Origin of the sequence: Edwardsiella tarda ATCC 15947 = NBRC 105688 (assembly GCF_003113495.2) — a bacterium.
Lineage (GTDB): Bacteria > Pseudomonadota > Gammaproteobacteria > Enterobacterales > Enterobacteriaceae > Edwardsiella > Edwardsiella tarda.
Genome location: NZ_CP084506.1, coordinates 111,535 through 169,205, shown reverse-complemented (window position 1 = coordinate 169,205; position 57,671 = coordinate 111,535). Strand labels below are relative to the sequence as shown.

Annotated in this window: 44 protein-coding genes and 2 tRNA genes; 15 read left to right on the top strand and 31 right to left on the bottom strand. The window is 57.0% G+C overall.

The window, feature by feature from the left end; all coding sequences use genetic code 11:
* Window positions 1-188: 188 nt before the first annotated feature.
* The 6 genes from DCL27_RS00860 (at window position 189) to DCL27_RS00835 (ending at window position 7,008) form a co-directional block, all read left to right on the top strand.
* Window positions 189-1,181, top strand: a complete 993-nt coding sequence (locus DCL27_RS00860; protein WP_005295524.1) for an autoinducer 2 ABC transporter substrate-binding protein — start codon at window positions 189-191, stop codon at window positions 1,179-1,181.
* A 125-nt stretch (window positions 1,182-1,306) separates the two neighbouring features.
* Window positions 1,307-2,803 (top strand): sugar ABC transporter ATP-binding protein, encoded by a 1,497-nt coding sequence (locus tag DCL27_RS00855; protein ID WP_035599750.1) that lies wholly within the window; start codon window positions 1,307-1,309, stop codon window positions 2,801-2,803.
* Window positions 2,796-3,785 carry an ABC transporter permease gene (locus DCL27_RS00850; protein ID WP_005290733.1) on the top strand — a complete coding sequence of 330 codons (990 nt, stop codon included), beginning with the start codon at window positions 2,796-2,798 and terminating at the stop codon, window positions 3,783-3,785. The genes DCL27_RS00855 and DCL27_RS00850 overlap by 8 nt, the downstream gene beginning before the upstream one ends.
* A 1-nt stretch (window position 3,786) precedes the next feature.
* A complete protein-coding gene (locus tag DCL27_RS00845) occupies window positions 3,787-4,740 on the top strand; it encodes an ABC transporter permease (RefSeq protein WP_005290736.1) in 954 nt (317 codons plus the stop codon).
* Window positions 4,741-4,756: 16 nt separating this feature from the next.
* Window positions 4,757-6,394 carry an FGGY-family carbohydrate kinase gene (locus tag DCL27_RS00840; RefSeq protein WP_005290741.1) on the top strand — a complete coding sequence of 546 codons (1,638 nt, stop codon included), beginning with the start codon at window positions 4,757-4,759 and terminating at the stop codon, window positions 6,392-6,394.
* Entirely contained in the window at window positions 6,391-7,008 is a 618-nt protein-coding gene (locus DCL27_RS00835) for a KpsF/GutQ family sugar-phosphate isomerase (RefSeq protein ID WP_035599753.1), read from the top strand. Before DCL27_RS00840 ends, DCL27_RS00835 begins: the two co-directional genes overlap by 4 nt.
* On the opposite strand, the gene rsmJ is transcribed toward DCL27_RS00835, so the two are convergent.
* From rsmJ to DCL27_RS00820, 3 genes are all read right to left on the bottom strand, one after another.
* Entirely contained in the window at window positions 6,990-7,739 is a 750-nt protein-coding gene (gene rsmJ / locus DCL27_RS00830; RefSeq protein WP_035599755.1) for a 16S rRNA (guanine(1516)-N(2))-methyltransferase RsmJ, read from the bottom strand. The genes DCL27_RS00835 and rsmJ overlap by 19 nt on opposite strands.
* Window positions 7,739-9,781 (bottom strand): oligopeptidase A, encoded by a 2,043-nt coding sequence (gene prlC, locus DCL27_RS00825; protein WP_035599801.1) that lies wholly within the window; start codon window positions 9,779-9,781, stop codon window positions 7,739-7,741. Before prlC ends, rsmJ begins: the two co-directional genes overlap by 1 nt.
* Window positions 9,782-9,983: 202 nt before the next feature.
* Window positions 9,984-10,454: an HIT family protein gene (locus DCL27_RS00820; protein WP_005290754.1), complete on the bottom strand. Its 471-nt coding sequence runs from the start codon at window positions 10,452-10,454 to the stop codon at window positions 9,984-9,986.
* Between the two features lie 162 nt (window positions 10,455-10,616).
* Between DCL27_RS00820 and DCL27_RS00815 the strand changes: the two genes are divergently transcribed.
* Complete coding sequence (locus DCL27_RS00815; RefSeq protein WP_005290756.1) at window positions 10,617-11,459, top strand: 23S rRNA (adenine(2030)-N(6))-methyltransferase RlmJ; 843 nt, start codon at window positions 10,617-10,619, stop codon at window positions 11,457-11,459.
* Window positions 11,460-11,651: 192 nt separating this feature from the next.
* Window positions 11,652-13,004: a glutathione-disulfide reductase gene (gorA, locus tag DCL27_RS00810; protein WP_035599758.1), complete on the top strand. Its 1,353-nt coding sequence runs from the start codon at window positions 11,652-11,654 to the stop codon at window positions 13,002-13,004.
* An 85-nt stretch (window positions 13,005-13,089) separates the two neighbouring features.
* Here gorA and DCL27_RS00805 read toward each other — a convergent pair whose 3' ends face one another.
* Complete coding sequence (locus tag DCL27_RS00805) at window positions 13,090-14,661, bottom strand: methyl-accepting chemotaxis protein (RefSeq protein WP_035599762.1); 1,572 nt, start codon at window positions 14,659-14,661, stop codon at window positions 13,090-13,092.
* A gap of 280 nt (window positions 14,662-14,941) precedes the next feature.
* Window positions 14,942-15,328: a short-chain dehydrogenase gene (locus tag DCL27_RS00800; RefSeq protein ID WP_223931160.1), complete on the bottom strand. Its 387-nt coding sequence runs from the start codon at window positions 15,326-15,328 to the stop codon at window positions 14,942-14,944.
* A 240-nt stretch (window positions 15,329-15,568) separates the two neighbouring features.
* On the opposite strand from DCL27_RS00800, the gene ddlA reads away from it, so the two are divergent.
* A complete protein-coding gene (ddlA, locus tag DCL27_RS00795; protein ID WP_005295542.1) occupies window positions 15,569-16,675 on the top strand; it encodes a D-alanine--D-alanine ligase in 1,107 nt (368 codons plus the stop codon).
* Between the two features lie 55 nt (window positions 16,676-16,730).
* Here the strand turns inward: ddlA and DCL27_RS00790 are convergent, their stop codons facing one another.
* Together DCL27_RS00790 and DCL27_RS00785 are read right to left on the bottom strand one after the other, a co-directional pair.
* Window positions 16,731-17,318: a response regulator transcription factor gene (locus DCL27_RS00790; RefSeq protein WP_005290769.1), complete on the bottom strand. Its 588-nt coding sequence runs from the start codon at window positions 17,316-17,318 to the stop codon at window positions 16,731-16,733.
* A gap of 546 nt (window positions 17,319-17,864) precedes the next feature.
* Complete coding sequence (locus DCL27_RS00785; RefSeq protein WP_005290774.1) at window positions 17,865-18,758, bottom strand: LysR family transcriptional regulator; 894 nt, start codon at window positions 18,756-18,758, stop codon at window positions 17,865-17,867.
* A 283-nt stretch (window positions 18,759-19,041) separates the two neighbouring features.
* Here DCL27_RS00785 and DCL27_RS00780 point away from each other — a divergent pair, with 283 nt between their 5' ends.
* Complete coding sequence (locus DCL27_RS00780) at window positions 19,042-19,815, top strand: CDP-diacylglycerol diphosphatase (RefSeq protein WP_035599768.1); 774 nt, start codon at window positions 19,042-19,044, stop codon at window positions 19,813-19,815.
* Here DCL27_RS00780 and pdeH read toward each other — a convergent pair.
* Window positions 19,812-20,585: a cyclic-guanylate-specific phosphodiesterase gene (gene pdeH, locus DCL27_RS00775; RefSeq protein ID WP_005295548.1), complete on the bottom strand. Its 774-nt coding sequence runs from the start codon at window positions 20,583-20,585 to the stop codon at window positions 19,812-19,814. The genes DCL27_RS00780 and pdeH overlap by 4 nt on opposite strands.
* A 250-nt stretch (window positions 20,586-20,835) precedes the next feature.
* Here pdeH and kdgK point away from each other — a divergent pair, with 250 nt between their 5' ends.
* Window positions 20,836-21,765: a 2-dehydro-3-deoxygluconokinase gene (kdgK, locus tag DCL27_RS00770; RefSeq protein WP_005295552.1), complete on the top strand. Its 930-nt coding sequence runs from the start codon at window positions 20,836-20,838 to the stop codon at window positions 21,763-21,765.
* 62 nt (window positions 21,766-21,827) lie between these two features.
* On the opposite strand, the gene DCL27_RS00765 is transcribed toward kdgK, so the two are convergent.
* From DCL27_RS00765 to bcsR, 9 genes are all read right to left on the bottom strand, one after another.
* Window positions 21,828-23,345: a M16 family metallopeptidase gene (locus DCL27_RS00765; RefSeq protein WP_035599769.1), complete on the bottom strand. Its 1,518-nt coding sequence runs from the start codon at window positions 23,343-23,345 to the stop codon at window positions 21,828-21,830.
* A gap of 225 nt (window positions 23,346-23,570) precedes the next feature.
* Window positions 23,571-24,851 carry a dicarboxylate/amino acid:cation symporter gene (locus tag DCL27_RS00760; protein WP_228594461.1) on the bottom strand — a complete coding sequence of 427 codons (1,281 nt, stop codon included), beginning with the start codon at window positions 24,849-24,851 and terminating at the stop codon, window positions 23,571-23,573.
* 219 nt (window positions 24,852-25,070) lie between these two features.
* Window positions 25,071-27,080: a biofilm formation regulator HmsP gene (gene hmsP / locus DCL27_RS00755; RefSeq protein ID WP_206536028.1), complete on the bottom strand. Its 2,010-nt coding sequence runs from the start codon at window positions 27,078-27,080 to the stop codon at window positions 25,071-25,073.
* A gap of 250 nt (window positions 27,081-27,330) precedes the next feature.
* On the bottom strand, window positions 27,331-30,852 hold the full coding sequence (gene bcsC, locus DCL27_RS00750) for a cellulose synthase complex outer membrane protein BcsC (RefSeq protein WP_035599778.1): 3,522 nt from the start codon (window positions 30,850-30,852) through the stop codon (window positions 27,331-27,333).
* Complete coding sequence (gene bcsZ, locus DCL27_RS00745; protein WP_035599779.1) at window positions 30,834-31,958, bottom strand: cellulose synthase complex periplasmic endoglucanase BcsZ; 1,125 nt, start codon at window positions 31,956-31,958, stop codon at window positions 30,834-30,836. The genes bcsC and bcsZ overlap by 19 nt, the downstream gene beginning before the upstream one ends.
* A gap of 4 nt (window positions 31,959-31,962) precedes the next feature.
* Window positions 31,963-34,314, bottom strand: coding sequence for a cellulose biosynthesis cyclic di-GMP-binding regulatory protein BcsB (gene bcsB, locus DCL27_RS00740; RefSeq protein WP_050979641.1), 2,352 nt, complete (start codon window positions 34,312-34,314; stop codon window positions 31,963-31,965).
* A 57-nt stretch (window positions 34,315-34,371) separates the two neighbouring features.
* Window positions 34,372-36,942: a UDP-forming cellulose synthase catalytic subunit gene (gene bcsA / locus DCL27_RS00735; RefSeq protein ID WP_035599782.1), complete on the bottom strand. Its 2,571-nt coding sequence runs from the start codon at window positions 36,940-36,942 to the stop codon at window positions 34,372-34,374.
* Window positions 36,939-37,688 (bottom strand): cellulose biosynthesis protein BcsQ, encoded by a 750-nt coding sequence (bcsQ, locus tag DCL27_RS00730; protein WP_035599786.1) that lies wholly within the window; start codon window positions 37,686-37,688, stop codon window positions 36,939-36,941. Before bcsQ ends, bcsA begins: the two co-directional genes overlap by 4 nt.
* A gap of 5 nt (window positions 37,689-37,693) precedes the next feature.
* Entirely contained in the window at window positions 37,694-37,885 is a 192-nt protein-coding gene (bcsR, locus tag DCL27_RS00725; protein ID WP_005290809.1) for a cellulose biosynthesis protein BcsR, read from the bottom strand.
* Window positions 37,886-38,065: 180 nt separating this feature from the next.
* On the opposite strand from bcsR, the gene bcsE reads away from it, so the two are divergent.
* The 3 genes from bcsE to bcsG are packed head-to-tail and all read left to right on the top strand — an operon-like array spanning window position 38,066 to window position 41,491.
* Window positions 38,066-39,622 (top strand): cellulose biosynthesis protein BcsE, encoded by a 1,557-nt coding sequence (gene bcsE, locus DCL27_RS00720; RefSeq protein ID WP_035599788.1) that lies wholly within the window; start codon window positions 38,066-38,068, stop codon window positions 39,620-39,622.
* On the top strand, window positions 39,619-39,825 hold the full coding sequence (bcsF, locus tag DCL27_RS00715; protein WP_071526363.1) for a cellulose biosynthesis protein BcsF: 207 nt from the start codon (window positions 39,619-39,621) through the stop codon (window positions 39,823-39,825). Before bcsE ends, bcsF begins: the two co-directional genes overlap by 4 nt.
* The gene (gene bcsG / locus DCL27_RS00710) at window positions 39,809-41,491 is read left to right on the top strand and encodes a cellulose biosynthesis protein BcsG (RefSeq protein WP_035599790.1); all 1,683 of its coding nucleotides are present in this window, start codon (window positions 39,809-39,811) and stop codon (window positions 41,489-41,491) included. The genes bcsF and bcsG overlap by 17 nt, the downstream gene beginning before the upstream one ends.
* Window positions 41,492-41,533: 42 nt before the next feature.
* Here the strand turns inward: bcsG and dppF are convergent, their stop codons facing one another.
* From dppF to dppA, 5 genes are all read right to left on the bottom strand, one after another.
* Window positions 41,534-42,544: a dipeptide ABC transporter ATP-binding subunit DppF gene (dppF, locus tag DCL27_RS00705; protein ID WP_035599792.1), complete on the bottom strand. Its 1,011-nt coding sequence runs from the start codon at window positions 42,542-42,544 to the stop codon at window positions 41,534-41,536.
* Window positions 42,541-43,521 (bottom strand): dipeptide ABC transporter ATP-binding protein, encoded by a 981-nt coding sequence (gene dppD, locus DCL27_RS00700; RefSeq protein WP_035599794.1) that lies wholly within the window; start codon window positions 43,519-43,521, stop codon window positions 42,541-42,543. The genes dppF and dppD overlap by 4 nt, the downstream gene beginning before the upstream one ends.
* Window positions 43,522-43,532: 11 nt before the next feature.
* Window positions 43,533-44,456 carry a dipeptide ABC transporter permease DppC gene (gene dppC, locus DCL27_RS00695; RefSeq protein ID WP_005295572.1) on the bottom strand — a complete coding sequence of 308 codons (924 nt, stop codon included), beginning with the start codon at window positions 44,454-44,456 and terminating at the stop codon, window positions 43,533-43,535.
* A gap of 11 nt (window positions 44,457-44,467) precedes the next feature.
* A complete protein-coding gene (gene dppB / locus DCL27_RS00690) occupies window positions 44,468-45,487 on the bottom strand; it encodes a dipeptide ABC transporter permease DppB (protein ID WP_005290830.1) in 1,020 nt (339 codons plus the stop codon).
* Window positions 45,488-45,636: 149 nt separating this feature from the next.
* Entirely contained in the window at window positions 45,637-47,265 is a 1,629-nt protein-coding gene (dppA, locus tag DCL27_RS00685; RefSeq protein WP_005295577.1) for a dipeptide ABC transporter periplasmic-binding protein DppA, read from the bottom strand.
* 565 nt (window positions 47,266-47,830) lie between these two features.
* Between dppA and DCL27_RS00680 the strand changes: the two genes are divergently transcribed.
* Window positions 47,831-48,328 carry a YbaK/prolyl-tRNA synthetase associated domain-containing protein gene (locus DCL27_RS00680; RefSeq protein ID WP_005295579.1) on the top strand — a complete coding sequence of 166 codons (498 nt, stop codon included), beginning with the start codon at window positions 47,831-47,833 and terminating at the stop codon, window positions 48,326-48,328.
* Window positions 48,329-48,418: 90 nt separating this feature from the next.
* Here the strand turns inward: DCL27_RS00680 and DCL27_RS00675 are convergent.
* The 9 genes from DCL27_RS00675 to DCL27_RS00635 all read right to left on the bottom strand — a co-directional run bounded on the left by DCL27_RS00675 (window position 48,419) and on the right by DCL27_RS00635 (window position 57,052).
* Window positions 48,419-48,495 (bottom strand) — tRNA-Pro (locus DCL27_RS00675).
* Between the two features lie 139 nt (window positions 48,496-48,634).
* A tRNA-Pro gene (locus tag DCL27_RS00670) sits at window positions 48,635-48,711 on the bottom strand.
* Between the two features lie 194 nt (window positions 48,712-48,905).
* On the bottom strand, window positions 48,906-50,252 hold the full coding sequence (uhpC, locus tag DCL27_RS00665; RefSeq protein WP_005290846.1) for an MFS transporter: 1,347 nt from the start codon (window positions 50,250-50,252) through the stop codon (window positions 48,906-48,908).
* Between the two features lie 105 nt (window positions 50,253-50,357).
* Window positions 50,358-51,890 (bottom strand): signal transduction histidine-protein kinase/phosphatase UhpB, encoded by a 1,533-nt coding sequence (gene uhpB / locus DCL27_RS00660; protein ID WP_035596825.1) that lies wholly within the window; start codon window positions 51,888-51,890, stop codon window positions 50,358-50,360.
* Complete coding sequence (gene uhpA / locus DCL27_RS00655; RefSeq protein ID WP_005290854.1) at window positions 51,890-52,480, bottom strand: transcriptional regulator UhpA; 591 nt, start codon at window positions 52,478-52,480, stop codon at window positions 51,890-51,892. Before uhpA ends, uhpB begins: the two co-directional genes overlap by 1 nt.
* 83 nt (window positions 52,481-52,563) lie before the next feature.
* Window positions 52,564-54,120, bottom strand: a complete 1,557-nt coding sequence (locus tag DCL27_RS00650) for a methyl-accepting chemotaxis protein (protein ID WP_005295588.1) — start codon at window positions 54,118-54,120, stop codon at window positions 52,564-52,566.
* A 203-nt stretch (window positions 54,121-54,323) separates the two neighbouring features.
* Window positions 54,324-55,133, bottom strand: coding sequence for a pyrroline-5-carboxylate reductase (proC, locus tag DCL27_RS00645; protein ID WP_005295591.1), 810 nt, complete (start codon window positions 55,131-55,133; stop codon window positions 54,324-54,326).
* A gap of 303 nt (window positions 55,134-55,436) precedes the next feature.
* A complete protein-coding gene (gene idi / locus DCL27_RS00640) occupies window positions 55,437-55,967 on the bottom strand; it encodes an isopentenyl-diphosphate Delta-isomerase (RefSeq protein ID WP_035596828.1) in 531 nt (176 codons plus the stop codon).
* Between the two features lie 320 nt (window positions 55,968-56,287).
* On the bottom strand, window positions 56,288-57,052 hold the full coding sequence (locus DCL27_RS00635) for an AraC family transcriptional regulator (RefSeq protein ID WP_005295593.1): 765 nt from the start codon (window positions 57,050-57,052) through the stop codon (window positions 56,288-56,290).
* Window positions 57,053-57,671 lie beyond the last annotated feature (619 nt).

Sequence of the window (57,671 nt, the reverse complement as noted above, 5' to 3'; positions counted from 1 at the left end):
ACACGATAAAAGTAATAAAATTACCTAGGAAATTAAATGAGACCATTTTTTTACCTTGTTTTATCCATAAATTAACATGTATGGGCATAGATCACATTTCCCCCGCCACGGGCAGCCAGTCGTCGCCATTCTTCATTACCCTTTTCGCATGAATTTTCCCAGGCTCTTACAACAACAAAGGTTCAGCCATGAAATTCAAACTCGCCTTGCTCACGACCGCTTTGGCCTCTGCGTGCCTGTTTTCCTCCCCCTCGTTTGCCGCAGAAAAGGCCGATAAGCATGACATTGCCGTGGTAGCCAAAGTCACTGGCATCCCCTGGTTCAACCGTATGGAGACCGGAGTAAACCAGGCGGCGCAACAGTTGAATGTCAATGCCTACCAAACCGGTCCGGCGACGCCGGATCCGGCGCAACAAGTGAAAGTCATAGAGGATCTGATCGCCAAGAATGTCGACGCCATCATCGTGGTACCCAACGACGCTAAGGTGTTGGAGCCGGTACTGAAGAAGGCGCGCGATAAGGGGATTGTGGTGCTGACGCATGAGTCACCCGATCAACAAATCGGCCAATGGGACATCGAAACTATCGATAGCCAGAAGTACGCCGAAGCCAACGTCGATCAGCTGGCCAAGGCGATGGGGGGCAAAGGGGGTTATGCCATCTACGTCGGCTCCCTAACGGTGCCGCTGCACAACGCCTGGGCCGATTACGCCGTGAAATACCAGAAAGAGAAGTACCCGGAGATGTTTGAGGTTACCTCGCGTCTACCGGTGGCCGAGAGCATCGATAAATCCTATGCCACCACCCTGGATCTGATGAAGACCTATCCTCAATTGAAAGGGATCATCGGCTTCGGGTCACTCGGCCCTATCGGCGCCGGCCAAGCCGTCGCCAAGAAACGCGCCAAGGATAAAGTCGCCGTCGTCGGCATCGCGATGCCTTCCCAGGCTGCACCTTATCTGATACGCGGCGATATCAAGCAAGTCTTGCTGTGGGATCCGAAGGACGCCGGCTATGCGCTGGTAACCGTGGCCGACCGCCTGTTGCAAGGGCAAGAGGTCACGCCGGACCTGAGCATTGATGGACTGGGCAAGGCGGATGTGGACATGAAAGATCACGTTATCCGCTTCAATAAAATATTGGCAGTGACCAAAGATAACGCCCAGTCGCTCGGTTTCTGATCTCGGCCAACGCCGTCATCACCAGGGAAACCATCCCGCCAGCCGACACGACTGGCACTCAGGTAACGTCTCTCCATCGTCATACCGTGACGCCCCGACTCGGGGCGTCCGGCGGAGTATTGCCCATGAACAGCAGCGCATTCATCACGCTTGAAAACATCAGTAAGCAGTTTCCCGGCGTGCTGGCACTGGACCGGGTCAGCCTCACGCTGAACAAAGGCGAGGTACACTGCCTGGCCGGCCAGAACGGCTGTGGCAAAAGCACCATCATTAAGGTGATCTCCGGCGTCTATCAGCCGGAAAAAGGGGCGCGTCTCCTGATCGACGGCAAGCTCTTCCACCAGCTCACGCCTTCGCTCTCCGCCCATTACGGGATCCAGGTCATCTACCAGGATCTCTCTCTCTTTCCTAACTTCAGCGTGGCGGAAAACATCGCCATTCATCGCTACCAGCCCGGTGGCGATCTGTGGGTTCGCAGAGGCGCCATGCGACAGCAGGCGCTGGCGGCCATGCAACGCATCGGAGTCACCCTCGACCCCGATAAAAAGGTTGAAAAGCTGTCGATCGCCGATCGACAGTTGGTTGCCATCTGTCGCGCCATCGCCGCCGATGCACGTCTGGTGATTATGGATGAACCGACGGCCTCCCTCACCCGTCAGGAGGTCAACGGCCTACTGCGTGTGGTCAACGAACTCAAGGCCGCCGGGATCTGTGTGGTGTTCGTCAGCCATCGCCTGGATGAGGTGATGGAGGTCGCCGATCGCATCAGCGTGATGCGCGACGGTAAGCTGGTCGGCACCTGGCCCGCCAGCGAGTTAGATAGCCACGAGCTGGCCTTCCTGATGACCGGCCAACGCTTCCACTACACACCTCTGCCGCCCTATAGCGCTGCGACGACGGTCCCGCGTCTGGCGCTGCGCAACCTTACCCGGCATGGCAAGTACCATGATATCAGTCTAGCGCTGCATCCCGGCGAGATCGTCTCCATCGTCGGCCTACTCGGCGCCGGGCGTACCGAGCTATGCCTAAGCCTATTCGGCATGACCCGCCCGGACAGCGGCGAGATAGCTATCGATGGCCAGGCCGTGACCCTCAACGGCAACCGTGACGCCATCCGCCACGGTATCGGTTATGTCTCGGAGGATCGTCTGACTCAGGGGCTCATCATGGATCAGTCGATCTACGACAACACCATCGTCACTGTTTTCGACCAGCTACACACCCGTGCCGGCCTGCTCGATCACCGACGGGCCGACGCATTGGTTCAGCGCCTGATCCGCGAGCTGAACATCAAGGTCGCCGACAGTGCCCTCGCGGTGAAAACACTCTCGGGCGGTAATGCCCAGCGTATCGCCATCGCCAAGTGGGTCGCAACCCAGCCCCGCATCCTGATCCTCGACTCTCCCACCGTCGGCGTCGATATCGCCAACAAGGAGGGGATCTACCAGATCGCACGCGATCTGGCACAACAGGGCATGGCGGTGTTGATGATCTGCGACGAGATCCCGGAAGCCTACTACAACAGCCACCGCATCCTGGTGATGCGCCGGGGAGAACTGGTGGCCGAATTCTTACCGCAACGCTGCAGCGAACAAGACATCGCCGAGGTGGTCAATGCATAACTCCTTCCTTTCTCGTCTCGCGGGACGGCACGAAGCCTACCTCGGACTCTTGGTGGTCGCCCTGGCGCTGGGGCTGACACTGACGACCGACGAGTTCTTTTCACTGGGTAACCTGACCGATGTCGCCACCAGTTACGCCATCCTTGGCATCTTGGCCTGCGGCCTGTTCGTGGTGCTGATCGCCGGAGGGATCGATATCTCCTTCCCGGCGATGACCGCCATCGCCCAGTACGTCATGGCCAGTTGGATCATCACCCACGGCGGCAGCTTCCCGCTGGCCTTCGCCTTGGCGATCGCCGTCGGCCTGTTGCTCGGGCTGTGCAACGGCTTCCTGGTCTACTGGTTACGGGTACCGGCAATCATCATCACCATCGCCACCCTCAACCTCTACTATGGGCTGCTGGTCTACCTGACCAAAGGCACCTGGCTGTACGGTTTCCCCGACTGGTTTATGGAGGGGGTGAACTACTTCTCATTCACCGCGAGCGATGGCTACGACTATGGTTTGACGCTCCCCCTGCTCTGCCTCGGTGGCACCATCGCGCTGACGGCACTACTGATGAACTATACCCGTCTGGGACGGCAGATCTATGCCATGGGCGGCAACCGTGATGCCGCCTCTCGACTGGGGATGAATCTGTTACGCCTGCACTTCTACGTCTATGGTTACATGGGCATCCTGGCCGGCGTGGCGGCGGTAGTACAGGCGCAGATCACTCAATCGGTGGCCCCCAACTCCCTACTCGGTTTCGAGCTAACGGTGCTGGCGGCGGTGGTACTCGGCGGCACCAGCATGTCCGGCGGACGCGGCACCCTCACCGGCACGCTGCTGGGGGTGATCCTGCTGGCCTTCCTGCAAAACGGGTTGACGCTGCTCGGCGTCTCCTCCTACTGGCATACGGTGCTCAGTGGGGTGATCATCCTGATCAGCATCAGCAGTACCGCCTGGAATGAAAAACGCAAACTGGCTAAGGAGCTATAACATGAACGCCTTTGCGCGCCTGCTGCCCGGCGATCGTATCATCCGCCTACAGTGTCTGATCATCGTCGTCGTCGCGTTGCTGTTTTCCGCCCTGCTCGGTACCCGCTTCTTCAGCGTGGCGAACTTTCAATCCATCACCGCCCAATTGCCAATCCTCGGCATGCTCGCCCTCGGCATGGGGGTGACCATGCTAACCGGCGGCATCAACCTGTCGATCATCGCCGGTGCCAACGCCTGTTCGCTGGTGATGGCCGCCATCATCGTCGCACATCCCGATCAGCCCCTATTCCTCCTACTGGCGCTCTTGGCTGGCCTGGCGGTGGCGGTAGCCATCGGTGCGCTCAACGGCGCGTTGATCGCCTGGATCGGCGTCTCACCGATCCTGGCGACCCTCGGTACCATGACTCTGATCACCGGCCTGAATATCCTGCTCTCCAACGGGGCGGTTATTGCCGGTTTCCCGCCATTGTTCCAACAGCTCGGCAGTGCGACGCTGTTGGGGATCCCGCTGGCACTGCTGCTCTTTTTGGCGGTGGCCGCCGCCCTGTGGCTACTGTTGGAGCACACCACCCTGGGACGCAGCCTGTATCTGATCGGATCCAACCAACAGGCGACCCACTTCAGCGGCGTGAATACGACCCGGGTACAGATCGCCGTCTATGTGATCTCGGCCGTGCTCGGCTGGGCAGCCGCCTTACTGATGATGGCCAAATTTAACTCGGCCAAGGCCGGTTACGGCGAATCCTACCTGCTGGTCACCATCCTGGCCTCGGTACTCGGCGGCATTAACCCAGACGGCGGTTTTGGCCGTATCCTCGGGCTGGTGCTGGCGTTGATCGTGTTACAGATGCTGGAGAGCGGCCTCAATTTGCTGGGCGTCAGCAGCTACCTGACCATGGCCCTATGGGGCGGTGTGCTGATCCTGTTTATCGCATTACAGAATCGAAAAGCCTGATTTCGGGAGAACATTCATGGCGAGCTATTTTATTGGCGTAGATGTAGGAACCGGCAGCGCCCGCGCTGGCGTCTTTGACCTCAGTGGACGCATGGTCGGCCAGGCGACACGCGAAATCGACCTCTATCGTCCCCAGGCCGACTTCGTCGAACAATCTTCAGATAACATCTGGCAGGCCGTGTGTAACGCGGTACGCGATGCCGTGAGCCAGGCCGATATCAATCCGATTCAGATCAAAGGAATGGGATTCGATGCCACCTGCTCGTTGGTGGTTCTGGATAAGGAGGGCAAGCCGCTGACCGTCAGCCCCTCCGGACGCAGCGAGCAGAACATCATCGTCTGGATGGATCATCGTGCCATCGCGCAGGCGGAGCGTATCAACACCACCCATCACCGGGTACTGGACTTCGTCGGCGGGATCATCTCACCCGAGATGCAGACGCCAAAACTCTTGTGGCTGAAACAGCACATGCCGACGACCTGGGCCAATGCCGGTTATTTTTTCGACTTACCCGATTTTCTCACCTGGCGCGCTACCCAGGATGACACCCGTTCCCTCTGCTCCACGGTGTGTAAATGGACCTACCTCGGCCACGAACAGCGCTGGGACGATAGTTACTTCCGCGAGATCGGGCTGGAGGATCTGCTGGCGCACGATGCCGCCAAGATCGGGCGCGAGGTCAAAACCATGGGTGAGCCGCTGGGCTACGGCCTGACCGAGCGCGCCGCCCGTGAGATGGGGTTGATCCCCGGCACCGCCGTCAGCGTCTCGATCATCGATGCCCATGCTGGTACCCTTGGTACTCTGGGTGCCAGCGGCGTCAGCGGTGAACTGGCCGACTTCGATCGGCGTATCGCCCTGATCGGCGGCACCTCCACCGGCCATATGGCGATGTCACCCACCGCCCGTTTTATCGGCGGCGTATGGGGTCCCTACTATTCGGCGATCCTGCCCGGCTACTGGCTGAACGAGGGGGGACAATCGGCCACCGGCGCCCTGATCGATCACATCATCCAGTCCCATCCCTGTTATCCCGCCCTGCTCACCCAGGCCAAAGCCAACGGACAGACCATCTATGAGTTACTCAATGGCCTGCTACGCAAGATGGCCGGGGAGCCGGAGAACATCGCCCTGCTAACACGCGACATCCACGTTTTACCTTACTTCCACGGCAACCGTTCTCCGCGCGCTAACCCAACGCTGAGCGGGGTGCTCAGCGGGCTGAAGCTATCGCGGACGCCGGAGGATCTGGCATTGCAGTATCTGGCAACTATCCAGGCGATCGCGCTAGGTACCCGCCACATCATCGAAACGATGAACCAAAGCGGCTACCGCATCGACACTATTATGGCCAGCGGCGGCGGTACCAAAAACCCGCTCTTCGTCCAGGAGCATGCCAACGCTACCGGCTGCGCCATGCTGTTACCCGTCGAAGGCGAGGCGATGTTGCTGGGTGGCGCCATGATGGGCACGGTGGCCGCCGGTGTCTTCGATACGCTGCCGGAGGCGATGGGAGCCATGAGTCGCATCGGCAAGACCGTGACGCCGCAGGCCACCAGCATCAAGCAGTATTACGACCGCAAATACCGCGTATTTCATGAAATGTATCAAGACCATATGAAATATCGCCAGCTGATGCAGGGGGAAGAATGAACCCGGAATGGCGCCAGGCGCAAGACGCCTGGCACGTGTACAGCGAGGAGTTGGCGCAACTGGCGACGCGCCTGGATGCCGCCAGCTGGCAGCGACTGCTGGATCGGCTCGACGGCTGCCGTGGCAAGATCGTGGTCAGCGGCGTCGGTACCTCTGGGATCGCCGCACGCAAGGTCGCACACATGCTGGCCTGCGTGGAAAGACCGGCTATCTACCTCAGCGCCACCGATGCCGCCCACGGCGACCTCGGTTTCCTGCGGGCGGAGGATCTGGTCATTCTGATCTCTCGAGGCGGCAACTCCGACGAGCTGACGCGCCTGTTGCCCACCTTGCTGGCGAAGGGCGTGCCCTTGATCGCCGTGACTGAAAATCCCGACTCAGCCATCGCTCAGGCGGCACAGCTAACGCTGGCCACCGGAGTACAACAGGAGATCGATCCACTCAACATGCTGGCCACCACCTCGATCATCCTGGTGTTGGCCCTGTTCGATGCCGCCTGTGCCTGCCTGATGCAACGTAGCGGCTACGATCGCCGCACCCTACTGGCGGTACACCCCGGCGGTGACGTCGGGCTCAGCCTGCGTCACGCCGGCGATCAGCCCAACGGCGCGTAGAGGTCGAAACGGTGGCTCTTGGTGAGGGTCGCGTTCGGGGTGGCGACGCCAGCCAGCGGCGGTGCATAGTCCGGGCGCTTCACCACCACCCGTTTGGTCGCCAGTTGACGCGCCGGTGCCAGCAAGGCATCGGCGTCATCATCGGCACCGACCAACGCCTGAAACACGCGCATCTCTTTCTTCACCAACGCGCTCTTCTGGCGGTGGGGGAACATCGGATCGAGATAGACCACCTCGGGGCGGGGCGTCAAGGTCGCCAACGCCTCGATACTGGAGGCATGCAGTAAGGTCAGACGCTCGCGCAGCCAGGGGCCGATCTCTGCATCGGCATAGCCGCGCTGTAGACCATCGTCCAACAACGCCGCCACCACCGGATGACGCTCCAACATGCGCACCCGACAGCCCAGCGCAGCTAGCACGAAAGCGTCACGTCCCAGACCGGCGGTAGCATCCACCACATCGGGTAGATAGCCGCCCTTGATACCAACCGCCTTAGCCACCGCCTCACCGCGCCCGCCGCCAAAACGACGGCGATGCGCCATCGTCCCACCGACGAAGTCGACAAAAATCGCCCCCAGCTTCGGCTCATCCAGCTTACGCAGCTCCAGGCGTTGCGGCGTCAACACCAACGCCAATAAGGCGTCGGCATTGTGGCTTAACCCCCAGCGCTGCGCCAGCGTGGCCAACGCCGCGACATCGGCGCCCTGCTCGGCCAGCAGCTGAACCGACATCAGCCCTTGATCCCGTAGTGGCGCAGCATGGCGTCGATCTGCGGCTCACGCCCCCGGAAGGCCTTGAACAGCGTCATCGGCTCGTCGGAGCCCCCTTGGGACAAGATGTTATCCAAGAAGGCCCGCCCGGTATCGACGTTAAAGATACCCTCCTCCTCAAAGCGAGAGAAAGCATCCGCCGACAGCAACTCGGCCCACAGGTAGCTATAGTAACCCGCCGCATAACCGCCAGCGAAAATATGGCTGAAGGCGTGCGGGAAACGCCCCCACTCCGGCGACGGCACCACCGCTACCAGTGCCTTCACCTGACGTAGGGTCTCCATGATCTGCGCCCCTTGAGCCGGATCGAACTCGGTATGCAGGCGGAAGTCGAACAGGCCAAACTCGAGCTGGCGCAGGATAAACAGCGCCGACTGGTAGTTCTTCGCCGCCAGCATCCGCTCCAACATCGCCTGCGGCAACGGCTCGCCACTCTGGTAGTGACCAGAGATAAAGGCCAGCGCCTCCGGCTCCCAACACCAGTTCTCCATGAACTGACTCGGCAGTTCGACCGCATCCCACGGCACACCGTTGATGCCGGAAACGCCCGGGGTTTCGATACGCGTCAGCATGTGGTGCAGACCGTGGCCGAACTCGTGGAACAGCGTGGTGACTTCGTTATGGGTGAACAGCGCCGGCTGATCGCCCAGTGGGCGGTTAAAGTTACAGGTCAGGTAGGCCACTGGCTTCTGTAACGTACCGTCGGCGCGGCGCATGCGGCCGGCGCAGTCGTCCATCCAGGCGCCGCCCCGTTTATGCTCGCGTGCATACAGATCCAGGTAGAAGCTGCCGCACAACTCGCCATCGCGGTCATGCAGCTCGAAGAAACGGACCTCCGGGTGCCAGACATCGACATCGTGGCGCTCTTTGGCTGTGATGCCGTAGATGCGGCGCACCACCTCGAACAGGCCGCTCAGTACCGTCGGCTCGGGGAAGTAAGGGCGCAGCTCCTCGTCGCTGATGGCGTAGAGGTGCTGTTTCTGCTTCTCGCTGTAGTAGGTGATGTCCCAAGGCGCCAACGCATCGACGCCATAGTTCTCTTGGGCGAAGGCGCGCAACTGCTCCAGCTCCGCAGCACCCTGATCATGAGCGCGCTGGGCGAGATCGTTGAGGAAGCTCAATACCTGCTGCGGATTCTCCGCCATCTTGGTGGCCAAGGACTTATCGGCATAACTGGCGAAACCCAACAGTTGCGCCAGTTCGTGACGCAGCGCCAATGTCTCCGCCATGATCGCACTGTTGTCCCACTGGCCGGCGTTCGGTCCCTGATCGGAGGCCCGCGTCGTGAAGGCTTGATACATCTCATGACGCAATGCGCGGTTGTCGGCATAGGTCATGACCGGCAAGTAGCTCGGCATATCCAACGTCAACAGCCACCCCTGTTGGCCGCGCGCGGCCGCCAACTCGTGCGCCGCCGCCAAGGCACTCTCCGGTAGACCGGCCAGCTCGCCCTGCTCCGTGATCAGCTTGCTCCAGCCCATGGTGGCGTCCAGCACGTTATTGCTGAAGGCCGATCCCAGCTCGGACAGACGCATCACGATTTCGCCGTAGCGCTTCTGCGCCGCGGGTGGCAGCCCGATGCCGGACAGTTCGAAGTCGCGCAGCGCGTTATCGACCGCCCGCTTCTGCGCCTTATCCAGCGCCGCGTAGCCCTCGCCCGCCTTCAGCTGACGGTAGGCTTGATACAACCCCTGATGCTGGCCCACCCAGGTCCCATACTCCGACAACAGCGGCAGACACTGCTCATAAGCCGCGCGCAGTTCCGGGCTATTCTGCACCGCATTGAGGTGGCTCACCGGCGAAAAAATCCGGCTCAGGCGATCGTCGACCTCTGCCAATGGTTGTACCAAGTTATCCCAGGTGAAGGGACCGGGTTGTACCACGACGCGCTCCACCGCGGCACGGCAGTCGGCCAGCGCCGCACTTACCGCCGGCACCACATCCTGCGGCGTAATGCGAGAAAAGGGCGGGAGAACAAAGGGGGTCAGCAAAGGATTGGTCATCTGCATGTGTCCTATGGTCGGCGGGGCTGACACGGCAGCCCCGGAATTCGGGTCATCCGCCGCATGACGCGCCGGATCGAAAAAGGGGTAATGTGCCTAAGATGGAGACGCAGACGCAGAAAATCAATCTCCGCGCCGTAAATAACAGGGACCCTGAATGCGTCGCGCGATCAACGCCCCGACACACATCATGACGCGCCGGCTAGGACGATGACGACGCGTAACGGCGGATATGGCACGCCAACGCCGCTAGCCGCTCATCGTCGGCCCGCTGCGCATCGTGTGACGAGAGATAGCCCTCATAATGCGTAAAGAAACGCGCGCTGCGCGACTCGATGGGCCGCCACTCGGCCATATTGGCCGTACCATGCATCGGGAATAGCTTGCTGTGCACGTGATCGACCCCAAACCCCTCAAAAAACATCCCACAACGCCCTACGTCATCGAAGGCACGATCGAGCAGGCGCGCCACCTGCTTGGTGGCGAGCGTCAAGCGCGCCAACACCTCGTCGGGTAAATCGAAGGCATAACTGGGGTAATGACGCTTGGGGATCACCACACTGAACCCCTCGGTATTCGGGTAAATAGACAGAAAAGCCATGTGCTCGTCATCTTCCCAGATCCGATGGCAAGGCGCCTCTCCCCGTACGATTTGGCAAAAAATGCAACTCATCTTCCCACTCCTCCCGTCGCAACAGCGTGTTGGGTTTATCACGCCTCCAGGCGGAAATAGGGTATACTTTCGGCAATAGCACACCGCCCCGGCGTCGGCCTGTAACGGCTACGTCAGCCTGGTTCCTTTTTAACCCGTCGACTCATCAGAAGCAATCACCCTATGTTAAGTTATCGTCACAGTTTTCATGCTGGCAACCACGCCGACGTACTCAAGCACACCGTCCAGAGCCTGATCATCGAGGCACTCAAGGAGAAAGAGAAGCCGTTTCTCTATCTCGATACCCATGCGGGTGCCGGGCGTTACCTACTCAGTGGAGAGCATGCCGAGAAGACCGGCGAATACCTCGAGGGTATCGCCCGCCTGTGGCAGCAGGATGATCTGCCCGCAGAGCTAGAGCCCTATATGATGGCGGTGCGCCACTTCAACCGCAGCGGCCAGCTGCGCTACTACCCCGGCTCACCGCTGATCGCTCGCCAGTTATTACGTGAGCAGGATCGGCTACATCTGAGTGAACTGCATCCCAGCGACTTTCCGCTGCTGCGCGCCGAGTTCCAGAAGGATGAACGCGCCCGCGTGGTCCGCGAAAACGGCTACCAGCAGCTGAAGTCTCAACTGCCACCGGCGTCACGACGTGGCCTGATCCTGATCGATCCACCCTATGAGCTAAAGAGCGATTACCAGGATGTGGTGAAGGGGATCCAGGAGGGGTATAAACGCTTCGCCACCGGTACCTACGCGCTCTGGTATCCGGTGGTACTGCGCCAGAACATCAAACGCCTGGTGCATGCCCTGGAGGAGAGCGGTATCCGCCGTATTCTCCAGATCGAGTTAGCGGTACGCCCCGACAGCGATCAGCGCGGTATGACCGCCTCCGGCATGATCGTCATTAACCCGCCATGGAAGCTTGAGGGCCAGATGCGCAGCGTTCTCCCTTGGTTACACCAGGTGTTAGTACCCGAGGGAACCGGCCATACCAGCGTCAACTGGATCGTCCCAGAATAACGGCGGCGCGTCGCGCGACCAGACAACCCCCTACCCTCAGTACGGAATTCGTGCCTTGCCGGCGGCAAGATTTTGCCGTCGGCCCATTCCAGGCGTTACACTTCTCAACGAGCTTGCCATTCGTCGCCCGCCCTCGGCGGCAAGACATGGCGAGGATGCAATCCGATTCGTTGATAACGCAGGGACATCCCGATGACTAAACATTATGACTATCTCGCCATTGGCGGCGGCAGCGGCGGCATCGCCTCCATCAATCGGGCAGCGATGTATGGCCGCAAGTGTGCACTGATCGAGGCTAAGGCCCTCGGCGGAACCTGTGTCAATGTGGGCTGTGTGCCGAAGAAAGTAATGTGGCATGCCGCGCAGATTGCCGAGGCCATTAAGTTGTACGGTCCGGACTACGGCTTGGAGGCCACGCTGAACCGCTTCGACTGGCAGCGCCTGATCGACAGCCGCAGCGCCTATATCGATCGTATTCACCAGTCCTATCAGCGCGGGTTGAACAATAATAAGGTCGATGTTATCCAGGGATTCGCCACCTTCATTGATGCGCACACGGTCGAGGTCAACGGTGAGCGCATTAGCGCCGATCATATCCTCATTGCCACCGGTGGGCGTCCTCTGCGTCCAGCGATCCCCGGGGCGGAGTATGGCATCGATTCGGACGGTTTCTTCGCCCTCGAAGCCCTACCGCAACGCGTCGCCATCGTCGGCGCGGGTTATATCGCAGTCGAGATCGCCGGGGTACTCAATGCCCTAGGTAGCGAGACACATCTGTTCGTGCGTAAACACGCCCCGCTACGTAGCTTCGACAGCATGATCGTCGACACCTTGGTGGAGGTGATGAACAACGAAGGGCCGCAACTGCATACTCACAGCGTGCCACAGTCCGTGGTGAAGAATGCCGACGGTAGCCTGACCCTGACCCTAGAGAATGGCCATAGTCAGACCGTCGACTGCCTGATCTGGGCCGTCGGCCGGGAACCGAATACCGATCGACTGAATCTAGCGGCCGCGGGCGTGGCATGCGATGCGCGCGGTTATATCCCGGTCGATACCTTCCAGAATACCAATGTCCCCGGCATCTATGCCGTCGGCGATAACACCGGTGCCGTCGAACTGACGCCGGTCGCCGTCGCCGCCGGGCGGCGTCTCTCCGAGCGCCTGTTTAACAACAAACCGCAGGAGCATCTGGACTACAGCAACATCCCGACAGTGGTCTTCAGCCATCCCCCGATCGGCACCGTCGGCCTCACCGAAGAGCAGGCACGTGCGCAGTTTGGCGCTGATCAGGTCAAGGTATACACCTCCTCCTTCACCGCCATGTATACCGCCGTCACCCAGCATCGCCAGCCGTGCCGGATGAAACTGGTCTGCCAGGGTGCGGAAGAGAAGATCGTCGGCATCCACGGCATCGGCTTCGGCATGGATGAGATGTTGCAGGGCTTCGCCGTCGCGCTGAAGATGGGTGCCACCAAGCGCGACTTCGACAATACGGTCGCCATCCATCCAACGGCGGCGGAAGAGTTCGTAACCATGCGCTAAGCGGGAGCACCCGATGCGCACGCGTCCCCGAAAGAGAGCGCGATGTTAACGCCCTGTCCGCCACCGGCGGCAGGGCGTATTAGCATCAAGCCGACTTATCGCGCGCGGGCAGCGTGAACACCGCGACAGCCTGCGCCAACCCCGCCGCCTGCTCCTCAAGTGAGGCGGCCGTCGTGGCAGACTGCTGAACTAACGCCGCGTTCTGTTGCGTGACCTGCTCCATCTCGCTCACCGCCTGGCTCACCTGGGAAATCCCAAGGCTCTGTTCATCGGAGGCCGCCGCAATCTCGGTCATAATACCGTTCACACGCTGCGCCGCCTCGACGACCGACTGCATGGTCTCGCCAGCCTGGACGACCTGATGTGAGCCGGCATCGATGCGCCGCACCGAATCCTCGATCAACGTCCGGATCTCGCGGGCCGCTTGGGCGCTGCGTTGCGCGAGGTTACGCACCTCACCAGCCACCACCGCGAAGCCACGCCCTTGCTCTCCGGCCCGTGCCGCTTCGACGGCGGCGTTTAACGCCAAGATATTGGTCTGGAAAGAGATCGAGTCGATAACCGCCGTAATATTGGCGATCTGGCGCGAGCTTCCGGCGATGTCGTGCATCGTCGCCACCACCCGTGAAACCTCACTACCGCCTTGGTTAGCCGTCTCCGAGGCACTATTCGCCAACTGGCTAGCCTGGCGCGCATTATCCGCATTCTGGCGTACCGTGGCCGTCAATTGCTCCATGCTGGCCGCGGTCTCTTCCAATGAAGCCGCCTGCTGTTCGGTTCGCGTGGATAGATCGGCGTTACCCGTGGTGATCTCACCACTCCCCAGGAGTAAGGCATCGACCCCCCCACGGACCTGGCTGACGATGGCGATCAACGCTTGCTGCATGCTATTGACGCTGTGTGCCAACTGCCCCAACTCATTGCGTCCTCCCTCTAGGCGTACAGAGAGATCCCCCGCACTCAGACGGCGCAGATGCGCGTGCAGTTGAGCCAACGGCTGGAGCAGAATACCGCGAGCCGCCAACGCCGCAGTACTGATCAACGCCAGCACGGCCAACGCGATGGCCGCCAGCATCCAACACATGCGCTCGAAACTACGCTGGTTTTCATCGATCCCTCGCTGCAACAACGCACGGTTTTGCTCACGCCACTGCGCATAGCTCTCAGCCAGTGCATCCTGCGCCGCCTGTGTCTCGAGATTGCCATAGGCGGGATAGTCACCGGCACGGAGATAGCGTGAGGAGTCACGCAACAGGGTATAGAGTGTCTGGAAACGCTGCTCGACGGTGCTCGCCAGCGCCTCATCCTGCCCCGGCAAACGCGGAGCGGCACGATAATTCTCGAAATAGTGCGCCGCCTTATCTAACGACGCGTTAGCGGCATCCAGCAATGGGCCGATCTCGGCCTGCCTCACCCCTCCGTTTTGCTGCTTTAGGTAACGGATCGCGACGCGATTGATGGTCACTCGTGTCATCACCAACGTCTGCCAGCCATCGGCCAGCTGTTCCTGTTGGTCGCTCAGCGCTCGCGACTGAGAAAAATTGTCGCGATCTTGCGTGATGGCGGAATAAAACAATCCCCCCGACACCCCCTGTAATAGGGTGAAGACCGCCAGTAAAACGATGAGTCCTGTGATCACTCTAATATTTTTAATCATGCCAATATCCTGAATCCCTTTGATCGTGTAGAGCTACCCAAGGGGTATCGGCATGACGTAGGATAAATTCACGACAGTCATCACAAAAAAAGACTTATTAGCTTATTTTTTTATTCAACAGGTGTCTGTTTGCGGTAAAAAATAAAGATAAATAATAATGAAATCATTTTTTACATGTGGGACTTTTAATAAATAACAAATAAAAACAACAAGTTATATTTAATATGTTTATTTTTATCCATTAACACCATTTTGTGATTAAAGACGTCAAATAACCACATCACGAGTCAGGAGGAATCACACACTCACTCGGTAACGACTCCTGTGTCAGGTTTAGCCGCGTCACACGGATCACCCGATCATAATCGGCTGGAAATCCCTCCAGACCTTTTCCCTCATCAACCCCATAGAAATCGACATAGACGCGTGGATAGGCGCGAACACGTTGGCTACGTTGATGCGCAATCAGGCTCTCGGCGGCTCGCAGTTGCCCCTCTTCATCATAAAGCCACGCATCACGTCCCCCGCCACAGGGAATGAACTCGCTCACCTCGAAGCCCTCGGTGTAGGCACCACGAAAATGTTGCTCTGGCACCACGTCGCGACAACCTAACAGTAGGACGACACTCAGCAACACCCCACTCCTTGCCCCGCTCATGCCTCGCATATCTTCCCCTTATTCGACACTGCCCGTGATAACGCCCTAATCGGACAAGATAACCCCTAGCACCTTAACTACAACGCAATAGAGGCCGGATCGCTCGGGTCAGCACCCGAACAGTGCGTGGCTCCGACAGATCAGAAAACGGCTATTTTGTCGGATAAACGCGACAAAAGGTTGGCGTTTACCCGGTTCAGCGATATGGTAAAACCTCTTTTATTTTTGGTGAGTTATTCGGATTGGGTCATGGCAAAAATTCGCGTTGGCATCGTGTTCGGCGGTAAATCCTGCGAACACGAAGTTTCTCTTCAATCGGCAAAAAACATCGTCGCCGCGATCGATCACACACGTTTTGACGTGATGCTGATCGGGATCGACAAACAAGGCTACTGGTATCGTTGTCCGGAGCACGGCTATCTGAGCCATGAAGATGATCCACAACATATCGCCTTGAATCACGCGAGCGCGCATCGGCTGGCCGTATTGCCTGGTGCCCACAGTGGGCAATTGATCGACACCGTGACGGGTGAGAGCTTGCCTTCGCTGGATGTCATCTTCCCTATCGTGCACGGCACACAGGGCGAGGATGGCTGCCTGCAAGGCATGTTGAAAATACTGAACTTGCCCTTTGTCGGTTCCGATATCATCGGCTCCGCCGCCTGCATGGATAAAGACATCTGTAAGCGTCTGCTGCGCGATGCCGGGTTACCCGTCACTCCGTTCGTGACTCTCACCCGTGACACCCAGGCAGACTATGACTACGAGACACTGAGCCGTCAGCTAGGTTCGACGCTGTTCGTCAAGCCGGCCAATCAGGGCTCCTCGGTCGGGGTAAGTAAGGTACGTAACGCCGAAGAGTATGCCCGCGCTATCGCCGAAGCATTACGCTTTGACCATAAGGTGATCATCGAGCTCGGCGTCGTTGGCCGTGAAATCGAGTGCGCTATCCTCGGTAATGAAGCCGCGCAGGCCAGTGTCTGTGGCGAGATCATTCTACACAGCGACTTCTATAGCTACGATAGCAAATACATCAGCGCTCAGGGTGCGCAGGTTGTCGTACCGGCACAGATGACGCCAGAGAGCAGCGAGCGTGTGCGTCAGATAGCCCTGCAGGCGTTTCAGGCGCTCGAATGCCGCGGCCTGGCCCGTGTCGATGTCTTCCTGACAGAGGAAGGTGAGGTTATCATTAATGAAATCAACACGCTGCCTGGCTTTACCAATATCAGCATGTATCCCAAGCTGTGGCAGGCTTGTGGCATCGACTACCCGACGCTGATCACCCGCCTGATTGAGTTCGCATTAGCACGTCAGCATCGAGACAGCCAGCTATGTCAGAGCGAAGACAAACGCTAAGCCCGCCATCCTCTCTCATCTGAGCGATAAAGAGCCTGCGCCGCAGGCTCTTCGCTTATGAAATATCGTGAATAAAACTCAGGAAGTCGCTCTTACGCAGCAACGACAGCTTTTCGCGAAACTGCCGGATCTTGCTGTATACCGACTTATCGGCGGTGTGCAGCTTCGCGGCGATACACTTGACCCGTACACCACTCATCATATTGTCCAGGATGGTAAAGGTCTCTTCGCTCACCCGTCCCGGCCCATTCGACGACATAAAGGTATGTTTAACTTGCGGGGTAATAAAACGCTGCCCGCAGAGGATTTCACGCATAGCGTGCTCGATATCCAATAACGAAGCCTTCTTATGAATAAAACTGGCGTTCTCGATTAATCGAAGGAAATTAAGAGTATGTGCCGGTTGTTGCGCCGTCCAGAACACCACGCGATAAGAGGAGGGAAGGTGAGCCAAGGCACGAACGAGATGAAACAGTGAATGGGTGAGATGATTCAGGTCGATAAACAACATCTGTTCTCGTGTATCGTCCAATATCGCTCCCTGTCCACACGGCGCCACGCGTGCCAGCAATGCACAGACGCCAGAAATAAACATCTGATCATCAGAAAGAACACGGATCGCCGCGCGATCGGTATTCACCATGAATGACTCTGATAAACACGCAGATAGTGAATCCATCTTGTTATCCCTGTCGACACCAGGATGACCTTGTGTCATATCCGTCCCAAGACGCCAGCCTCAGAACACCTGGTAAAAAATGATTCACGGGTATATAGGGATCGTATCAATGTGTCATCGCCACATCCCTATCATCTTACCCGCCACAACTCATAGCGCTTAACTAGATATTATTTTTGCTATTTAAAATCAGCCGTAGGCATAACAACAACTCTCTCTACCGTAAATACACTTTACATAAAGTGAAATATCGCTCGTAGAAGCAAAGAAAAATCGACAGATAACAATAGATAAAGTCATAGAAAGATTCAGCGTATCACGCAGAATGTCTGGCGTGACAGGCCGTGAGTTTAATCATTTTTACGTCATCCCGGACTTCTGTGACAAGCTACACAGAAAGAATAATCCGATCTGGTTAGTCCATCGTGGCTGTATGCTAGAAATAAAAAAACGCCGATTTATCTTTCGGCGTTAAAAAATCACAGATGGTTTTGCTCAGTCATCCTCAGCCTAGTCAGCCACACCCTGCCGCAGGATATCTATCAACTCCAGAATACTCGTATCACTACTGCGGCTTTTATGATAATGCGCATATACTGTACCGCGTGATTTTCGTTGTGGATGCGCTAATATTTGTAACGGTACCATCCGGGCAAACTCATGGGCGAATTGCTGACCACAGACCAAGATATAATCCGTCGTCGCCGCCATCATCATCAAGTTTAGCAACGAGGAGCTGGAGTAAATCGGCGCCTTACGGTGGGGATTGAGTACCTCATCATCCTCGAATAACGAGGGCCACATGGTTAAACTCAGGTACTCCTCTTGTGCCAGTTGCTCACGACTAAATCCAGGAGCCATGCGCGGGTGTCCGACTCGGCAGACTACGACCGGACGTACATCAAGCACCGGGACATTCGTAATCATCCAATCGGCATATTTTTGTGGTGTGAAGCTGAGATCAATTTTACGCGAACGCAGTCGACTGATATCGCGTGTTAAGTCACCATCGTGCGTTTCCGTCATCAACTCGACGTTATCGAACGGATAGTGATGACGACGCAACAAACTGGTTAGATAAAATTCTAACAGTGGAGACATACTCAACTTTAATCGTGTCTGACGCCGATCGCCTTGATGAATGCCATTGGTCAGATTCGCGGCATTCTGAATATTATTTAAAGCCTGTGCTAAATTAGGCGTGATATTGTAGGCCAACGCGGTGGGTTCTAGCCCCTGCTTAGTCCGGATAAATAGTGGATCGTTAAATGCATCACGCATTTTTTTCAATGCACGGCTAATCGAAGCGGTGGAGCTATCCAATAACTCTGCTGCCAGGGTCACACTACGCGTATCCATCACGGTCAGAAAAGTCCGTATCACACTCACATCAACATCGAGCATATTTTTACCTTTAGTGGTCGCCGCTGGGGAACGCGTATAATTCGAACGCTCATTGTAAATTCAAGTTATTTTTTATGCAAATATCAGCTCAATAATAGATTGATGCTATTTTAAATACATTGTCATCTGTATGATACAGAGTAAAAAATAAAGAAAATAATGACTACGGCATCACATAAATAGCCTTATGAAAGGCTAGCATAATGCACTCAGGGCGCGTTATCCCCATGCTAAGCCCGATGAGGCCTGTTTTTCATCCGTGACCACCCCACCAGGAGTCTGCATGTCTATACCCCGCAAGTATCAATATGCGCTCGTTTTATTCATCGTTCTCCTTCCTGTGGTGGCCGTGCTGCTCCTGCTCTACCGTCCGCAAAGCGATGCGCTGTGGCGCATCGTGAGCCAGCAGTGCCTCCCCCATCAGAGCACAACGGGAGTTCCTACGCCCTGCGCCCGCGTGGATACGAAACAGGGGTACGTCCTACTGAAGGATCGAAAGGGTATCTTGCAATATCTCTTATTACCCACCCGACGCAACAGTGGCATCGAGGATCCCCAACTCCTCAGCCCCGCTACACCCAACTACCTAGCCGCGGCCTGGCACAACCGCGATCTACTCAGCCAACGTTACGGCAGCGCCATTCCCGATCGCCTCCTCTCACTGACCATTAATTCACGTTATGGGCGAACCCAGGATCAGCTACACATCCACCTATCCTGTACTCGTCAACATATCGTCACCGACTTATGGCGTATCTATCCAACCCTCCGCACACAGTGGCGGCGGATCGGGGATATTGAAGGGAAGCGCTATTGGGCTCGACGCTTGAGCAACGCGACGCTGGAAAGGGAGAGTCCTTTTATCCTGCTCGCCCAGCTCGCAGGTACACCTGACGCGATGGCCGACTATGGACTGGCGCTACTGCCGGCTCCCGATGGCCAATTGATCTTATTAGCGACACGCCGCGCACTCTGGCGTGGCAACCTCGCCTCGATCGAAACTATCCAGGATCATCGTTGCCCACAGCTCTATCCTCAAAGCGCAGGGACACCTTAACCGGCGAAACGGGGTGGTAACAGCGGTAGCCGTTCGAATTGTAATGGGCGAGAGAGGTAGTACCCCTGAGCGGCACAAGCATCGGAACGCTGTACCAGATGCCAAGCCTGAGCATTCTCGACCCCCTCGACGATCACACCGCGCGAATATTGGCGCATCATCGCGACCAGCGCCATAAACAGCTCGGTACCCTCTGGGGTCTGGCACAGCAACGCGAACACCGCGCGGTCCAACTTGACGAACTCGTAGCGCACATCGATCAGTGACGAGAAGTTGGCAAGGCCGCTACCGAAATCATCCAACCACAGGCGATGGATCTCGGCCAACTCATGGATCGGCGCGCTGCCCTGCACATGCTCTAAGACCTCAAAGCGTAAGAAGGGTAATTGCTCGATTAAGGCTGCTGCCTCCTCTTCCTCCTGCAAGGCATGCAGCACTTGCCCATCGACGTTAATCGAAACGAACAATTCACGCTGTCCGAGGAACTGGCGCCAGCGATAGACCAGACGGATCTGCTCTAGCAGCACCTGTAGGCGCAACGATAGCGGAATATGGGCGAAATAGTGCTCAGGAGAGAGGCCGCGTTCAGGCTGTGTCGGATGGACGACGCGAGTCAGCAACTCGATAGCTAAAGGACGGCCACAGGTATAGTAAATGGGCTGAAAAGTATATTCGCGCACACAGTCTTGCCAGTAAGCGCTGGCTGTTAAGTCGCTACGCAACGCAGATGCCACGCCTCCGCCACCAGACACGATATTGCCAATGTTCATACCTCTCCCATCCATTCATGTCTGAATAACTACCATCCTGTGCCCCAGCGACTGGCGTACTGCTCAATTATCGGCATGTATGACAAAAGCTTTAACCGGCGTCACTGGGCGCGACACATCGCCACCCTACGGGCATTTTTAGATCCCAATCATATAAAAACAGAACATTGTTTTATTTTTATTGACGAGGCTATTTCCCCTCGACAAACTAGAGGCCATTTTCCTCTGGTTACCACGGGCTGATTTCCCCATGACGAGCGCAAAGATTGCCATTATTGGCGAATGCATGATTGAACTGTCCCAGAAAGGCGCGGATCTGGCGCGCGGTTTCGGCGGCGATACCCTGAACACCGCCGTCTACCTGGCCCGTCAAGTGCCAGCAGAACGCCTGGCTGTCCACTACGTTACGGCCCTGGGTTGCGACACCTTCAGTGGCGAGATGATCGATGCCTGGCGGCAGGAGGGATTGGAGACAGACCTGATCCAACGGATGAGCGATAAGCTGCCGGGCCTCTACGTCATCGAGACCGATGATCATGGGGAGCGAACCTTCTACTACTGGCGCAATGATGCCGCCGCCCGCTACTGGCTAAAAAGTGTCGAAGCCGATGCCATCTGTGATCGCCTGGCCGAGTTCGACTATCTCTATCTCAGCGGCATCAGCCTGGCCATCCTCGATGAGGCCAGCCGTGCGCGGCTCATGCTATTGTTACAACGCTGCCGCGACAAGGGCGGCAAAGTGATCTTTGACAATAACTATCGCCCGCGCCTATGGGCCGATGCGGAACAAGCGCGTGTCGCCTATCGTGCCATGCTGGCCTGTACCGACATCGCCTTCCTGACCTTAGACGACGAAGATCTCTTGTGGGGAGAACAACCGTTGGATGCGGTACTGGAGCGGACTCACGCCTTAGGTGTCGGCGAAGTCGTCATCAAACGCGGTGCCGATGCCTGCCTGGTTTCTATCGGCGCGCAGCGCTATGAGATCCCTGCGGTGAAGCTGGCGAAAGAATGCGTGGTCGATACCACCGCCGCTGGCGACTCCTTCAGTGCTGGCTACCTCTCCGTCCGCCTCTTAGGCGGCGATGCACCATCCGCCGCCGCCCGCGGTCATCTGACGGCCAGCACCGTGATCCAACATCGCGGCGCCATCATCCCACGCCACGCCATGCCAGACTAATCCGCATCGCGTGAAGACAACAACGCCGGCTAATGCCGGCGTTGTGCGTTCCGAAGGGAGGATCACTGCGCGAGAGGTTGGGCCGGATTCTCTGCGGCGGCAGGATGCGACTGCGCCTCGGCCATCTCGGTTACGGCATTACTCTCCTCGCCGACTAGCCCCATAATCTGGTTATAGTTCTCCAGCATCTTGCCGACATTCTCCTCCGTCTCCCCGCGCGGTTGGCGCAATACCATCGCCGGCTCACGCGACAAGATAGCGTGTAACTCCTGATTCAACTCATCCAGGGTCATGCCGTTCAAGAACGCCTGGCGCAACTTCTGGTAAGCCTCGGGCGCGATATCGACCACACCGCTCTGCTGAGAACGCAAGCGCTGGCTCATCAGCACATCGGTGTTAGTACGCGCATAGGTGGCGAATAAGTGGCTCAACTGCTCATGTTTCTGTGCCAGCAGTGTGTCGAACGCCTGTTGACTCACGCCCTCGTTGCGTACCGCCGCCATCTTCTCGGTGATAAAAGCCAGAGTCTTACTCAACGCCGCCTGAGGGGTGTCCAGATGAATGGCACATTGCGAGCGCTGGTATTGCACCTGACAGTTAAAGCTTAAATTGACGGTCTCTTTCAACGCGCTATTCGCCAACGCCTGCTGCAAGTGCCAAAACAGAACCTCACGCGCCAGATCGCTCTTCCAATAACGTAATAGCATCTGAGAGTCACGGATCGGCTGCCACGGCGCATCCCAGATCAACGACAAGGTATCCTGCTTGGCGTCGTCAGCGATCAGATTAAGCGGTGCCGCGGCCAACGCCGGCAGTGCGGGTACCGTAGCCGGTGTCTCCCGCTTACCCGGCAGTGAGCCGAACGATTGATTGATCTGCTCGCTCAATGCGCGCGCATCCACGTTACCGACCACATACAGCGTCATCGCGTCAGGGGTATACCACTGGTGATAAAATTGCTGCAGCTTCGCCGCCGCTAATGGCAGTGTGACCGGACGTCCCGGCTCATGCCCCAATAAGTTGGAGCCTTTCAGACGGTAACGCCACCACGGATCACTCGCCTCACTCGGTAAGGTGGCCACGCGTTTATCCTGGCCCTGTAACGCCGCCGCGACGGTGGCATCGTTAATCTCGAGATCGGCGGCGGTATTCGCCAACCAGCGCAGCGCCTCTTTCAATAGCTCCGGACGGTTATTCGGTAGGCTGAGGTTGTAACTGGTGTAATCATAGGAGGTGATGGCCGCCGGCAACGGGTGTACCGGATCGATCGCCTGTTGCCAGAAGTCATGCAACGCCGTGGCGCTAAACCCTTTACTGTCCGCCAAGGCAAGACGCGGCAGTAACGCGGCATACCCCGTCTGCGGCGCGGACTCGGACAATGAACCGGTATTCACGATCATCCGCAATTCAATACGATCGGACGGTCGTTGCGGCGTCGCCAGAATTTGCCAAGAGAAACCATTCGCCAGTTTGCCTTCTTGCCATGCGGGGTCGGGCTGTAGCGTTTCAGAGTGCACGCTGGTGCCAACCATGGCCAGCGCCAGCCCACCAATCATGAGACGCCATTTGGTGTATTGCATGTGAACCCCTACTTAAATCGGTCAAATACGTAACAGTAGCGTATAAGTGCTGCTCCGTTAGACCACGGGAAACAGACAAAATCGCAAACGTTAAAGAAAAAATTCTACCTAGCAGAATCGATGGACTTATTATAAAGATGCCCCCGACAGCATCAAGCCGTGGGGGCGAGACATTCACCCCCGGTAACAAAAAGCCGGGGGATTTGAATGACGAGGGGGGAAAGATTACGCGATAGGCTGTTTCAGCGTGCCGGGATTGCCACCCAACACCGCCTGCATTTGCTTCTCATCCAACTGGCGGCAACGTTTAGCCACCACGATAGTCGCAACGCCGTTACCGATCAGGTTAGTCAAGGCGCGAGCCTCGGACATAAAGCGATCGATACCCAGGATCAAGGCCAACCCGGCGACGGGCAAGTGTCCCACCGCCGACAACGTCGCTGCCAGCACGATAAAACCACTGCCAGTCACGCCGGCGGCGCCTTTCGACGACAGAAGCAACACCACCAACAAAGTAATCTGATGCCAGATATCCATGTGGGCGTTCGTCGCCTGAGCGATAAAGACCGCGGCCATGGTCAGGTAGATCGAGGCCCCATCCAAGTTAAAGGAGTAGCCAGTCGGGATCACCAGGCCAACCACCGATTTCTGGCAACCGACCTTCTCCATCTTGTCCAACATGCGCGGCAAGGCGGACTCTGAGGAGGAGGTTCCCAGCACGATCATCAGCTCTTCCTTAATGTAGCCGATAAAGCGGAAGATGCTGAAGCCCGTCGCCCGGGCGATGCTGCCCAAGACCAAAACCACGAACAGAATACAGGTCAGATAGAAGCACAGGATCAACTGCCCCAGCTGCACCAGGGTGCCGACACCGTATTTCCCGATGGTGAAGGCCATGGCACCGAATGCTCCGATGGGCGCTAACTTCATGATCATATTGATCACGCCAAAGATAACCTTGGAGAAGCTATCGATGACATTAAAGATCAACTGCCCCTTCTCGCCCAAATGGTGCAACGCGAAACCGAACATGACCGCAAACAACAAGACCTGCAAGATGTTACCGCTGGCGAAAGCGCCAATCACACTGCTCGGGATGACATCCAGCAAGAAGGCGACGATACCCTGTTGCTGGGCCTGATCGGCGTAAACCGCGACCGCCTTCACATCCAACGCGTTCGGATCAACGTTCATCCCTGCGCCAGGTTGCAACAAATTCACCACCACCAGCCCGATGATCAGAGCGATGGTACTCACGACTTCAAAGTAGAGTAATGCGATAGCGCCAGTTCGTCCTACGGCCTTCATGCTCTCCATGCCAGCGATACCGGTCACGACGGTACAGAAGATGACGGGGGCGATGATCATCTTAATCAATTTAACGAAGCCATCACCCAGTGGCTTCATCTGTGCACCTAACTCGGGATAGAAATGGCCGAGTAAGATGCCGATAGTAATCGCCACCAACACCTGTAAGTAGAGGCTAGAAAAGATTTTTTTTATCATGGTTTATATTCCTGGTCGGGTACGAACGTACAGCTTTTGCATCCCGATGGGCGGGTATTGCATGCAATCAAAAGTAACATCAAGATAACAATATTGAAACGTAGTATTTCATTTATAAAAATTATTTAATCAAATATATGAGCTGAAGCGAATAAAGCCCTGCAAAGATTAACCATGTTCACTATATGGTTATACTGCATGGCATATCGCAGGGCTGACTCAGTGGCGAGGAGCGCTCGGATAGCGCGCCACAAACTCAGGCAGGGAAAGCGCCGGGGAGAAGTAATACCCCTGGGCGTAGTGGATACCGTTCGCCAATAGCCAATCGCATTGCTGCTGATTCTCCACCCCTTCCGCCACGACCTCTAGGGAGAGTACCTCGGCGATCGAACCGACAATGTGCACCAGCGCGCCATCCGACGGAAGCGGATCGATGAAACTCTTATCTATCTTTAAAATATCGATGGGAAGATGGCGCAAATAGTTCAGTCCAGCATAGCCCATACCAAAGTCATCCAGCGCCACCCGTATGCCTTGCGCACGCAAACGCCCCAGCAGCTCGGCAGCCTTATGCATATCGTCGATATAGGCGGTTTCGGTCACCTCCAGGTGCAAACGATGCGGGGCAATCGCATACTGCTGTAACAGGCGTACCACACGCTGACTAAAATGCTCATCGACCAGCTGTACCGCCGACACATTTAGCGATAACGGGATCATCAATCCGCCACGTTGCCACTCGAGTAAAATATGTATCGCCTCATCGAGCATCCACTCCCCTAACGCCACGATACCGCCGAATGCTTCGGCCAGCGGAATAAACTGCGAGGGTTCGCCGTAATGACCATCCTGATGACGCCAGCGGATCAACGCCTCCGCCCCCACTAATTGCCCGTTACGCAAATCGATCTGGGGCTGTAGATAGAGGGCAAAATTGCCTCGCTGCAAGGCATCGTGGATCGCCGCCTCCTGAGTCAGGCGCACCGTCACCTGTTCAGCCAACTCCGGCTCAAAAAAACGAATACTGTTTTTTCCCTCGGCCAAGGCGCTGTGTAGCGCGGAATGGGCCTGCGCCAATAATCGATCAGCCTGACTCGATTCGCCCTCTGATGTCACCGATGGGGTAGAGCCAAGGGCGATACCGATGGCAATGACCGGGCGTAGGGTCAGATTATCCACGGTGATAGGCTGGATCAGGCGCGTCATCAGTTGATGCGCCTGTTGCCGGATCACCTCCGGCTGCGACACACCCCACTCCGCAATTAAGAAACGATCCTGACTCGCCTGGGCGAGAAGCCCATCCGGCGCGATCTCCCCCCGCAGACGCGTGACTAACGTCGCCATCAACTGCTCGCGCTGTGCGGCATTCAACACGCCCATTGCCTCTTGTAAGGTCGGAATGCTCACCATCAACACACTCGGCTCCCCGCGCCGCTGTTCCAATAACGAGACAAATAACGCAGAGTTGGGCAGATCCGTTTGCCAGCCATGCGTCGATAGCTGGCTCAACGTCTGACGCGCCTGCAGCAAAGCCTGTTGATGACGATTATAAGCGCGCACGAGCTGCCCTAACTCATCGTCATGATGATGACGAGGGAGCGTCAACGGCGGGAAATTCGGGGCATCTAGCGGCATATTGCGTAATTCACGCGCCAGCGCACGCAAGGGATGAACCAACAATCGATTCATACACCAGCTAACCGATACGGTCAGGATCAATGCCAACAACAGATAGGTTGACACCAGCGTCGCAAAGGTACTGATAATAAAACGGTAAAGACGGAAATTATCCGCTCGCAACACCAGATAGCCCAGCGGCTGAGTCGATGCTGCATGCCCCCGATCCGCCCCATACAATGGAGTACGAACCTGTACCGGTAGCTGAAATAGACGACTCACCCAACTCGGGACCGGGCGAACTTTGGTGGACGAGGTATGCAGCACCAACAGCGTGCCGGTAGGTGATATCACCTCGGCATGAGATAAAATGACGGCAGGCTGTAAGCCTGCGAGTAACCGTTGCGCCTTGACCACATCCATATTCAATATCGCCTCGGATAAAGGCTGACGTACCGATGCAGTCATACTCACTAATTGTTGGCCATAGTCATCCTTACGCTGCTGCACAAAGTGAAACAGCTGAATCACGGTGAAGATGCAGATCGTCGTCAAGGCGACGGCGAACACCAACGTCATCTGTTTTATGGTTAAGGAACGACTGACTCGCAAACTCTCTCTCCGCACACAAAATCCGCTTAAGGTCACGCGATCGCACCCCTGTGCGGCCTAGCGCCTCAAACGGACCGAGTATACTGGATTCACTCGCGTTATTAACTAGGATAAAAGGCACTAAAGATCTTCGTGCATCCGGTTCATATACCCAAGTCACGCAGATGGAGCCGACGCGGTAATCGCGTAGAAAGAGGTGCGGCACGCCACCCACGACGCATCTCGTGGGTGACGGCGCACGTCACTGAGGTTAGAAATCGGCATAGGGGCGAAGTGGCTGCGGTGGCAGATCCATATCACCCTGCCATCCCTGAACCGAGTAGCGCACATAAATTAGGGCATGGCTCGGGGTATAATCTTTGGCCTGTTGAATATCGACCCCCGCCCCCACAAACCAATGGCTCGTCAGACGCCGCTCCACGATAGCGCGTAGCGTATAACCGAAGCCGTTGCTGCTACTGCCGGGATCGCTAACATCATAATCGGGCACTCGGCTACTCTCGATCAAATTCTGCAACGGATAACGCCGCTGATCCGCGGTGCGCGCATAGGACCAGGAGACGGATCCACCCAACTCCCACGACCAGTTCTCCGTACGCTGGCGATAATTCAGCGGAATGGCAAACGAGAGATACTGCTGCGGGCTGTAGTACCCCCCCTGTCCTAAGGTGTAGCCACTCAGATCTTTATCGTAGTGCCAGAGCATATTGCTCAGCCCAACGCTAACACGACGATGATCTTCGTTGATGAGCTTATAATAGTAGCCCCCCATCCAGCGCACGCTGCTATTACTCTCGACATTTTTTCCCGTCAAGTAATCGGCACTCAACGCCCCCCACAACCCCGATGGGCCACCACGATCATAGCTGGCGTTCAACGTCACGCCATTGCGTCGCACCCCGCCCCATTCCGTACCGCTAGCGGGATCACGCTGACCTCCCAACGCCAGCAATGAACTGGACAGTGGACGCCGATGAGCCTCCAGCGTCCAGCCAATATTCCGCCAGTCGCCGTTGTAAGCGATTCCGCCCACCCAATCCACCACACGCATCCCGATGGGAGTGGTGCCCAAATCCATCTGCCAGTCCGCATTTTGCCAGCCGATGGCCAGGCTAGCGCCGGTGCTGCGTTGCCGCTCGCCGGGTGGGCAACCATTCACGTAACAGCTACCGAATTTATCCTGGTAGGCTCCGCCCGACAGGCGCCCCTCATCCATATCGACCAGATCACTACGGGCAAACAGTCGACCGTCATAAAGCGGCATGTCGGCCTGTAGCATCGTCGTATGCGCCTTCAGATCGGAATAGCCGCCGCTACCACTCGATCCCCAGTAATCATGCTCCAGGGTGAAACGGACCTCCTGCTGCCGATAGAGATCGGCGCTATCGGATCGAATACTGCGTTTAAGCCAATCATCTTGGCTATCGATACGCGTAAGACGCGTAAAACCCTCGTTATCTTGGGCGGCAACTTCGCCGATCGCCGCCACGCCCATCGCCGCGCGCAGATCGTCCTGCGCCCGAGGGGTCTGCCCCAACTGGCGCGCCAGACGCGCATCATCGCGCAACAGCAAAGCACCATTCATTCCCGGCGTGCGTCGCGCCTCGGACAACAACGGATCGAAGAGACGCTGCGCCTGTGCCGGATCGCCACTGGCAGCCCAGGCGTTGGCGAGACGCCGTTGCGTGCCGAGATCGACCGGTACACGCGGTGGTGGCTCGTTTTGCAAGGCGGCTCGAGCCGCCGGATAGTCCCCCTGTGCCACGCGTGTCTCTATCATCCCGAGACGCGCATCGGCATTCTGCGGATCTCGGGCCAGCACCTGCTGATAACCTTGTAAGGCGGTGTGATAGTCATCGCGCGCCAGGGCCCAATCGGCCAAGGTCAGATCGATGGCCGGAGAGGAGGGTTGGCGTTGTAAGTAAGCGATCGCTTGCGTCTCATCGCCCGCATCGCGTAGCTGGTTGGCATGCGCCAAGATACGGTTTGCCTGCAAACGTAGCGCCAAGGCCTGCATCCCGTCGCTCCACTGGTCGCGCGGCAACTGCCGTAACACCGCCTCCGCCTGCTGGGTCTGATCGCGTGATGAAAGGTAGAGGGCATGCGCATAGATTTGATCGCGATCGTGCGGGAAACGCTGTGCCATCCGCTGCATCAAGGCATCGCCACGTAGCGGTTGTCCCGCGCTGACCAGCGTACCGGCCAAGCGATAATTCAGCCAAACATCATCCGGCGTCAGCTGTTGTGCCGCCGTCAGGCGCTCAAGTGCGGGTCCCCACGCCTGGCGCACCGCCAAAACAGCGGCCTGCTGTTGCAATGCATCACTCTGCAACGACTGATAGTTGGCCTTGAGGGCGCGGCGTTGCGCGCTAGGTAACTGTTGCAAATACATCAACGCCTTATCGGGCGACTGCTGTTGGTAAACGCCCACTAACTTACGTAAGGCGCTGCCGTTGTTGCTATCGAACTGTAATGCTCGCTGATACGTCCGCTCGGCGCTGGCCAGATCACCCTGTGCCGCGGCCACATCGCCCAGACCGATCAGGGCATAGGCCTCCTGACCGTCCAAGGCCTGTGCCTGGCGGTACTTCTGGCGCGCCTCATCATAACGTCGCGCCGCTAACGCCTCATCGCCCTGCTTAACGAGCAGCCAATAACGATTGGTCTTCAATAGGCTGTGCCACTTCCCCTGTTGATCGCTATCCGGTGCGGCGGCGATGGCGCGTTCGAAGAGTGTGATCGCCTGTTGGCGCTCCCCGCGTTGCGAATATGCTTCCGCCAATGCCCCCAAGGCGGCCCCATTATTATTCACCGCCTGAGCGGGGGGCTCGGGCTGAGTGGCGGCGTTCAGCGAGGTTTCACCCACTGCGGCAGGGAGCGATTGGGTACCCGCCTGAGCGGGGATGGACTGAGTGGCGGCATTCGGCGAGGCTTCACCCGCTGCGGTAGGGGCCGATTCAGCGCCCGGTTGAGTCGCCGCCAGCTGTGCCTGGAGCAATGTCTCGGCATCGGCCACCGCCTGCGGCACCCCTTGGAAGCGTTGAATATAACGGCGTAACGCCGCAACACGCTCACTCCCCGGCGGCATGCGCTGAATCTGTGCCAACCCGATCGCGGCGGCGCGAGGACGCGTCGCCTCATTCTCCGCCATGCGCATCAACAGCGCGTCGGCCTCTTGCTGCTGCCCCTGCGATAGCAGCAGCTTCACTAAAGTCTCTGCGACCGCGACATCGTAAGGATAACGCTGATTTAACGCCTGGAGTGCCGCGATCGCGCGTGGCGTCTGCCCCGTAAGACGAGCGACGGTTCGCCAATATTCTGCGGCCAGATCCAAGGGCGGCGGCGCCCCCTGCCATAGGGCATCATAGGCCGCCACGGCCGCCGTATACTGGCCAGCCGTGGCCAACAGGCGCGCCTGCTGTAACGCCTGGCGCCCCTGCGGCGTGTTCAACGCCAGCAACATCCGCGCACGCTGACAGACCACCGCCTGGTTAGCCGGCAGACAGAGCTGGTCGGCCAACTGCCCGGCCCCCTGGGTGTTACCTTGACGCAGCAACAAACGCATGCGCGCCATGATGACCTCAGGATCGTTCGGGGCGATCATCATCAGCCGATCGAGTGACTGCATCACCAGATCATAACGCTGCTCAGCCTCGCCAATACGCACCTGCTCCAACAGCCAGTCGGTCGCATTCACCTCGCCGGCACTCAGCGGACCACTCAACGCTAGCGCAACCGGCAGCGCACTCAGACTCAGTGGGAAACGACGCATGTGGCACCCCAATTTGGCACCAGTTCACCCTGTAGGTTAAAACGGAAACGCTGCTGATCCCAGCCGAGACCAAACAACATCAGGACTGAACTGTAGTAGTTATCCTTACCTGGCGGGTTAGTCAGTACCCGCTGACGTAGCGTCGCCAGCAAAGGACTCTCACTCGCCGCTAAAAATGGCAACATGGCGGCGGAGAAACCGACGTTACCTTCACCTTGTGGCACGCCATCGAGAACGCCCACCTTTTCTGGGATATACCCCAACTGCTCACTCAATTGTGCCATCGGCTGCCAATGCTTGATCAGCGTGCGCTTCGCCGGCGCCCCCTCGGCCAGCATGCCAGCCCAGAGATAGGCGCGAATCGCGTCATAGCCGCTGATATAGGCGCGCCCCGGCGTCGCTAACCAGCCCTTATTACGCTGCCAATTGGTCCAATCCGGCACGATGCCGCGCGGTGAAGTCACCTGCAGCATACGCAGCGCACTGTACTGCAAACGGTTCCAGGGACCATGTAATGGCGCGAGGCGGGCCAGGATCTGCGGGGGCAGATAACTGGGGTTGATGGTCCACAAGGCGCCACGTCGGAAGCCATAGCGTCCCGGTAACAGCATCATGCCGAAACCGGGCAAGGCAACCACCTCTTCGCGGGCGATGCGGGCCAGCAAGGCGATCCCCAGCCGCTGATAGTGCTCCTCCTGCCATAGCCGTCCCGCCTCCAACAACGTGTAAGCGATCCACAAATCGGCATCCGACGCGGAGTTATTGTCCAATACCCGCCATTGGCCATCGTCGTGCCGTCCCCAGAGCCAAGCCGGAAGGCGCTGTTTTAGGCTTCCTTGCGCCAGATTGTCCTGGGTCCAGGCCAGTAACCGAGCGAACAGCGCCCTATCGTTATTCACTAGCGCGAAGAATAAGGCGTAGCTTTGTCCCTCCGAGGTGGTGACCTGGCGCGGCGTACTGGGATCGATCACCCGCCCGTCGGGCGTGATGTAATCCTGGCGAAACTGCATCCAGGCCGGCCATTCACAGGCCGCCCCCAGGACACCGCCGGCGCTAGCGCCCAGCAAGACCACGGCCATCAAGGCTCGGCAGACATATTCCCTCATGCATTTATCTCCTCTCGTCGGACTCCAGACGGCGGCGACGCAGCCAGCTCGGCACACGCCACAGCACCAGGCTCACCAATACGATCGCCAGCAATGCCAATGCGGCTAAAATGTATGGGTGTGAGGAGAAGGTATACCACAGCCGTTCCCACCACGGCAGATGACCGACATAGTAAATATCACCGACTCGTAGACTATTGACACCGGAGCTACGCACGATAGCGACCGACCCATACATGGCGGCGGTTTTCCCCTTATCGATCAACGCCTCATTGAGTAGTGTATAGCCCGCTTGATCATCCGCCAGCAACGCGACCACGCTGCGCTGCGCACTGAACGGCGATTCGAAGCCGACGATCACCGCCAGAGGCGCCTGGGCGCTGAATGTCGTTTTCGCGGCCGGACGTTGGGCATCGGGATCGGGAATGGTGTTATCCGGCGCCGTATTACTCATCGGACTCATCAGCCAGCTCTGGGTTGCATCGACCAACATCGCCACCCGATCGGCATCACGCAGTGTCGACGGAATCCGCCCGATCACCAAGATGTCGCGATCCTGCGCACGTGCCTGAGCAACATCGTCGCTCAAGGTGACCGCTAATGCCGGGTAACCGGTCTGAGCGCCGATGTTTCCCAGGGTCGCCAGCAGCGTGCTCACCTGAATCGGCGAGGGCTTCGAAGCCACGACCACCAGGGTCTGCGACAGATCGGCCAGGCGGCTAAAGGGGAAGCCGGCGTTGGCAAAACTGCGCAGATTCGGCATGGCGATGAAATGGCGGAAACCCGACAGATCGAGAGTAGAACTTTTTTCGATGGCCGCCGTATTCGGCAGCGGCTGATAAGAGACGCACTCGCCGCTCGCCGGCGTCAGATAGGGCACCACATAATCGAAGTCGAAGCGCAGATTGTTTTCAATCCCTAACTTCACCGCCGGAATGGTGACCTGGTCCAGTTTATCGATCAGTCCCTGAATCAGCGGGATATGCAACACCGCCTGCCCCTCGTTCTCCGTCGGCACCAAAGGGAATGCCTGTACGAACTGACGATTGATGCTAACCGCCATCCGCGAGCCATCCTTAAACGGTGGCTGGGTATAGCGATACTTGAGGTTCATATCCACGTAGGCGTTGCGATGCAAAAAGAGATCGGGCGGCAGGTTCAGCGTCAACGAGATCGGCGCGGGGCGGATGCCGACAGATTGCAATTGCTCGTCATAGTCTTGCAGCTCGCCGAAGGTCACCGGCCGATCGGTCGGCACCCAGTTAGGCGCATCGTAAGGCTGACGGGGCGCCAAGGTCTCGACCTGATCGATGGCGACGCGATCCCCTCGCAACATGGCATTACCCTGAGCAAGGCCACGCACCGCCGTCATCAGATCGTTATCGTCGCGCCCCAGGATCAGTAACAGCTTAATATAGGGATTATTCGGATGAGACATCATCGCGACCGTTGGCCCCTTCACCGCCGGGTAGTCACGCAAGAAGTCGGGACGAGACGTGTTGGTGGCGAACACGACCCCATGGCGATCCGGCAACTGGTTATACAGCACCGGGAAACGCTGGCCACGCCACTGCGCCTGGACGCCAAACCAGGAAGCTAACACCGCGGCGGCCTGCTGCTGTGCCAAGTCCGGCTGAGCCGCAAACACCACCGGCAGGGTCAGCGCCGCCTTACTGAAGCGATCAAAGAAGGGACGCGGGAATAGCGCCAGATCATTCTGTACCGCCAACGCCTGCGTCTCTAAGGTCAGGCTACTGTTCTTACCGATGGCCAGCCATAGCGTCGGATGCCACTCATTTTCACACATCCGATACGGCTGATAACGGCCGACAAACTCCAGTCGGATGCGGTTAAAATCGGTAATATAGTGGGCATCGATGGGGATCTGGAGTTGATTTGCATGCCCCAACTGCGCCTTTTCCACGGTCACCACACCGATCAAATCATCGTTCAAGAATAGTTTTACCTGGGAGATCAACGGGACCAGTGAAGGCGACGGGGTAAACTCCAGGTTAAGGATGGCGCGCGTCACCAGCTGGTCACGTGCGACGCCGAACTCCATATAGGCGTTGGGATTGTCGACGCGCAACACCGTCGGTCCCGAGGATAGCTGTGTCAGATCCAGCGTCTGGGTCGCTCGTGGCGCCGACATATCCGTTGACGCCACGACAGGGGCCGCTGGCGACACCGCGTCCGTCGTCATACGCTCGGCGGCCAAGGGGGGCGGCGTCACCGATATCGGTGTGCTATCCGTCGCCGTGCTCTCCGTAGTCAGGGGCGACGGAGATTCAGCCTGCGCCAGCATACTCACACCTAACACCGTAGCAGCCCACAATAGGGGAAGGCTCTTCATCATGGGTATCTCCGTAACTCCATTAGTTAATACCTACTCACGCCGTGTCGACCGTCGATACTAGGCGTTCGGCTGACGCGCGACCGGGCGTGGCAGAAAAGAGAGCAGCCAAGCGCTCAGACGAACTACCGCCACGATCGGTGTACTCCACGGGGCCGGCGCATACTCCGCAAGATTGCGATAACCCCGGCCGACCAAACGCAAAATAGTGACAAATCCACCGCCTAAGTGATCCTCCGGGATCGCCTGTTGCCACAGCGCCCAGGTATCGGCGCGGGCGAAGGTACACTGCACAAAAGCGATATGTTGCGCGACGCTTAATCCCTCTAAGCGCAACCCGGCACGACGACCAAACACACGCGTCACGGTGATGGGGAAGACGAAACTCTCCGTTCCCTTCTGTAACAACAAGGAAATGGGCTCACCTTCCTGTAAGACTAGACGATCATCGGCAAGCTCCACACCGACACCGCCATCGGAATAGTCACGCAGCGTGCAGGGATAGAGGTGCCCATCATGGCGCATCAACACGGCAGGCATCGCCATTTCGACGCGATGCGCCTGGCGCAGTTGCCGCACTTCAACCGCCACGGCGGCGGCGCCCCCGAGAATAATCAGGTTATACATCACCCATGCGACGGTCAGCAGCACGGTAAACAGCTCATTCTCTGGCCCAAATAGCAGGCGCCAAGCACCGAACAGCAACCCCAACACATTCAGCAGGACCAGGATGAGATAGGGCGAGGAAATCACCCAATCCATATGATTCTGCGCCACCAGCCCCCCCTTCTGGGTGACATTAAAGCGGCCTTTACGCGGATTGATTAACGCGACTAAGGTCGGCCGGGCGATATACCAGGCCAGCACCGTCTCATAAATCTCATTCCAGTAAGAGTGGCGATAGCGTCCCTGTAGGCGGACTCGCGCGAGGCTGGAGTGGTACATATGCGGGAGGACGTATAGGATGATCGCCAGCGCTGGCGCGAAGATGACATAGGTATGGAACAACAAGAATGCCAATGGCGCGAGCAAGAAGATCAAGCGTGGGATCCCGGAGAGAAAGTGCAACATGGCGTTGGCGTAGCACAGGCGCTGCCCCATACTCAATCCGCGCCCCAAGAAGGGATTATCGAGGCGAAAGATCTGTGTCATACCGCGTGCCCAACGCATACGTTGGCCAATGTGGGCTGACAGGCTCTCTGTTGCCAAGCCCGCGGCCAAGGGAATGCGAATGTAGGCCGATGACCACCCCTGACGATGCAAGCGCAGCGAAGTATGCGCATCCTCGGTGACGGTTTCGACGGCGATGCCGCCGATCTCATCCAGTGCGCAACGGCGTAATACGGTACAAGAGCCACAAAAGAAGGCGGCGTTCCACATGTCGTTGCCATTCTGCAACAAACCATAGAACAGTTGCCCTTCGTTCGGCGTCCGCCGGAAATTCCCGAGATTGCGCTCGAAAGGGTCGGGGGAAAAGAAATGGTGCGGCGTCTGCAAAATGGCCAGTCGCTTCTCACGCAGGAACCAGCCCATGGTCAATTGTAGGAAGGTACGAGTCGGTACATGGTCACAGTCAAACACCGCGACAAACTCCCCCGTGATCCGCTTCAGCGCATAATTTAAGTTCCCCGCCTTGGCATGTTCATGCGTCGGGCGGGCGATGTAGTGGATCCCCACCTCCTGGGCAAAATGGCGGAAACTCTCACGATTCCCATCATCCAACAGATAAATATTGATGCGATCCCGCGGCCAGTCGATACCCAGGGCGGCATAGATGGTCGGTTTGACGACGCGTAAATCCTCGTTATAGGTAGGAACGAGGATGTCGACCGTCGGCCACTGCGTCACATCTTTCGGCAAAGCCACCGGTGGCCGATTCAGCGGCCAGATCGATTGGAAATAGCCCAACACCAGCACGACCCAGGCATAGCTCTCGGCCGCCAGCAACAGGAGCCCACAGATCAGGCTGAAGGGATCATCCCAATTCAAGGTAGTGGTATAGCGCCACCAGATGTAGCGGCAGGAGACGGTGATCGATAACAATACCAGCAGCAGCGTCGTAAACCGGCCGGGAATGTGGCGGATCACCATGGCGCATCCCCACAGTAACAGCACGAAGATGGCTTGCGACACGAGATCAAAAGGCTGCGAGATACATAACAGCGCCAGCGCCGAGGCGAGCAAAATCACGACCGCAAGGATGATGCGACGCAACCCGGAAGGGAGTGCCGACAATAGGGAGACGTCATCCTCACTGTGCGGTGCCAGGCGGGATGGTAAGGCCGCCAGCCATTGCAGCATACGCCGATAGCCACACCCTACCCATCCCAGCAGGGTCATCGACGCCGGACGACCGATGGATACCAGCCAAAGACCTTGTAGCAGGTAACGTAACGGATCGAGCAAGCGTGGCCGTAACGGATCAATATGCGGAAACCAACGCGCACGCTGCTGGCGTACCGCTTGCCAAGCCGGTGACTCCAGGCAGAGGATCGCCCAGGCCAACGCCACCCAACAGCAGCCCACCCCCGCCGAGAACGACGACGCGCCATGCTCACGGTAAGCGCGATAGCGATGAATCCATGCTCGCCGGGCATCCGCCGCCAATAGCACATCCAGCACGTGCATCATGGCGTCGTCCCTCCCGGATCCTGATTTGGCTCCGCTCGCGCCTGCAATAGACACCACGCCGCCAGACTCGTGATCTCCTGAGCCACCAGCGAATGGGGGGCGAACTCGCCCACCGGCTGCTTACTGGCCGCGGCCTCGGCCATCGCCTCATCACGATGCAGTACCAACGGAATCAGCGCCGGAAGCGTTTGCTGCCAGAGTAAGTAAATGTCCTCCTGCAACACGCTACTGGGTAATAGCTGGGTAATCAGCAGATGGGCATCGCGGGGGAGCGCCTGGCGATGTAAGCGCATATGACAGTTCGCCTCGGCAAGCGCCAGCACGATCAAGAGTTCGCTCCAGGCCGTCATCTGACGCGTTAATGCATGCTCACCACTCCCGATGTCCAACACGATCCAGTCATAAGCATCACGTAATAGCGTGAAGGCAGACAACCCCTCGGAATGGTGAAGGCTTGCCGCTAGCCTAGGCAAGTGATCGGCCGCGACGGCGCCGAAGGGAAGAAAATCGAGCCCTTGCGCATAACGCCACGCCGTCTCTTGCCAGGCTCCGCCCGCCAAACATGCGCTGGCCCACCCCCCGCGCTCAGAGAGGGGTAAATTAAAATGCATCGCCAATTGATCGTCAGGAGTGGCATCCACCACCAGGACTCGCTTCCCCAATCGATGAAGCGCCCACCCCAGCGCCGCAGCGGTACTGGTCGTACCGACTCCGCCATGTAACCCCTGTAGCGCCACGATCGTCATAGCGGTCAATCCCTTTGTTGAGTCTGATTACGGCACTCGGCCAACAGTGGCCAGCGTTCAAATACTCTATTTATGTGCTCCATTCGCACAACATTGACATACTCAATCTTCATCGCACCGTATATCTTATACAGCGCAGACAGATCTTCCGACGCCAATGGATCGCTATCCAAGCGAGAGTTTGTTTGTTCATGCATTCTGCTAACCAGAAAAATTCAGCTATGGTTTAAATGAGTATAGCAAGGTAAAAAAAGGACGCGGCCAGAATGCAAAACAGAATTTATAAGCATGTTTATTATTTAATATTTTAATTAGACGAGATATTTCTCTGATATTAGAGATGGACTAACCCTTTACTCACGCAAAGTCGATACGCCATGGCACAATCATTTACTCTCGGCATCTCGCAACTGTGGGACGAGCTACAAGTTGGGCAGCTACATGGCCTCTACTGGTTAGGGTGCGATCGGACGCAAGATGTGCTCAGCCTATGCCGCCAAACGATCCAGGCGCAGCAAACGGTCGCTCGCGTTACCCTCATCGATGTTGGGGGTGAGGCCGCGTCGATACTGGAAGAGGGCTATCAACAAGGGCCCGAATCATTAGCGATTTATCGCCTGGCGCCGACACCGTCAGCATTGATGGCATTCCCTAATGAGTTGAGCCGCCTCCTCAATCAACGCCCCCATCTGCTATTGCTCTTGCTCCCCGCTGCGGCATTAGTGCATCAGCCGGCAAATTGGCTCGCAGAGTGGCTCCAGCGTATTAGCGACGTATTACAGCGACACAACGCGACGCTATTCATTTTTAACCACGGTATGGGAACTGATTCATTACGCAATCAATTAATTCCCTTAAATCGGCAACTTTACGGATTAGTCAGTCTACGCTGGCAATTAGATTGCTGGCGCTATGATGTCGCCTTCTGGAGTAATACATCCGGCGTTTCCGCTCAGCAGAATATCGAACTGATCGCCACGCCACAGGGCTGGGAGGTTGCTAACAATGCGACGATCACGCTACAGCCTCATCAGGATGAACAGGAGTATCTTGCGCATAACGCCGCGCTAGAGGGTGCTCCCCCGTTCTCTGAACACTGGCATCTCTTCGCGTCGAATCAAGAGTTGTTTACCGCGGCCCTGACGGCGCAAGCGGCCACCCTGCTGTTTTCCCTGGCGCAAAATGATCAAATTGACGATTTGGCGCGCCAAATCCATACATTACGACGTCAACGGGGCAATGCGCTAAAAATCGTGGTGCGCGAGCTGACGACCAAGCAACGCAGCAGCGATGAGCGCCTGCTACTGGCCTGCGGCGCGAATACGGTCATTCCCTTGGGGGCAACCCTATCCAATACCTTAGTCATCATCGAAGGGTTACAGGGGCATACCTTTCCGCGTCACGTGCCCGCGAATATCACCACACTACTCAACTCGCTACGCCCCCTCAAGCTGCGTGGTTATCAGCCCTATTTACGTTTCTGCACATTGCTGCTCGATCTGCTCGATAATCCCCTGTTACCGCACAATGGGCGCGGGACCTTGGTCTCCTTGCAGCCCGTCTCCGGGATGGAGGCAGAGCAACTTCTCGCGCTCTGCCGCGTGCGGCGTGACGGAGATCTGATCACCCTTGACCAACAGCGTTTGGTACTGTTTCTCGCCTATTGTCGCCCCCATGAGCTGAAGACGGCCTTGCGATCTATTTTTCCCTTATCGATCGCCGAGCTGTTCAGTAGCTACCGCATCTGGCACCAAGATGGCGAACTGCTTCTGGAACTGACGCGCATGCGCGATCAAGCGCCCTCAGCGAGACCGGCGCTCGATACGCCGGCCCCCTCATTCTGCGAGGCGCCAGAACAACACCAGGGGCCCCAGCCACGACGCCTCCCCACACCGATTGTGTTGGGTCGCGTTTCAGCGGAGGTGACGCAATGATCACTATAACGGACATCCTGCAATTGATCGCCTTATGCGCACTGGTGATGCTACCCGCCGGGTTTCACTTACACCGGCGCTGCCCCCACCCGTTACGTTCACTACGGCAGAGACTCATGCCGACACGTTATCTTAAACCGGTTACGGTGCTACACCGCCGCCCTCTCTCAGCAACGGTAGATAAACATGGCAAAACACACTGAGCCGAAGAGTATGTTATCCGATCGGGGCTACCACTGGCGCGGGCTAGGCGGCTGGAATCTTTACTTCCTGCTCAAGCTGGCGCTGTTGTGGTACGGCTACCTTAACTTTCACCCTTTCGCCAACCTGGTGTTTCTGGCTTTCCTCCTGTTTCCTCTGCCATCGAGCCACCTACATCGTCTACGTAACTGGCTGGCATTACCCATTGGCCTGGCCCTGTTTTACTACGATACCTGGCTACCTGGGCTGAATAGCATCATTCATCAGCGGGCGATGTGGAGTCATTTCAGCGCACCTTATGTATTAGAACTCGCCCGACGATTCATCAACTGGAATATGATCGGCGCAGCACTGGTGATCGGCGTCGCCTATCTGTTTCTTGCCCAGTGGCTCCGCATCACCACCTTTACGATTGCGGCCCTGCTCTGGGTCAACCTCGGGGCGCTAGGCGTGCCGCAACTTAGCCTCTCTGCCGACGCGCGAGAGGCGCAATCCAGCGTAACGACACGCCAGGAAACGGCGAGCGTGAGCGCTGGCATGACCGTAGCAGAGAGCAGTACGGCAGACATTCCGCCCCAGAGTGCGCCGCCAAGCAATCAGAACCTTAACGACTGGTTGAATCGCTTTTACGCCAGCGAGCAACAGCGACAAACCCATTTTCCAACGGTGCTTCCGGCGGGATCTCAGCCGTTCGATCTGCTGATCCTGAATATCTGCTCGCTCTCCTGGAGTGACCTTCAGGCCGTCGGTTTACAGGATCACCCACTGTGGAAACGCATGGATATTCTGTTCAGTAACTTCAACTCGGCCACCGCCTATAGCGGCCCGGCCGCTATCCGCATCATGCGTGCTAGCTGCGGCCAACCCTCGCATAAAGCGCTCTATAGTCCAGTCTCGACACAATGCGATCTGATGACAAACCTGGCTCGATTGGGATTCCGCCAAGAGCTCGCGCTGGATCATTCCGGGGTATTCGGTGACTATCTGCAACATCTGCGTCAATACGGCAACATACAAGCCCCTCTCAGCGCCAATACTGGTCTACCGAGCGAGCTAACCGCCTTCAATGGTGAACCTATCACCAACGATCTGGCGCTACTCCAACGCTGGTTGAGCAATACCGAGCAACAGGGTGATGTCCGTAGTGCCAGCTTTATTAACCTAATTCCCCTACACGACGGCAACCGTTTCCTCGGTAGCCACCAAGGTGCGGATTTCAAACCGCGTGCCCAAGACCTACTCGATCAACTGAATAGCTTCCTGACGGAGTTAGAGAAGTCGGGGCGTCGCGTGATGGTAATGATCGTTCCCGAGCATGGCGCCGCGGTGGTAGGAGACAAGATGCAGATGGCGGGGCTACGCGATATTCCCAGCCCGGCGATCACCCATGTACCGGTCGGGATCATCTTTAGCGGCATGAAAGCACCGGCGCCGACGGCCCCGGTTATCGTTAGCCAGCCCAGCAGCTATCTGGCCCTCTCCGAGCTGGTCGCCCGCACCCTCGACGGCAAGATCTTCAGCCAACCCAGCGTAGACTGGCAGGCATTGGTGCAACATCTTCCGCAAAGTGCCGTCGTGTCGGAGAATGACAACGCCATCGTCATGATGTATCAAGGTAAACCTTACGTCCGCCTCAACGGCGGCGACTGGGTGCCTTACCCGCAATGACAGCGTGCGTCATCATAAAAAAAGCGCCTATCGGCGCTTTTTTTATTCGGCGACTGACTGGGAGGGAGCCGCCTCCTGCTCCACAGCGAAACAGGCGATCCGTTGCCCATCGTAGTCACGCAGTTGGGGTTGCAGCTGACGACACATGTCGAAAGCACAACGGCAGCGGGCATTGAAGGCGCAGCCAGGCGGGGGATTCAATGGGCTGGGCAGTTCGCCGCTCAACTTGATACGCTGCCGGCGTGCCTGCGGATTGAGGCGGGGCGTCGCCGATAACAGCGCCTGGGTATAAGGATGGCGCGGATTAGCGAAGACCTGCGCCTTGCTTCCCTTCTCGACACAGCGCCCCAGGTACATCACCATCACCTCGTCGGCGATATGTTCCACCACCGACAGATCGTGCGAGATGAAGACATAGGAGAGCCCCAGCTCCTGCTGCAGATCCATCATCAGGTTCAGAACCTGAGCCCGTACCGAGACATCAAGCGCCGATACCGGCTCATCGGCGATCATCACATCGGGATTGAGCATCAAGCCACGCGCAATGGCGATACGCTGGCGCTGGCCGCCGGAGAACATATGTGGATAGCGATCGTAATGCTCCGTCTTCAAGCCGACCCGCGCCATCATCGCCAACGCCCGTTCGCGGCGCTCCGCCGCAGAGAGCGTCGTGTTGATCACCAGCGGCTCCTCCAGGAGCGCGCCGATCTTCTTGCGCGGATTGAGTGAAGCATAGGGATTCTGAAATACGATCTGAATTTTCTGGCGCCGCAACTTCTGCGCCGCCGGATCGCGCTGGAGCAGATCTTGTCCCTGGTAATAGAGTTCACCGGCGCTCGGGGTCTCGATCATGGTCAGCAAGCGGCCCAACGTTGACTTACCGCAGCCAGATTCACCGACCACCGCCAACGTCTTACCTCGTTCCAGGCTAAACGAGACGCCATCCAAGGCCTTCACCAAGCGCTGCGGGGTAAAGAGTCCCCCCTTCACCGGGTAGTGTTTCTTTAGATCTACCGCTTGCAGCAACGGTAGCTGTTGTCTGGTTTCACTCATGCGGTCGGCCTCCCGGCATCGTCCAGTGGAGTATGACATTTCACCTCGCGCCCATTCAGGCTACGCAGCGCCGGTTCTTCTTGACGGCAGCGCTCCGTGGCATAGGGACATCGCGGATTCAATAGGCAGCCTGTCGGACGATCATACTTACCCGGCACCACCCCCGGCAGCGACACGAGGCGCTCGCCATCGACGGCAAACTCGGGCAGCGCCCGCAGCAACGCCTGGGTATAGGGGTGGCGCGGAGTATGGAAAATCTCGCCAGCCAATCCGGCCTCGACCACCTGGCCGGCATACATCACGATAATCTTATGTGCCGCCTCAGCCACCAGCGCCAAGTCGTGGGTGATCAGTACCAACGCCATATTTTCCCGCTGTTGTAGCGCCAGCAGCAGCTCGATGATCTGCGCCTGAATGGTGACATCCAGCGCGGTAGTCGGCTCGTCGGCAATCAACAGCTTCGGCCGACAGGCGATCGCCATGGCGATCATCACCCGCTGGCTCATACCGCCAGACAGCTGATGCGGGTAGACATCCAAGCGTGAAGCGGGATCGGGAATACCGACTTGGGTGAGCAGGTCAATCGCGCGCTGGCGTCGGGTACGGCGATTACCGCCCTGATGTACCTTCAAGGCCTCCATGATCTGATAGCCCACCGTATAACAGGGATTTAGGCTGGTCATCGGATCCTGGAAGATCATTGCCACTTCGGCGCCCACCAGTTGGCGCCGCTCGCGCTCGGAGAGACGCTGCAGATCGGCGCCATTAAAGTGCAACTGCTGCGCCATCACCCGACCGGGAAAATCGATCAACCCCATGATCGCCAGCGAACTAACGGACTTACCCGATCCCGATTCGCCGACGATACCGACGACCTCACCCTGCTCCACCTGATAGCTAATGCGGTCCACTGCGCGGAAAGGGGCGTTCGCGCCGCCAAAATGAACCGATAGCTGATTTACGTCTAATAATGCCATTGCTCTTTCCCTTACTGCTTCAGCTTCGGATCCAGCGCATCGCGCAGGCCGTCACCCATCAGGTTAAACGCCAATACCGTCAGCAGAATCGCCACCCCGGGGAAGGTCACCACCCACCAGGCACTCTGGGCGAACTGCAACACATCGGACAGCATGGTGCCCCACTCCGGCGTCGGTGGCTGCGCCCCCATTCCCAGGAAACCTAACGCCGCCATGTCGAGAATCGCGTTAGAAAAACCCAGCGAAGCCTGCACGATCAACGGCGCCAGACAGTTGGGTAGAATATTGATAAACATCTGGCGTAACGCACCGGCGCCGGCGACACCGGAGGCGGTGACATAGTCGCGATGCACCTCCGCCAGCACAGCGGCGCGCGTCAGGCGCACATAGTGTGGTAAGGCGACAAAGGTTAAGGCCAGCGAGGCGTTAACGATGGAGGGGCCGAAGATAGCCACCAGCACCAATGCCAACAGCAAGCTCGGCAGCGCCAGCATGATATCCACCACGCGCATGATCAACGCATCCACCCAGCCGCCGAAATAACCGGCCAGCAGTCCTAACACCACCCCTAACACCAGAGAGAGTGCCACCACCAAACAGCCTACCAACAGCGACAAACGGGCACCGTAGATCAGACGCGATAGCACATCACGCCCGACATCATCGGTACCGAGAATAAAACGCCAGCTTCCCCCCGCCTCCCAAACCGGCGGGCGTAATAGCGCATCACGGAACTGCTCCTGTGGCAGATGGGGAGCGATAAAATTGGCCCCCAGCGCCACCAGAACCACGATCACCACATAAATCAAACCCACGACAGCGCCCTTATTGCGACTGAAGTAGTGCCAGAATTCCTGGAGTGGCGTCAGCGGCTGCGGGGCGGCCAGTGGTGGCGTCGTCTGTGCCGCCGTCTCGGCCATCATTCGTTCAGACATCTGTCAGCCTCCTAGTGTTTATGGCGGATACGCGGGTTCACGATGCCGTACAGCACGTCCACCAGCAGGTTAACCAGGATGATCATACTGGCGACCAGCAGCACCCCCCCCTGTACCACCGGGTAATCGCGACGTTGTAGGCCATCGATCAACCAACGCCCTAAGCCCGGCCAGGAGAAAATGGTCTCGGTCAGAATGGCCCCGGCGAGTAGCGTGCCAACCTGTAGGCCGATCACCGTTACCACCGGCAGCAGCGCGTTGCGTAGGGCATGTACCACGATCACCCGCATACGACTCAGTCCCTTGGCGCGCGCGGTGCGGATATAGTCCTCGCTCAAGACCTCCAACATCGCCGAGCGGGTCATCCGTACGATCACCGCCAGCGGAATGGTACCCAATACGATGGAAGGTAAGATCAGATGCATCACCGCATCCTTAAAGTCACCCGGTTCGCCCCATAGCAGGGTATCGATCAGCATGAAGCCCGTCAGCGGGTGACTATCATCCAGAAACACCGTATCGCTGATGCGCCCCGACACCGGCGTCAGATCGAGCTGTACCGACACCAGCATGATCAACATCATGCCCCACCAGAAGATCGGCATGGAGTAACCCGTCAGCGATACGCCAACCGCCGTATGATCGAACACCGAACCACGCCTGACCGCGGCCAGTACCCCGATGGGTATCCCCAATAGGATGGCGAACAGCATGGCGCAGAAACCGAGCTCTAGCGTCGCCTGGAAACGTGGCACGAACTCTTGCCAGACTGGCGTTCGGCTCTTCAACGACTGACCGAGATCGCCATGGAGTACATCACTGACGTAAGTGAAATATTGTTGGTATAGCGGCTTATCCAGCCCCATCTCAGCCATAATCTGCGCATGACGCTCCGCCGAGATCCCACGCTCGCCAGCCATGATCATCACCGGATCGCCGGGGATCATATGAACGAAAGCAAACGTCAGTAGGGTGATGCCGATAAACGTTGGGATGACCAGCCCCAAACGTCGGAGAATAAACTGCAACATAGCCCGAACTCTCTGTATTCGGTCGGCGTAAGCCGACCCATGGCGGCGCGTGAGACCACGCGTCGCCTGACTCTAGTTACCGCTCCCGGGCCTGAGGACCCGTTACCGCGAGGGGGCACGATGCCCCTCCCAAAGGAGGGGCAAACGGCTTACTCCAGGGAGACCTGATCGAAGTGGTGTTTACCCAACGGATCCACCACATACCCCTTCACTTCTTTGCGTACCGGCTCATACACCGTCGAATGGGCGACGATCAGCGCGGGTGCCTGATCATGCATGATCACTTGAGCCTGCTTATACAGATCGGCACGCTTGGTCTGATCCGCCTCGGCACGTGCCGGTTGGATCACCGCCTCAAAGGGCTGGTAGCACCAGCGGGAGTAGTTCGAGCCCTGCTTGGCCGCATCGCAGCTAAACAAGGTGGCGAAGAAGTTGTCCGGATCCCCGTTATCCCCGGTCCATCCCATCATCACCGCCTGATGCTCACCATCTTTGGCACGTTTCAGGTATTCCCCCCACTCATAGGTGACCACCTTGGCCTTGACGCCAATCTTGTCCCAATCGGCCTGGATCATCTCCGCCATACGGCGGGCATTCGGGTTATAGGGACGCTGGACCGGCATCGCCCACAGATCGATGGTGAAGCCATCCGCTAAACCCGCCTCTTTCAGCAACGCCTTAGCCTTGACAGGGTCATAAGGATAATCCTGCACCGCATCGTTATAGCCCCACATGGTCGGCGGGATCAGGTTCTTCGCCGGTTGCCCAGCCTTCTGATATACCGCCTCAATGATCGCCGGCTTATTCACCGCCATAGTGAGTGCCTGACGGACTTTGAGGTTATCGAGTGGCTTCTTCTCTACGTTAAACGACAGGTAACCGACGTTTAGCCCCGGCTGCTCCAGCAGGTTGATGCTCTTATCCTGCTTCATACGTTCCAGATCTGCCGGGTTCGGGTACGGCATTACCTGGCACTCATTCTTTTGCAGCTTGGCATAACGCACCGAGGCATCTGGCGTGATAGAGAACACCAGGCGATCGATCTTCGGCTTCGCCCCCCAGTAATCCTTGTTGGCCTTGTAGAGGATCTTGGAGTCTTTCTGATACTGCAACAGCTGGAAGGGACCGGTGCCCAACGGCTCGAGGTCAATCTTCTCCGGTGTACCGGCCTTCATCATGGCATCGCCATACTCGGCGGAGAGGATCGAGGCGAAATCCATCGCCAGATCGGCCAGGAAAGGTGACTCCGGATGATTCAATACGATGCGCACCGTGTGGTCATCCACCTTCTCGACCTTGGCGATCAGCTCCGGCAATCCCATACCCTGGAAGTACTCATAGCTGCCGCCGGAGACTTTGTGGTACGGGTGATTGACATCGCGTTGGCGCTCGAAGGAGAACACGACGTCGTCGGCATTAAAGTCACGGGTCGGTTTAAACAGTTTATTACCCTGCCACTTCACCCCTTTACGCAGGTGAAAGGTATAGGTCTTACCGTCAGGGCTCACCTCCCAGCTTTCCGCCAGGCCAGGCTCGATCTCGGTAGTCCCTTTTTTAAATTCGATCAGACGGTTATAGATGGGAACCGAGCTGGCATCATAAGTCGTACCCGAGGTAAACAGCTGAGGGTTAAATCCCTCCGGTGATCCCTCAGAGCAATACACTAGCGTCTTAGCCTGAAGGCTACCGGCCACCGCCAGCGCCACCATCCCGATGCCCCATTTTAGCGCGACACGTCCCGCTCCACGGCCTGTGGATACATTATTCTTGGCAGACATAACGTTGAACTCCGTACTGTGATGTTGTGTGAACCGGCAGATCTCTGTTTTTTTCTCTACGATCCGTCCGGAGGCGGCCTGTTCGGCCAAGGCGGGTGTGCGACAACCCGGCGAGGAACGACTCGCCAAGCTGCCCATCGATGTGTGAATAAGGGTATCGCGAAGCGCGCTGCCCGCCTTATACGCCTCAATTTCGCAAGTGTTCTGGTTGGCGTCAATATAACCAGGAACAATTTATCGATTAATAAACAATCAGTTTTTTTATATAAAAGATAATAAATAAACAGCATTTATAGATTAAAGTTTGTACGCCATATTTCTGCACAACGAATTCCACTAAGTAATAAATTCTTACCAGCCGATTTCACTGATCGCTACGGTGAAAAAATTTATCCCAAGCGCTGAATATCTGCCCAATTCCCCTGATAGGATGGATATCGATAGGGAAAAATGCTGTCGATGGCGGGTCGCTAACTTGGTCATCGCCATTTTTGCGGGACGATGCGCATGCGTCACACGCTGGCGGCGTTATCATCTGCCTATTGTCATCAAAAGGAGAGAAACGGTGTCACAGGCAACATTTGAACGATTACAGGCGCTGCTGGACAGCCATGCGGCGCGTTATCGTGTCGTCGAGCATCCGAGCGCAGGAAAATCTGAAGAGGTGGCGAAGATCCGCGGAACACAACTTGGTCAAGGGGCTAAGGCATTGGTATGCCACGTTAAGGGGAACGGTATCAAGCAACACGTATTAGCCGTGCTTCCCGCCGACCAACAGGCCGATTTGAACGCCTTGGCACGCGGTATCGGCGGGACACGCGCCTCGCTGGCGAGTCCGGCAGAGGTCAATGCGCTGACCGATTGTGTCTTCGGCGCCATTCCCCCCTTTAGCCTACATCCCGACCTGTTACTGGTCGCCGATCCATTACTGTTCAGCCGCTTCGATGAGTTAGCCTTCAACGCCGGTACCTTGGAGCGTTCACTGATCCTCAACTGCGAAGATTACCGTCGTATCGCGGCGCCCCGTAGTGTGATGTTTATCCGCCAGACGGTAGAGAGCTAGCAGCGGCTCAGACTCGGCGCTACGGCCGGATAGGGTCAGAGCGCCCTAAAGCAAAAAACCCAGCCATAAAGGCTGGGTTTCTCAGGAATTTGGTCGGCGAGAGAGGATTCGAACCTCCGACCCACACGTCCCGAACGTGTTGCGCTACCAGGCTGCGCTACTCGCCGAATGCGGAGCGCATGTTACTGCTAGCATGCAACGGCGTCAACACCTTAAGGAGAATGTAGGTCCGGCTTTTACTCCACCGGGTGTAAACGGCGCATAACGCAAAAAACCCAGCCATAAGGGCTGGGTTTCTCAGGAATTTGGTCGGCGAGAGAGGATTCGAACCTCCGACCCACACGTCCCGAACGTGTTGCGCTACCAGGCTGCGCTACTCGCCGAATGCGGAGCGCATGTTACTGCTCAGCGTTCAGCGCGTCAACCCTCTTTTTGCATTACTTTTGCCGTTTGCCGAGAAAATCGGCCATCATGCGTGAAATCTCGCTCATCGGCGGTATTTTTGCCCTTATTCTCACCATCCCAATAGCAAAAAGCATGGCCGAAGCCATGCTTTTTTTCCGACGATATCGAGCGGTCAGGCATTCGCCTGCGCCGACTGTCCGACGCCATTATCCGCCTGCTGGGCACGCAGGAAAGGCAGTAAAAATAGGGCAGACAAGCAAGCCGCCACGGAAATGACCACGAAAAAGCCATTCCAATGCCACACTTCCATCACACGAGCGATCGGATAGCCCGAGAGCGCGGCACCGAGGTAAGCGAACAGACCGACGAATCCGGTAGCGGCCCCGGCCGCATCTTTATGGGAACACTCCGCCGCGGCCATGCCGATCAGCATCTGCGGCCCAAAGATAAAGAAGCCGATAGAGAAGAAACAGGCAGCCTGGAGGGCATAGCTCCCACCCGGCATCAACCAGAGAGCGGCTACGGACAGGAAGATACCAATGGCAAAGATCAGGTTCATCGGGCCACGGTTACCCCGGAATAACTTGTCGGAGCCCCAACCCGCGACCAGTGAACCGATAAAGCCGCCCACCTCGAACAACGACAACGCCGAGTTGGCGGTCATCAGCGAGTAGCCTTTCGTCTGAGTCAGATACAGGTTCCCCCAGTCGTTAATCGCCGTACGCACGATGTAAACCAGCACGTAAGAGACAGCCAACAGCCAGATATATTTGTTGGTCAGCACATAGCGCTTAATGATCTCCTTGTTGGACAGCCCCTGACCTTCGGACTCTTGTACCAACTCTAGGGCATCATCACGCCACTTACCCACACTCGGCAGCCCCATGGTGACCGGCTTATCGCGCAGGCGCCAGCACATCAGCACACCCAGTACAATCCCGATAATCCCCGGGATGATCATGCCGTAACGCCAGCTGAAATGCAGGGAGATAAAACCCACCAGCAACGGAATCAGCGCACCGCCGACGTTATGCGAGGTATTCCAAATGGCCCACCAACTACCACGCTCAGCCCGCGAGTACCAACTGGTCAGAATCTTAGAGCACGGCGGCCAGCCCCAACCTTGGAAGAAGGCGTTCACCATCCATAGCGCCCCCAGCACCATCAGCGAGGAGCTCATGCCGAAGATGATGTTGATAATCCCGGTCATGATCAGCCCTAACCCCATAAAATAACGCGGGTTAGAGCGGTCACTGATCATCCCGGAGATAAATTTAGAACAGCCGTAGGTGATGTAGAACAGCGTCCCCATGATGCCGATATCGGACATACTCAGTCCCAGATCGCTGATCATTTCCGGCATGATGAAGTTGAAGCTTTTGCGAGTAAAGTAGAAGGCAGCATAACCGACGTACATCACCCACATCAGTTGGATACGCCAATATTTATAGGTTGCGTCAACCTTGGCGCGATCCTGGATCTCGGGCGCGTCGGCGCGGCTTTTCAGGAAAAACCACATGGGAAAATACCTCGTGCGTGGAAACTCATCGTTGTAGCCGCTATGTTGCGATGTACACGCGCGGGATAACTAATACAAATCCCCTGGCGTCGTTAGGAAAAACTCTTAGTTAGCACACTCTGCAGATAAAACTGCGGGCAAGATCACAGCCAATCGCGTCCCTTGCGCGCTTTCCAGCTGGAGTTCGCCGCCCATGGCGCAGATGCGTTCACGCAAGCCACGCAACCCATAGCCCGGCGTCAGATTCACCAGATCGATGCCGCAGCCATCATCGCAGATAGTCACATGCAACAATCCCGCCACATCTTGCCAGCCATGCACCTCGATATGGCTGGGATGCGCGTGACGACAAGCATTGGTGACCCCTTCTTGGCACAGGCGATACAGGGTGATTTTCAGCGTGTCGTCCAGGACTGACTCATCGATACGCCAATCCAGCCGCGTCGTTATCCCCTGATCGGGTGGCAGCAGGTCTCGCAGCAACGCCGCCAACGCCGCCGCCAACGGCAGATTGCTCAGCGAGGCTGGCCATAATTGAGCCAACAGCTCATGTACCCCGTCGTAGACCCGCAGGGCGTAATTCTCTATCGCCTCCGCACTGGCCAACAGGCGCGGCTCGTCGCTCAAACGGCGAATGATACCCGCCTGGGTACGGATCACGGTGATGGTCTGGCCGACCTCGTCATGTAGTTCGCGTGCGATCTCCCGTCGAGTTGTCTCCTGCGCCATCACCAACGAGCGCGCCAGCGAACGGTTCTCCTCCAGACGCTGGCTCAGCTGGCGGTTCAGATCGCGTTGGCGCTCGATCCCTGCGCCCAACAGCATGCCAGTCAGGCTCTGCGCCAATAGAGAGAGCAACAGATCGCGGTGCGGCGCCACGCCCTGCGGTTCTGTCGCAATCAACACCACACCATTGAGCAGGGTCGCCAGCAATGCCCCCTGCCACCCATAACGGTAGGACATAAAGACGATCGGGATCGCTAGACAGAAGGGGACAAAACGACGCAACTCAGCATGTTGTGCCAGATGCTGTAGCCAGAGACTCAATGCGAATAACAGTAGGTAGGCACCGATATGGCGCAGGCGTAAATTCACCGGACGATGCAGGATTCCGGGCATCAGCGGCAGCCAACTCTGTTGTGCCAGGTAGTGCCAGATCAACAGGCAGGTCGGTGCCACCGTCAAGCCGCCACAGAGTCCCAGCAGCAGCGTCGGTCCAGGCATGGCGTCGCACACCAATGACCAGAGTAGCGCCTGCAAGAGCGCTGCCAGTGCCACCACCCCGCCCTGCTGCAACGGCCAGCGCCACTCGGCCCCCTGACTTTGCTGATGACGTAACCATGCCCCCGCCCCCCAGGCTAATACCAGGCACGACAGCAGACCAAGCAGCGTCGCGCCCAGCCAGTCGCCCATGCCGAGTTGATTCGCTAAGAAGAGCTGGAGCGCCACATCGCCCGCGACGATCCCAGGCCAGTAACGCGGCGGAGTCTGTAATAGGATGCCCATACGCAGGCCAAAGGGGAAAAGCAGCAGGGCTTCGACAGGCATGACCACCAGTGCCGATCCGATGGCCCATAGGCAAAAGCCGGCGATGGTGTAGCAAAAGAAGATAGCCAGGGTCGAGATCAGGTGTTGCATCACTGCCCCAACAGGCGATGTGCCAGTTCGACGTTGTTGTTGACCCCAAGTTTGACGAAGAGATTGGCACGATGGACATGGACAGTCTTGGGCGACAGGCCGAGGCGTTCGGCGACCTCTCGCACCTCAAGCCCCTGAGCCAGCATCATCGCCACTTCACGCTCCCGACGCGTCAACGGATCGATGCGCGTCCGCGCCAACTGTTGCGCGATCTCCGGCATCAGATAGACGCCGCCCTGTGCAACGGTACGCACTGCGCTGGCCAAATCCTCAGGACGGCAGCGTTTAGAGAGGAACCCTCGCGCCCCACGATCGAGCGCCAGCTCCACCAGCGCCGCGTTATCATGCATCGACAGCATGATCACCGCTAAGCCTGAGGGCAGATCGGCCAAGAGATCTAAGCCACTCTCATCCGGCATCGAGATATCGCAGATACAGACATGCACATCTAATCCCGGTAGACCCGCTCGCGCCTCCGCCGCCGAACTAAACTCACCCACGACCGCCATATCCTCCTCCAGCGACAGCAACTGGACGAAGCCGGACCGAACGATATAGTGATCGTCGATAAAGGCAATGCGATAGGTCATAGTCAGCTCCGGCGGGCAACAACAGTGTGCGAATTATACACATATTCGGCCACATCCCGTAACTGTGCCCGCCGTCCCAGCGCTTACACCAGCTTGAACGTCGCCATGCTCTGCATCAGCTGTTCACTCTGCGTCTCCAACGAGGCGGTCGCAGCGGTCGATTCTTCCACCAATGCGGCGTTTTGCTGCGCCACCTGATCCATCTGAGCAATCGCCTGGTTGACCTGCTCGATGCCGCGACTCTGCTCCTGAGAGGCGCAGGAGATCTCCGACATCAAGGCCGTGACGCGCGCCACCTCGCCGGAGATCTTCGCCATGGTATCCGCTGCGGCACTGACGCGTCGCTCTCCCTCGCCTACCTGATGGACCGACTCTTCGATCAACTGCTTGATCTCCTTCGCCGACTGGGCACTGCGCTGCGCCAGGTTACGGACTTCACCCGCTACCACCGCAAAGCCACGCCCCTGCTCACCGGCACGCGCCGCCTCAACGGCAGCATTCAGCGCCAGGATATTGGTCTGGAAGGCAATACCGTCGATCACGCTGATAATGTCGGCAATCTTCTGCGAGCTCTGGGAAATACTCCGCATCCCGACGATCGCTTCATTGACGATGGCCGCACCATGATTGGCGCTATTAGAGACCCCATCGGCTAGCAGATTCGCCTGCTCGGCATTCGCCGCATTCTGGCGTACCGTGGCCGTCAACTGCTCCATACTGGCTGCCGTCTCTTCGAGTGACGCCGCCAGCTCCTCAGTACGCTGCGAGAGATCACTGTTGCCGGCTCGCAACTCGCGCGCCCCCACATCAACCTGCTCGCTGGCATCCCGCACACGACGTACCGTGCCGGCCAACGCCCGCTGCATCTGCGTCAATTTCTGCCCGAGCAGGGCTATCTCGGAGCGACCACTCAACGTCAACGAACGAGCCAGATCCCCATTCGCAATCTCCCCCACATGCTCATCCAATTGCGTCAACGGTTGTAGGATGATGCGACGCAGCGCAAACCAACAGAAGACGCCCATTCCCAGCAGCAGCAGGCAGGCTGAGATGATCAGCGTCATCGCCCGTTGGTAATCTTGGTCGGCCTTTTGCAGCGCCTCTCGCCCTAACCTATCGGCAAACTGACGAAACTCACGCAGGTCGCGATCGTATTCCGTCGAGTGCTGACTGACCTGATTCTCTAGAAAACCGTAATAGGCATCCAAGTTCTGTTGCGCCAATGCCTGTACCATCGGGCGCAAACCGTCATGAATGTAAGCTTTGTAACTCTGCTCCACACGCGAGCTCAGGCGCTGCCCCTCGGCAGTGACCTTTTTCAAGGCAGAGAACTGCGCCATGATCTGATCAGACTCGGCAATCAATCCCTCCGCCGTCTGGCGACTGGCATCGGCATCGGCCGTGTGTGCTAGCGTCAACTGCCGCGCCGCAACGGCGGCGGCGGAGCGTGCACGAAGCGTAGCGCTAAACCCGGTTGAAAGCGGCCCCAGTTCATCCGCCTGCAACTGATTAACGACCGCCAGAGAATGATTACTCTGACGTAAAAAATAAATTCCCATGCTGCTGATAAAGAGCAGTAATAAGGTATAAGTGCAGATTATGACTAATAATCCGCCACGCACTGTTATACGTTGATTCATCAATTATTCCCTGTAAATAACGCTTCGGCATGGGATCATCCCTCAGCCGGTCTACCGTGAGGTCGACGTTCACGTTATCGGTCAGCAAGAGAGAAACTTGAGCCAGATCACATAATGTGATGTGTGATGTGAGCCTTCTGGCCATCACAGGGAAATTTGCGCCGCCGCATCAGGACGGCGCAGACCGAGGAGTACGCGGGGACTTAGCGGCGACTCATCGCCTCTGACTTAGCGATACAACGGCCGATCGCTTCAATTACCGCTGCCCGCATCCCCTTCTCTTCTAATGCCGCGACCGCCTCGATGGTGGTACCCGCGGGGGAACAGACCATATCTTTTAATTCAGCAGGATGCGTACCCGTCTCCAGCACCATCTTTGCCGCCCCCATCACCGCCTGGGCGGCAAACTGATAGGCCTGGGCACGTGGCATCCCTGCCTGTACTGCCGCATCCGCCATCGCTTCGATAAACATAAAGACATAGGCTGGAGCCGAACCACTCACGCCGACGACCGCATGGATCAACCCCTCAGGCACCACCTCCGCACGCCCAAAGCTGCGAAAGAGGGTGACGATGCGTGCACACTCCTCGGCGCTGACACGGCTATTCGGGGTCACCGAAGACATGCCCGCATTGACCAACGAGGGGGTATTCGGCATCACCCGCACCACCTTTTGCTGCGCCGCTAGCCCCGCTTGTAGGGTGTCTAGTGTCACGCCCGCCGCGATGGAGACGACGATGGTCTCGGGGCGCAACGATGCCTTAATCTCACTCAATAGGGCGACCATACCATTAGGCTTCACGCCCAACACCACGATATCCACCTCGGCCGCCAGCGCCTGGGCATTCGCTGCCGCCTTTACGCCATATTCATCGACAATGGCTCTGACGCTATCTGCGGTGCGGTTATACACCCAAATATCTTGCGCCTGCGCATACTGGCTAGCGAGTAGCCCCCCGAGAATAGCCCGGCCCATGTTGCCACAGCCGATAAAACCGATTTTTTGCTCCATACGTCCTCCAACCCAGGCTTTCAGCATTAAGACAGGGAGTCAGATGCAGCCCCTCCCTACTCGTGCCAGACTACCACCAAGCATCGGGGAAAAATATGCTGCCTACACGATAGCGGTATATGGAAAGAGGTAGCCTAAATATCATTTAGCAGAGCGCGGATCATCGAGGGAGGTTCATAACGAATCAATCAGATACGTGGTTCGCCGATACGCTAAGCGCCGGCAGGGGGAGCCAGCGCGATACCCGCGAGTCATCCGACACGGTACATGGCCTCATGCTTATCACTATCCGTGATATCGACCCTATACCACTTCACGCGGACACGCGGCAAGATGCTGTAAGACTTGCGGTAGGCAGACACGAAACCAGGGTGTGTAATAATCCGGCTGCTGAGCCATATGTTGTAGGATCTGCTCAGGCGCGCGCCACGCAAAGGCATCAACCTCTGCCGGATTGAGCTGTGGATTCTGCTCGCTACGCCCTACAAACACATGAGTCAACTCATGCTCGGTCAACCCTTGCCCCACATCTACGCGGTAATACAACGTTAAGGCCGGGTCGAGCGCACATTGCATCCCCATCTCTTCCTGCAAACGGCGCATCGCGGCCTGGTCGTTCGCTTCCCCTGGCAACGGATGGCTACAACAGGTGTTACTCCATTGCCCACCGGCATGGTATTTATCGGCGGCGCGCCGTTGCAGCAACAGTTCGCCTCGCGCATTGAAGAGATAAACCGACAGGGCTCGGTGCAGGCGCCCCTCACGGTGTGCCGCCAGCTTCTCCATCCGTCCTAGCGGCTTATCCTGCTGATCAACCAAAACGACTTCAATCACCGACTCCCCTCCCTACCTACACAATATGGAACGCCACCGTGTCATCACAGGTACACGGTACAAGAGCCGGTTACCATACCTTATCCTCAGCGACCTTTTTAGTACTGAACTGCTTTTCTCGTTAAAAATCCGACGATAACATGTCTTACGCTCCATGGAGCATAAGAGATAACTAGGATAAGAATGGGCCCATGACCGTAACGGATAAGGTAGCAAAAGACTACTGATATGAGCGGTAGAAGAGAGCAAACATGCTCGGGGGGAATGTGACGACATCCGTGTCAAACAACGCCAGCTAGCGACGCGTGCTATCGTAGAGACTAGGATAACATGGCACCATCACGATAACGATGCACATAATTTAACGGCGTCATTCCGTAATATTCCTTAAATACCGAAATAAAATAAGAGGTACTACTATAGCCACATAAGGCTGAAACTTGTGAGATATTCTTATTGAAGACTAATAACTGCTCTACTGCATAGCGCATGCGGCAATCGGTGACAATTTTACTGTAACTGGTCTGCTCATTTTTTAGTTTTTTCTTTAATGAGCTGGGACTCAAGCATAGACAACTCGCCACCGTCGTCAGGCTCCAGGTCTTGTTGATATCACTTTGAATAATATTGTAGACATTTGCGCTAATATTGTTCCGCACCATCCTCATTAAAAATGGAATAAAATTCTTATTGTTAAGGAAGATGGATAGTGCGGCAAATGTCAACGAACGCTTGCGTTCATACTCGATCTCATCAGTATCCCGCATCACCGAATGGCGTGCCGCTTCTTTGAATACATAGGGTGTTCGGCAAGGCTCCATCATGTAGGGTGGGAAATTACGTGATATCGGAGCATAACTGGTCAGATCTTTTTTCAAAAAGTGCAGATAATCTTTTATCAAATCTCTAGTAATATAAAGCACATAAGCTGGCTCTAGTAGCGAAAAGTCTATTGCATCATTCTCCACAGAGATCAACATCAAATGATTAGCATTAAACTTAACGGGTACGCCCTCACTAAACCTGACATTCACATCACTTTCTGTTAAAACTATCGCACAACATTCATCACAGCAAAGTTTCATAGCAGACATCCTACAAAATGAACAAAATGCCTTATCTCACTACCACCTCGTGGTGCCAGCACATAGCATAAAAGAGAAGCCTAAAGTTGCTCCCAATAATGAAAGTAACATACCGAAGAATATGATTATTTCAATCTCACTGGAAAATTTTCACTGTAGCGTTTTCTTTACACGATAGGATTACTCAAATCTTATCGATATACTTATCCTATTCTGATACTAAGCAGATAGAGAATTAATAACTATTTATTATATCCAAAAAAAACGCGGAGGATTCTCCGCGCAATAATTACCTAGTTATTATAATGCTACGATGTCTTTGCTACATTATCGTCAGTAGATCACCAACAATAATTCTATCTAACGCCGGCGTGATTATTACTCTCCTAGCCATACTCAGAACATGACCAAATCATACCAACACCAACGTCAATGACCTTACATAATATCTAAAATAATATGCATAAAGTAAAATTACGCCACGCCATCACAACGTTAATTTTTAGTATTACGCGGCAGCCAGCGTGATGCAAGGGGGAGGCTTCAGCGAGAGACATATGGAAAACATTAAACAATCAAAAAGTTACGTTAAAATAAATCAAAAAATACAATAAACATT

Excerpts from the sequence above, each read along its gene's own strand:
- DCL27_RS00860 (WP_005295524.1), top strand. The coding sequence starts at position 189 with ATGAAATTCAAACTCGCCTTGCTCACGACCGCTTTGGCCTCTGCGTGC.
- DCL27_RS00855 (WP_035599750.1), top strand. The coding sequence starts at position 1,307 with ATGAACAGCAGCGCATTCATCACGCTTGAAAACATCAGTAAGCAGTTT.
- DCL27_RS00850 (WP_005290733.1), top strand. The coding sequence starts at position 2,796 with ATGCATAACTCCTTCCTTTCTCGTCTCGCGGGACGGCACGAAGCCTAC.
- DCL27_RS00845 (WP_005290736.1), top strand. The coding sequence starts at position 3,787 with ATGAACGCCTTTGCGCGCCTGCTGCCCGGCGATCGTATCATCCGCCTA.
- DCL27_RS00840 (WP_005290741.1), top strand. The coding sequence starts at position 4,757 with ATGGCGAGCTATTTTATTGGCGTAGATGTAGGAACCGGCAGCGCCCGC.
- DCL27_RS00835 (WP_035599753.1), top strand. The coding sequence starts at position 6,391 with ATGAACCCGGAATGGCGCCAGGCGCAAGACGCCTGGCACGTGTACAGC.
- rsmJ (WP_035599755.1), bottom strand. The coding sequence starts at position 7,739 with ATGTCGGTTCAGCTGCTGGCCGAGCAGGGCGCCGATGTCGCGGCGTTG.
- prlC (WP_035599801.1), bottom strand. The coding sequence starts at position 9,781 with ATGACCAATCCTTTGCTGACCCCCTTTGTTCTCCCGCCCTTTTCTCGC.
- DCL27_RS00820 (WP_005290754.1), bottom strand. The coding sequence starts at position 10,454 with ATGAGTTGCATTTTTTGCCAAATCGTACGGGGAGAGGCGCCTTGCCAT.
- DCL27_RS00815 (WP_005290756.1), top strand. The coding sequence starts at position 10,617 with ATGTTAAGTTATCGTCACAGTTTTCATGCTGGCAACCACGCCGACGTA.
- gorA (WP_035599758.1), top strand. The coding sequence starts at position 11,652 with ATGACTAAACATTATGACTATCTCGCCATTGGCGGCGGCAGCGGCGGC.
- DCL27_RS00805 (WP_035599762.1), bottom strand. The coding sequence starts at position 14,661 with ATGATTAAAAATATTAGAGTGATCACAGGACTCATCGTTTTACTGGCG.
- DCL27_RS00800 (WP_223931160.1), bottom strand. The coding sequence starts at position 15,328 with ATGCGAGGCATGAGCGGGGCAAGGAGTGGGGTGTTGCTGAGTGTCGTC.
- ddlA (WP_005295542.1), top strand. The coding sequence starts at position 15,569 with ATGGCAAAAATTCGCGTTGGCATCGTGTTCGGCGGTAAATCCTGCGAA.
- DCL27_RS00790 (WP_005290769.1), bottom strand. The coding sequence starts at position 17,318 with ATGGTGAATACCGATCGCGCGGCGATCCGTGTTCTTTCTGATGATCAG.
- DCL27_RS00785 (WP_005290774.1), bottom strand. The coding sequence starts at position 18,758 with ATGCTCGATGTTGATGTGAGTGTGATACGGACTTTTCTGACCGTGATG.
- DCL27_RS00780 (WP_035599768.1), top strand. The coding sequence starts at position 19,042 with ATGTCTATACCCCGCAAGTATCAATATGCGCTCGTTTTATTCATCGTT.
- pdeH (WP_005295548.1), bottom strand. The coding sequence starts at position 20,585 with ATGAACATTGGCAATATCGTGTCTGGTGGCGGAGGCGTGGCATCTGCG.
- kdgK (WP_005295552.1), top strand. The coding sequence starts at position 20,836 with ATGACGAGCGCAAAGATTGCCATTATTGGCGAATGCATGATTGAACTG.
- DCL27_RS00765 (WP_035599769.1), bottom strand. The coding sequence starts at position 23,345 with ATGCAATACACCAAATGGCGTCTCATGATTGGTGGGCTGGCGCTGGCC.
- DCL27_RS00760 (WP_228594461.1), bottom strand. The coding sequence starts at position 24,851 with ATGATAAAAAAAATCTTTTCTAGCCTCTACTTACAGGTGTTGGTGGCG.
- bcsC (WP_035599778.1), bottom strand. The coding sequence starts at position 30,852 with ATGCGTCGTTTCCCACTGAGTCTGAGTGCGCTGCCGGTTGCGCTAGCG.
- bcsZ (WP_035599779.1), bottom strand. The coding sequence starts at position 31,958 with ATGAGGGAATATGTCTGCCGAGCCTTGATGGCCGTGGTCTTGCTGGGC.
- bcsB (WP_050979641.1), bottom strand. The coding sequence starts at position 34,314 with ATGATGAAGAGCCTTCCCCTATTGTGGGCTGCTACGGTGTTAGGTGTG.
- bcsA (WP_035599782.1), bottom strand. The coding sequence starts at position 36,942 with ATGATGCACGTGCTGGATGTGCTATTGGCGGCGGATGCCCGGCGAGCA.
- bcsQ (WP_035599786.1), bottom strand. The coding sequence starts at position 37,688 with ATGACGATCGTGGCGCTACAGGGGTTACATGGCGGAGTCGGTACGACC.
- bcsR (WP_005290809.1), bottom strand. The coding sequence starts at position 37,885 with ATGCATGAACAAACAAACTCTCGCTTGGATAGCGATCCATTGGCGTCG.
- bcsE (WP_035599788.1), top strand. The coding sequence starts at position 38,066 with ATGGCACAATCATTTACTCTCGGCATCTCGCAACTGTGGGACGAGCTA.
- bcsF (WP_071526363.1), top strand. The coding sequence starts at position 39,619 with ATGATCACTATAACGGACATCCTGCAATTGATCGCCTTATGCGCACTG.
- bcsG (WP_035599790.1), top strand. The coding sequence starts at position 39,809 with ATGGCAAAACACACTGAGCCGAAGAGTATGTTATCCGATCGGGGCTAC.
- dppF (WP_035599792.1), bottom strand. The coding sequence starts at position 42,544 with ATGAGTGAAACCAGACAACAGCTACCGTTGCTGCAAGCGGTAGATCTA.
- dppD (WP_035599794.1), bottom strand. The coding sequence starts at position 43,521 with ATGGCATTATTAGACGTAAATCAGCTATCGGTTCATTTTGGCGGCGCG.
- dppC (WP_005295572.1), bottom strand. The coding sequence starts at position 44,456 with ATGTCTGAACGAATGATGGCCGAGACGGCGGCACAGACGACGCCACCA.
- dppB (WP_005290830.1), bottom strand. The coding sequence starts at position 45,487 with ATGTTGCAGTTTATTCTCCGACGTTTGGGGCTGGTCATCCCAACGTTT.
- dppA (WP_005295577.1), bottom strand. The coding sequence starts at position 47,265 with ATGTCTGCCAAGAATAATGTATCCACAGGCCGTGGAGCGGGACGTGTC.
- uhpC (WP_005290846.1), bottom strand. The coding sequence starts at position 50,252 with ATGTGGTTTTTCCTGAAAAGCCGCGCCGACGCGCCCGAGATCCAGGAT.
- uhpB (WP_035596825.1), bottom strand. The coding sequence starts at position 51,890 with ATGCAACACCTGATCTCGACCCTGGCTATCTTCTTTTGCTACACCATC.
- uhpA (WP_005290854.1), bottom strand. The coding sequence starts at position 52,480 with ATGACCTATCGCATTGCCTTTATCGACGATCACTATATCGTTCGGTCC.
- DCL27_RS00650 (WP_005295588.1), bottom strand. The coding sequence starts at position 54,120 with ATGAATCAACGTATAACAGTGCGTGGCGGATTATTAGTCATAATCTGC.
- proC (WP_005295591.1), bottom strand. The coding sequence starts at position 55,133 with ATGGAGCAAAAAATCGGTTTTATCGGCTGTGGCAACATGGGCCGGGCT.
- DCL27_RS00635 (WP_005295593.1), bottom strand. The coding sequence starts at position 57,052 with ATGAAACTTTGCTGTGATGAATGTTGTGCGATAGTTTTAACAGAAAGT.